This window comes from Herbiconiux flava (assembly GCF_013409865.1).
GTDB lineage: Bacteria > Actinomycetota > Actinomycetes > Actinomycetales > Microbacteriaceae > Herbiconiux > Herbiconiux flava.
In genome coordinates, this window is sequence record NZ_JACCBM010000001.1 from 3,431,452 (window position 1) to 3,486,351 (window position 54,900).

The 54,900-nt window shown below is 72.2% G+C and carries 56 protein-coding genes (2 of these 56 cut by a window edge); 30 read left to right on the forward strand and 26 right to left on the reverse strand.

Features of this window, described 5'->3' with window-relative positions; all coding sequences use genetic code 11:
- Positions 1 to 62, forward strand: partial view of a D-alanyl-D-alanine carboxypeptidase family protein gene (locus BJ984_RS16375; RefSeq protein ID WP_179548905.1) — the 3' end only. It extends 922 nt beyond the left edge of the window; the window shows 62 of its 984 coding nt (coding positions 923–984); its start codon lies off the left edge, out of view; it ends in the stop codon at positions 60 to 62.
- A gap of 10 nt (positions 63 to 72) precedes the next feature.
- On the opposite strand, the gene BJ984_RS16380 is transcribed toward BJ984_RS16375, so the two are convergent.
- Entirely contained in the window at positions 73 to 534 is a 462-nt protein-coding gene (locus BJ984_RS16380) for a hypothetical protein (protein WP_179548906.1), read from the reverse strand.
- 24 nt (positions 535 to 558) lie between these two features.
- Positions 559 to 1,227 (reverse strand): Pr6Pr family membrane protein, encoded by a 669-nt coding sequence (locus BJ984_RS16385; protein ID WP_179548907.1) that lies wholly within the window; start codon positions 1,225 to 1,227, stop codon positions 559 to 561.
- A 127-nt stretch (positions 1,228 to 1,354) separates the two neighbouring features.
- Here BJ984_RS16385 and BJ984_RS16390 point away from each other — a divergent pair, with 127 nt between their 5' ends.
- The 4 genes from BJ984_RS16390 to BJ984_RS16405 all read left to right on the forward strand — a co-directional run bounded on the left by BJ984_RS16390 (position 1,355) and on the right by BJ984_RS16405 (position 4,582).
- The gene (locus tag BJ984_RS16390) at positions 1,355 to 2,641 is read left to right on the forward strand and encodes a sensor histidine kinase (protein WP_179548908.1); all 1,287 of its coding nucleotides are present in this window, start codon (positions 1,355 to 1,357) and stop codon (positions 2,639 to 2,641) included.
- A complete protein-coding gene (locus BJ984_RS16395) occupies positions 2,638 to 3,312 on the forward strand; it encodes a response regulator (RefSeq protein WP_173181643.1) in 675 nt (224 codons plus the stop codon). The genes BJ984_RS16390 and BJ984_RS16395 overlap by 4 nt, the downstream gene beginning before the upstream one ends.
- 106 nt (positions 3,313 to 3,418) lie before the next feature.
- Positions 3,419 to 3,763: an SHOCT domain-containing protein gene (locus BJ984_RS16400; RefSeq protein ID WP_218870102.1), complete on the forward strand. Its 345-nt coding sequence runs from the start codon at positions 3,419 to 3,421 to the stop codon at positions 3,761 to 3,763.
- Between the two features lie 219 nt (positions 3,764 to 3,982).
- Complete coding sequence (locus BJ984_RS16405) at positions 3,983 to 4,582, forward strand: HD domain-containing protein (RefSeq protein WP_179548909.1); 600 nt, start codon at positions 3,983 to 3,985, stop codon at positions 4,580 to 4,582.
- A gap of 7 nt (positions 4,583 to 4,589) precedes the next feature.
- Here the strand turns inward: BJ984_RS16405 and BJ984_RS16410 are convergent, their stop codons facing one another.
- Positions 4,590 to 5,162, reverse strand: coding sequence for a type II toxin-antitoxin system PemK/MazF family toxin (locus BJ984_RS16410; protein WP_179548910.1), 573 nt, complete (start codon positions 5,160 to 5,162; stop codon positions 4,590 to 4,592).
- A gap of 182 nt (positions 5,163 to 5,344) precedes the next feature.
- Here BJ984_RS16410 and BJ984_RS16415 point away from each other — a divergent pair, with 182 nt between their 5' ends.
- The 5 genes from BJ984_RS16415 (at position 5,345) to BJ984_RS16435 (ending at position 9,976) form a co-directional block, all read left to right on the forward strand.
- Positions 5,345 to 6,688, forward strand: coding sequence for a coiled-coil domain-containing protein (locus tag BJ984_RS16415; protein WP_179548911.1), 1,344 nt, complete (start codon positions 5,345 to 5,347; stop codon positions 6,686 to 6,688).
- Positions 6,689 to 6,795: 107 nt separating this feature from the next.
- On the forward strand, positions 6,796 to 6,957 hold the full coding sequence (locus BJ984_RS16420) for a hypothetical protein (RefSeq protein ID WP_173181647.1): 162 nt from the start codon (positions 6,796 to 6,798) through the stop codon (positions 6,955 to 6,957).
- Between the two features lie 60 nt (positions 6,958 to 7,017).
- The gene (locus BJ984_RS16425) at positions 7,018 to 7,314 is read left to right on the forward strand and encodes a hypothetical protein (protein ID WP_179548912.1); all 297 of its coding nucleotides are present in this window, start codon (positions 7,018 to 7,020) and stop codon (positions 7,312 to 7,314) included.
- 210 nt (positions 7,315 to 7,524) lie between these two features.
- The gene (locus tag BJ984_RS16430) at positions 7,525 to 9,003 is read left to right on the forward strand and encodes an MFS transporter (protein WP_179548913.1); all 1,479 of its coding nucleotides are present in this window, start codon (positions 7,525 to 7,527) and stop codon (positions 9,001 to 9,003) included.
- The gene (locus tag BJ984_RS16435; protein WP_179548914.1) at positions 8,996 to 9,976 is read left to right on the forward strand and encodes an alpha/beta hydrolase; all 981 of its coding nucleotides are present in this window, start codon (positions 8,996 to 8,998) and stop codon (positions 9,974 to 9,976) included. Before BJ984_RS16430 ends, BJ984_RS16435 begins: the two co-directional genes overlap by 8 nt.
- A 37-nt stretch (positions 9,977 to 10,013) precedes the next feature.
- Here the strand turns inward: BJ984_RS16435 and BJ984_RS16440 are convergent, their stop codons facing one another.
- The 5 genes from BJ984_RS16440 to BJ984_RS16460 form a co-directional block, all read right to left on the reverse strand.
- On the reverse strand, positions 10,014 to 10,388 hold the full coding sequence (locus BJ984_RS16440) for a VOC family protein (RefSeq protein ID WP_179548915.1): 375 nt from the start codon (positions 10,386 to 10,388) through the stop codon (positions 10,014 to 10,016).
- Positions 10,389 to 10,464: 76 nt separating this feature from the next.
- The gene (locus BJ984_RS16445) at positions 10,465 to 11,172 is read right to left on the reverse strand and encodes a helix-turn-helix transcriptional regulator (RefSeq protein WP_179548916.1); all 708 of its coding nucleotides are present in this window, start codon (positions 11,170 to 11,172) and stop codon (positions 10,465 to 10,467) included.
- A gap of 17 nt (positions 11,173 to 11,189) precedes the next feature.
- Positions 11,190 to 11,720, reverse strand: a complete 531-nt coding sequence (locus BJ984_RS16450; protein WP_179549524.1) for a GNAT family N-acetyltransferase — start codon at positions 11,718 to 11,720, stop codon at positions 11,190 to 11,192.
- A gap of 21 nt (positions 11,721 to 11,741) precedes the next feature.
- Entirely contained in the window at positions 11,742 to 12,752 is a 1,011-nt protein-coding gene (locus tag BJ984_RS16455) for a LacI family DNA-binding transcriptional regulator (protein ID WP_179548917.1), read from the reverse strand.
- Positions 12,749 to 14,308 (reverse strand): glycoside hydrolase family 43 protein, encoded by a 1,560-nt coding sequence (locus BJ984_RS16460; RefSeq protein WP_179548918.1) that lies wholly within the window; start codon positions 14,306 to 14,308, stop codon positions 12,749 to 12,751. The genes BJ984_RS16455 and BJ984_RS16460 overlap by 4 nt, the downstream gene beginning before the upstream one ends.
- 173 nt (positions 14,309 to 14,481) lie before the next feature.
- Here BJ984_RS16460 and BJ984_RS16465 point away from each other — a divergent pair, with 173 nt between their 5' ends.
- From BJ984_RS16465 to BJ984_RS19135, 5 genes are all read left to right on the forward strand, one after another.
- Positions 14,482 to 15,765 (forward strand): extracellular solute-binding protein, encoded by a 1,284-nt coding sequence (locus tag BJ984_RS16465; RefSeq protein ID WP_179548919.1) that lies wholly within the window; start codon positions 14,482 to 14,484, stop codon positions 15,763 to 15,765.
- Positions 15,766 to 15,799: 34 nt separating this feature from the next.
- Positions 15,800 to 16,759: a carbohydrate ABC transporter permease gene (locus tag BJ984_RS16470; protein WP_218870610.1), complete on the forward strand. Its 960-nt coding sequence runs from the start codon at positions 15,800 to 15,802 to the stop codon at positions 16,757 to 16,759.
- Complete coding sequence (locus BJ984_RS16475; RefSeq protein WP_373877430.1) at positions 16,756 to 17,664, forward strand: carbohydrate ABC transporter permease; 909 nt, start codon at positions 16,756 to 16,758, stop codon at positions 17,662 to 17,664. Before BJ984_RS16470 ends, BJ984_RS16475 begins: the two co-directional genes overlap by 4 nt.
- Before the next feature lie 35 nt (positions 17,665 to 17,699).
- On the forward strand, positions 17,700 to 20,018 hold the full coding sequence (locus BJ984_RS16480) for a beta-xylosidase/alpha-l-arabinosidase (RefSeq protein WP_373877429.1): 2,319 nt from the start codon (positions 17,700 to 17,702) through the stop codon (positions 20,016 to 20,018).
- A gap of 110 nt (positions 20,019 to 20,128) precedes the next feature.
- Positions 20,129 to 22,168: a cell wall-binding repeat-containing protein gene (locus BJ984_RS19135; protein WP_179548922.1), complete on the forward strand. Its 2,040-nt coding sequence runs from the start codon at positions 20,129 to 20,131 to the stop codon at positions 22,166 to 22,168.
- 24 nt (positions 22,169 to 22,192) lie between these two features.
- Here BJ984_RS19135 and BJ984_RS16490 read toward each other — a convergent pair whose 3' ends face one another.
- Positions 22,193 to 24,388 (reverse strand): FAD/NAD(P)-binding protein, encoded by a 2,196-nt coding sequence (locus BJ984_RS16490; RefSeq protein ID WP_179548923.1) that lies wholly within the window; start codon positions 24,386 to 24,388, stop codon positions 22,193 to 22,195.
- A 175-nt stretch (positions 24,389 to 24,563) separates the two neighbouring features.
- On the opposite strand from BJ984_RS16490, the gene BJ984_RS16495 reads away from it, so the two are divergent.
- From BJ984_RS16495 to BJ984_RS16520, 6 genes are all read left to right on the forward strand, one after another.
- Positions 24,564 to 25,751, forward strand: a complete 1,188-nt coding sequence (locus BJ984_RS16495; protein WP_179548924.1) for an LLM class flavin-dependent oxidoreductase — start codon at positions 24,564 to 24,566, stop codon at positions 25,749 to 25,751.
- Positions 25,738 to 26,337 (forward strand): GNAT family N-acetyltransferase, encoded by a 600-nt coding sequence (locus BJ984_RS16500; RefSeq protein WP_271206516.1) that lies wholly within the window; start codon positions 25,738 to 25,740, stop codon positions 26,335 to 26,337. Before BJ984_RS16495 ends, BJ984_RS16500 begins: the two co-directional genes overlap by 14 nt.
- Positions 26,334 to 27,395: an amino acid ABC transporter permease gene (locus BJ984_RS16505; RefSeq protein WP_179548926.1), complete on the forward strand. Its 1,062-nt coding sequence runs from the start codon at positions 26,334 to 26,336 to the stop codon at positions 27,393 to 27,395. Before BJ984_RS16500 ends, BJ984_RS16505 begins: the two co-directional genes overlap by 4 nt.
- On the forward strand, positions 27,392 to 28,153 hold the full coding sequence (locus BJ984_RS16510) for an amino acid ABC transporter ATP-binding protein (RefSeq protein ID WP_179548927.1): 762 nt from the start codon (positions 27,392 to 27,394) through the stop codon (positions 28,151 to 28,153). Before BJ984_RS16505 ends, BJ984_RS16510 begins: the two co-directional genes overlap by 4 nt.
- A 68-nt stretch (positions 28,154 to 28,221) precedes the next feature.
- Positions 28,222 to 29,238 carry a transporter substrate-binding domain-containing protein gene (locus tag BJ984_RS16515; protein WP_179548928.1) on the forward strand — a complete coding sequence of 339 codons (1,017 nt, stop codon included), beginning with the start codon at positions 28,222 to 28,224 and terminating at the stop codon, positions 29,236 to 29,238.
- A gap of 145 nt (positions 29,239 to 29,383) precedes the next feature.
- Entirely contained in the window at positions 29,384 to 30,718 is a 1,335-nt protein-coding gene (locus tag BJ984_RS16520; protein WP_179548929.1) for an HNH endonuclease signature motif containing protein, read from the forward strand.
- A gap of 156 nt (positions 30,719 to 30,874) precedes the next feature.
- Here the strand turns inward: BJ984_RS16520 and BJ984_RS16525 are convergent, their stop codons facing one another.
- From BJ984_RS16525 to hpaE, 4 genes are all read right to left on the reverse strand, one after another.
- Positions 30,875 to 31,180 (reverse strand): hypothetical protein, encoded by a 306-nt coding sequence (locus BJ984_RS16525; RefSeq protein ID WP_179548930.1) that lies wholly within the window; start codon positions 31,178 to 31,180, stop codon positions 30,875 to 30,877.
- 2 nt (positions 31,181 to 31,182) lie between these two features.
- Positions 31,183 to 31,359, reverse strand: a complete 177-nt coding sequence (locus BJ984_RS16530; protein WP_179548931.1) for a hypothetical protein — start codon at positions 31,357 to 31,359, stop codon at positions 31,183 to 31,185.
- 292 nt (positions 31,360 to 31,651) lie between these two features.
- Positions 31,652 to 32,728 (reverse strand): 3,4-dihydroxyphenylacetate 2,3-dioxygenase, encoded by a 1,077-nt coding sequence (hpaD, locus tag BJ984_RS16535; RefSeq protein ID WP_179548932.1) that lies wholly within the window; start codon positions 32,726 to 32,728, stop codon positions 31,652 to 31,654.
- A 38-nt stretch (positions 32,729 to 32,766) separates the two neighbouring features.
- Positions 32,767 to 34,299, reverse strand: a complete 1,533-nt coding sequence (gene hpaE, locus BJ984_RS16540; protein WP_173184325.1) for a 5-carboxymethyl-2-hydroxymuconate semialdehyde dehydrogenase — start codon at positions 34,297 to 34,299, stop codon at positions 32,767 to 32,769.
- A gap of 125 nt (positions 34,300 to 34,424) precedes the next feature.
- Here hpaE and hpaH point away from each other — a divergent pair, with 125 nt between their 5' ends.
- Together hpaH and BJ984_RS16550 are read left to right on the forward strand one after the other, a co-directional pair.
- Positions 34,425 to 35,210 carry a 2-oxo-hept-4-ene-1,7-dioate hydratase gene (gene hpaH / locus BJ984_RS16545; RefSeq protein ID WP_179548933.1) on the forward strand — a complete coding sequence of 262 codons (786 nt, stop codon included), beginning with the start codon at positions 34,425 to 34,427 and terminating at the stop codon, positions 35,208 to 35,210.
- The gene (locus BJ984_RS16550) at positions 35,195 to 36,019 is read left to right on the forward strand and encodes an HpcH/HpaI aldolase family protein (protein WP_179548934.1); all 825 of its coding nucleotides are present in this window, start codon (positions 35,195 to 35,197) and stop codon (positions 36,017 to 36,019) included. Before hpaH ends, BJ984_RS16550 begins: the two co-directional genes overlap by 16 nt.
- 15 nt (positions 36,020 to 36,034) lie before the next feature.
- On the opposite strand, the gene BJ984_RS16555 is transcribed toward BJ984_RS16550, so the two are convergent.
- Positions 36,035 to 36,760, reverse strand: a complete 726-nt coding sequence (locus BJ984_RS16555) for a GntR family transcriptional regulator (RefSeq protein ID WP_179548935.1) — start codon at positions 36,758 to 36,760, stop codon at positions 36,035 to 36,037.
- Positions 36,757 to 38,262, reverse strand: coding sequence for a fumarylacetoacetate hydrolase family protein (locus tag BJ984_RS16560; protein ID WP_179548936.1), 1,506 nt, complete (start codon positions 38,260 to 38,262; stop codon positions 36,757 to 36,759). Before BJ984_RS16560 ends, BJ984_RS16555 begins: the two co-directional genes overlap by 4 nt.
- Before the next feature lie 163 nt (positions 38,263 to 38,425).
- Between BJ984_RS16560 and BJ984_RS16565 the strand changes: the two genes are divergently transcribed.
- Entirely contained in the window at positions 38,426 to 40,078 is a 1,653-nt protein-coding gene (locus BJ984_RS16565; RefSeq protein WP_179548937.1) for a thiamine pyrophosphate-binding protein, read from the forward strand.
- Here the strand turns inward: BJ984_RS16565 and BJ984_RS16570 are convergent.
- Positions 40,059 to 42,008, reverse strand: coding sequence for an FAD-binding monooxygenase (locus BJ984_RS16570; RefSeq protein WP_179548938.1), 1,950 nt, complete (start codon positions 42,006 to 42,008; stop codon positions 40,059 to 40,061). The two genes, BJ984_RS16565 and BJ984_RS16570, sit on opposite strands and share 20 nt — an antisense overlap.
- A 176-nt stretch (positions 42,009 to 42,184) precedes the next feature.
- On the opposite strand from BJ984_RS16570, the gene BJ984_RS16575 reads away from it, so the two are divergent.
- Complete coding sequence (locus BJ984_RS16575; RefSeq protein ID WP_179548939.1) at positions 42,185 to 42,898, forward strand: IclR family transcriptional regulator; 714 nt, start codon at positions 42,185 to 42,187, stop codon at positions 42,896 to 42,898.
- Positions 42,899 to 42,973: 75 nt separating this feature from the next.
- On the opposite strand, the gene BJ984_RS16580 is transcribed toward BJ984_RS16575, so the two are convergent.
- Together BJ984_RS16580 and BJ984_RS16585 are read right to left on the reverse strand one after the other, a co-directional pair.
- Positions 42,974 to 44,347 carry an MFS transporter gene (locus BJ984_RS16580; RefSeq protein WP_179548940.1) on the reverse strand — a complete coding sequence of 458 codons (1,374 nt, stop codon included), beginning with the start codon at positions 44,345 to 44,347 and terminating at the stop codon, positions 42,974 to 42,976.
- Between the two features lie 119 nt (positions 44,348 to 44,466).
- Complete coding sequence (locus BJ984_RS16585) at positions 44,467 to 44,937, reverse strand: hemerythrin domain-containing protein (protein WP_179548941.1); 471 nt, start codon at positions 44,935 to 44,937, stop codon at positions 44,467 to 44,469.
- A gap of 66 nt (positions 44,938 to 45,003) precedes the next feature.
- Between BJ984_RS16585 and BJ984_RS16590 the strand changes: the two genes are divergently transcribed.
- The 3 genes from BJ984_RS16590 to BJ984_RS16600 all read left to right on the forward strand — a co-directional run bounded on the left by BJ984_RS16590 (position 45,004) and on the right by BJ984_RS16600 (position 46,663).
- Positions 45,004 to 45,621: an N-acyl homoserine lactonase family protein gene (locus BJ984_RS16590; RefSeq protein WP_179548942.1), complete on the forward strand. Its 618-nt coding sequence runs from the start codon at positions 45,004 to 45,006 to the stop codon at positions 45,619 to 45,621.
- A gap of 158 nt (positions 45,622 to 45,779) precedes the next feature.
- Entirely contained in the window at positions 45,780 to 46,262 is a 483-nt protein-coding gene (locus BJ984_RS16595; protein WP_179548943.1) for a helix-turn-helix domain-containing protein, read from the forward strand.
- A 32-nt stretch (positions 46,263 to 46,294) separates the two neighbouring features.
- A complete protein-coding gene (locus BJ984_RS16600; protein WP_179548944.1) occupies positions 46,295 to 46,663 on the forward strand; it encodes a VOC family protein in 369 nt (122 codons plus the stop codon).
- Positions 46,664 to 46,742: 79 nt separating this feature from the next.
- Here the strand turns inward: BJ984_RS16600 and BJ984_RS16605 are convergent, their stop codons facing one another.
- From BJ984_RS16605 to BJ984_RS16630, 6 genes are all read right to left on the reverse strand, one after another.
- Entirely contained in the window at positions 46,743 to 47,084 is a 342-nt protein-coding gene (locus BJ984_RS16605) for a carboxymuconolactone decarboxylase family protein (RefSeq protein WP_179548945.1), read from the reverse strand.
- Positions 47,085 to 47,155: 71 nt separating this feature from the next.
- On the reverse strand, positions 47,156 to 48,334 hold the full coding sequence (locus BJ984_RS16610; protein ID WP_179548946.1) for a MalY/PatB family protein: 1,179 nt from the start codon (positions 48,332 to 48,334) through the stop codon (positions 47,156 to 47,158).
- 160 nt (positions 48,335 to 48,494) lie between these two features.
- Complete coding sequence (locus tag BJ984_RS16615) at positions 48,495 to 49,421, reverse strand: SDR family oxidoreductase (protein WP_179548947.1); 927 nt, start codon at positions 49,419 to 49,421, stop codon at positions 48,495 to 48,497.
- A gap of 108 nt (positions 49,422 to 49,529) precedes the next feature.
- Entirely contained in the window at positions 49,530 to 50,369 is an 840-nt protein-coding gene (locus BJ984_RS16620) for a helix-turn-helix transcriptional regulator (protein ID WP_179548948.1), read from the reverse strand.
- Between the two features lie 100 nt (positions 50,370 to 50,469).
- Positions 50,470 to 51,015, reverse strand: a complete 546-nt coding sequence (locus tag BJ984_RS16625; RefSeq protein ID WP_179548949.1) for a putative immunity protein — start codon at positions 51,013 to 51,015, stop codon at positions 50,470 to 50,472.
- A 136-nt stretch (positions 51,016 to 51,151) separates the two neighbouring features.
- Positions 51,152 to 51,367 carry a hypothetical protein gene (locus BJ984_RS16630; protein WP_179548950.1) on the reverse strand — a complete coding sequence of 72 codons (216 nt, stop codon included), beginning with the start codon at positions 51,365 to 51,367 and terminating at the stop codon, positions 51,152 to 51,154.
- A gap of 178 nt (positions 51,368 to 51,545) precedes the next feature.
- Here BJ984_RS16630 and BJ984_RS16635 point away from each other — a divergent pair, with 178 nt between their 5' ends.
- Complete coding sequence (locus BJ984_RS16635) at positions 51,546 to 52,388, forward strand: aldo/keto reductase (protein WP_179548951.1); 843 nt, start codon at positions 51,546 to 51,548, stop codon at positions 52,386 to 52,388.
- Between the two features lie 23 nt (positions 52,389 to 52,411).
- On the forward strand, positions 52,412 to 52,897 hold the full coding sequence (locus BJ984_RS16640; protein WP_179548952.1) for a BLUF domain-containing protein: 486 nt from the start codon (positions 52,412 to 52,414) through the stop codon (positions 52,895 to 52,897).
- 10 nt (positions 52,898 to 52,907) lie between these two features.
- On the opposite strand, the gene BJ984_RS16645 is transcribed toward BJ984_RS16640, so the two are convergent.
- Positions 52,908 to 53,930, reverse strand: coding sequence for a sugar phosphate isomerase/epimerase family protein (locus tag BJ984_RS16645; protein WP_179548953.1), 1,023 nt, complete (start codon positions 53,928 to 53,930; stop codon positions 52,908 to 52,910).
- Positions 53,927 to 54,900, reverse strand: partial view of a dihydrodipicolinate synthase family protein gene (locus BJ984_RS16650; RefSeq protein ID WP_271206515.1) — the 3' portion only. It continues 238 nt past the right edge of the window; only the last 974 of its 1,212 coding nucleotides appear in the window; its start codon lies beyond the right edge, outside the window; the stop codon is at positions 53,927 to 53,929. The genes BJ984_RS16645 and BJ984_RS16650 overlap by 4 nt, the downstream gene beginning before the upstream one ends.

The following is a 54,900-nucleotide window of genomic DNA, read 5'->3' on the forward strand; positions in this document are numbered from 1 at the left end:
ATGCGCGGTTCGCCGACACCCGGTCGCTGCTCGCGAGCGCCGAAGCGGCGCTGGCGACATAGGAGCCGGCGGCTACAGCGCCGGGCCCATCAGCACCGCGAACATCGCGAACGCGCCGCCGACGATGAAGAGCATCGTGCCGAGCTGCATGGTGCGGGTCTTGTTGCGGTCGGCCGTGGGAACGTCGACCTCGAGGATCGGGCAGCCCGACCAGCCGATCAGGCCGATGCTCAGCACGACGAGGAAGGAGCCGACCCACCAGAGCACACCCTCGCTCGGGTTGAGCATGGCGGGACGCCAGCCGGCCGAGAGCAGGAGACCGAGCACGACCGCCGTCGCACCGACCGCCACCCCGAACCAGACGGTGCCGGTGCGCATGATGCGCTGCACGTTCTGCTCGGGTGACATGAGCTCGTGCAGTGCCGGGGCGACCGCGATGGGTGCGCCGCCCGTCACGGGCGAGCCGGAGCCGACGCCCTCGGGTGCGCTTCCCTCGCCGCCGGAGCGGCTCGACATGATCTCGGTGCGGGTCATCACTTCTCCTTCATCCACTACTTACTATGCGACAACTTCCCGGGGCCCGCTATTGTTCCGAACGCGCATCCGGGACCACAGCACCGCGAGAGCGCCGAGGCCCACCAGGAACGCCGTGAGGCCGACCACGTAGGCGATCACACTGCCCCACCCGCCCGTCGACGGATCGAGGAAGGGGTAGGGGTAGATCACGCCGCCGCTCGCAGCAGCCCTGATGAAGGTGTACACCGCCCAGGCCACGGGGTAAACCGGCACGACCCAGAGGGAGCGCCACGGCAGGGCCGGGCGGCCCGGTGTGAGCAGCCAGTCGAGCACCAGGACGATCGGCACCCAGACGTGCACGATCTCGTTCGGCCAGGACAGGCCCTGGAAGCCCTCCCGCGGGACGCCGCGCAGCAGCAGGTTGTAGACGAGCCCCGTGACGATGGCGTAGCTCAGGGTCGCCATGCGCACGGTGGTGAACAGCGGGGTGTCCCGGGTGAGACGCAGGGCGAGCATCCCGCCCGCGATCAGCACGACGATGTTCATCAGGCTGGTCTCGATGGTGAAGTAGCTGAAGTACTCCCACGGGTCGAAGGCGTCGTTGGCGACGCGGTCGCCGATCTGGATGCCGATGGTCACGGCGAGGCCGAGGCCGACGACGAGGCGGATGAGGCCGGCGATGCGCCGGGCGGGGAGGAGAGGGCTGCTCACCCTGGTCATTCGGTGCGCTCCGCCCGGGGGACTGCTCATGGAGCGATCGTAGGGCCGGAGCGGCGCGACCGCCGGGATACTCCCCCGGGAGGACGCGCGCGGTGCGGGCCGCGGCTACGATCGGGCCATGACCGAGCCGGACCGCGCGAGCGAGTGGGAGCCGCGGTTCCGCTTCTCGGGCCGGGCCGCGCTGTGGCTGCCTGTGATCGTGTCGTTCGTGGTGCAGGTGCCGGCGACGGTGTGGCTCGCCCGCGCGGGCCGGGCGTTCGAGGGCTCGCTCGCCGACGACCCGTGGCGCCTGGCTGCGCGGCTCGGGCTCGCGATCGTCGGGCCGGTGGCGCTGATCTTCGCGCGGCGCTTCCCCGGGCCGGTCGTGGCGGTCGTCGCGGCCGCCGCGGGCGCCTACACGCTGCTGGTGGCCGGCGGCGCGGCCCCGCCGTACGTGGCCCTGGCCTTCGCGATCCTCGGTGCCGTCGTGCGCGGGGCGCGGAGCTGGGCGATCGCGTCGATCGCCGTCGCGTGGGTCGTGACGATCGGCGTCGGCGTCGCCCTGGGCGTGCCGTGGCAGGCGGCGCCGGTGACGGCGGCGACGCTGGCGCTGGTGCTGCTCGTGGTGGTGGGCGGGAGCATCCGGAGCCGGCGGGCGCGCTACGACGAGCAGCGGCGGCGCGCGGCGGAGCGACGGGTGAGCGCGGCCCAGGCCGAGCGGGTGCGCATCGCCCGGGAGCTGCACGACGTGCTCGCCCACTCGCTCAGCCAGATCAACGTGCAGGCGGGAGTGGGGCTGCACCTGATCGATCGCGACCCCGAGCAGGGGCGGCTGGCGCTGGCGAACATCAAGGCGGCCTCGAAGACGGCGCTCGACGAGGTGCGGTCGGTGCTCGGGATCCTGCGCGACGACGGCGCGGCGGGTGCCGCCCCGCTCGTGCCGGAACCGGGGCTCGCCCAGCTCCCGGCGCTCGTGGACGGAGTGCGGGAGCAGGGGGTCGCCGTGACGCTCGAGCTGCGCCTGCCCGGGGGCGACGGGCTCGAGGGCGACGGACCCGAGGGCGACGGGCCCGGGCGCGCTGTGCAGCTGGCGGCCTACCGGATCGTGCAGGAGTCGCTGACGAACGTGCTGCGGCACTCGGGCGGCGGAGCGGCGCGGGTCGTGGTGGGGGTCGAGAGGGTCGCCGTGGGGGTCGAGGGGCGGATGCTCGTGCTGACGGTCGAGGACGACGGGGGTGTGCGCGCGGCTCCTGCGCGGGGTGATGGCGACGGCGGTGGGCGCGGGCTCGAGGGCATGCGCGAACGGGCCGAGCTGCTCGGGGGCCGCTTCGAGGCGGGGCCGCGGGCGGGTGGCGGCTTCGGAGTGCGTGCCGAGCTGCCGCTGGGTTCGGGCGCCGGCGGAGCGGGCGCGGAGGCCACCGCATGATCCGTGTGGTGGTCGCCGACGACCAGCAGCTGATCCGGGCGGGGTTCGCCGCACTGCTCGGCGCCGAGGACGACATCGCCGTGGTCGGCGCGGCCGGCTCGGGCGAAGAGGTGCTCCGGGTCGTGCGGGCGACCCGGCCCGACGTGGTGCTGATGGACATCCGGATGCCCGGCGGAGACGGCCTCTGGGCCACCGAGCAGATCATCGCCGACCCCGCGCTCGCGTCGACGCGTGTGGTCGTCGTGACGACGTTCGAGCTCGATGAGTACGTCGAGCGGGCCATCCGCGCGGGCGCGAGCGGGTTCCTCGTCAAGGACACCGAGCCGGTCGAGCTCATCCGGGCCGTGCGGGTGGTGGCGGGCGGCGACGCCCTGCTGAGTCCCGGCGTCACCAAGCGGCTGCTCGAGCGGGTGGCCGCCGTGCGCCCGGCGACAGCCGACACGCGGATGCTCGACCCGCTCACCGCCCGCGAGCGCGAGGTGCTGGCGCTCGTCGGCGAGGGGCTGACGAACGAGGAGATCGCCGGGCGGCTCGTGCTCAGCCCGCTGACGGCGAAGACGCACGTGTCCCGCATCCTGTCCAAGCTCGGCGCGCGGGACCGGGTGCAGCTGGTGATCGTCGCCTACGAGGCGGGGATCGTGGCGCCGCGGCACGTACTCCCCGGGGAGTAGGCGTCGGCGCGGAGAGCATCCGCGGGGCCGATTCGCCGGGACCGCCTGGTCGCGATGCTGGAGTCAGGCGCCGATCGACGCCGCTCGTGTCTCGGAAGGACAGCTCATGCTCACCGCACTCGCCACAACCCCGGCCCTCAGCGCCGTCACCGCCTTCGGGCCGCACTCCGGCTTCGGGCCCCACTACGGCTGGGGAGGCGGGCCGGGCTGGCTCGTCGTGCTCATCCCCCTGTTCTGGATCGCCCTGTTCGGGGTGCTCTTCGCCACGGTCGGGCGGCGCTGGCGGCGCCGCGCCTGGGAGGCCAGGGCCGCCGGAGGCGCGCCCGGCCGCCGCGCCGAGACGGTGCTCGCCGAGCGGTTCGCGCAGGGCGACATCGACGAGGTGGAGTACCGGGCGCGGCTCGAGGTGCTGCGGGCGAACAATCCGGTGGCGGAGTACCCGGGGCGCTGACGGGCGGGGCGCCGGGCCTGACGGTGCGCGTCCGCCGGTGTGCTCGTCAGCCGGAACGCTCGTCGGCCGGGCCGCGTCGGCCGGAACGCTCGTCGGCCGGGGCTCGTCGGGCGGGGCGCTCGTCGGAGCGGCGTCGTGTTCCGGTCAGTTCTCGTGCCGAAACCGCCGTCTGCGCCGGAACGGGGGCTCGGGCATCCGTTCGACCGGCACACTGGGCGCATGCATCTCGACGACCTGCCGCTGCCCGACACCCCCGCCGCTCGTGCCGCCGTCGAGGTGGCGCGGCGGTTCCACTCGCCGGCGTTCGTGAACCACGGCCTCCGCTCGTACCTCTGGGCGGCGGCCGCGGCCCGCACCGAGGGGCTGGCCGTCGACGACGAGCTGCAGTTCGTGTCGGCCGTGCTGCACGATCTCGGGCTGGAGCCGGCCTTCGACAGCCACACCCTGCCGTTCGAGGAGGCCGGTGGGCTCGTCGCCTGGGTCTTCGCCGCCGGCGCGGGATGGAGCGACCAGCGGCGCGACCGGGCGGCGGCGATCATCGTCGCCCACATGGCCGACTCGGTCGACCCGGCCGTCGACGCCGAGGGCTACCTGCTGGAGATCGCGACGGGGCTCGACATCTCGGGGGGCAACCCGGAGGCCTGGGACGAGGAGCTGCGGGCCGAGGTCCTCGCGGCGTACCCGCGGTTGACGCTGGCGGACGAATTCCTCGTCTGCCTCGCGGATCAGGCGGCGCGCAAGCCGCACTCGGCGGCGGGGGCCGCGGTCGCGTCGGGCCTGCCCGCGCGTCTGGCCGCGAACCCGCTCGACCGCCGCTGAGCCGCGGTCAGCCGAAGAAGCGGCGGAGCGCCCGCATCACGGTGGCACGCACGCCACCGGGGCGGGACGCGGAGGCGGCGCGGCCACCGCGGGTCGGGGCCGGTGTGCGGGTCGGGGCCGGCGTGCGGGTCTGCTTCACCGAGGTGGGGGCAGGCCAGCCGTAGCGCGCGGCGAGCGCGGCCGCGACCGCGCCGTAACGGGCCTCGTCGAGGCCGACACCGGCGCGGCGGATGCCGCCCTGCTGCAGCCGGAACACCCGCTCGAGGCGCACCCAGCTCGGCCGGCCCGCCGAGTCCCAGGGGCCGCTGCCGATCGCGACGTCCCAACGGTCGTCGTGCGGCTTCGAGGTGAGGGCGACGCCGAGCAGGGCGCCGCCCGGCGCCGTCGCGACGACGAGCACCGGGCGGTCCTTGCCGCGGCCGTCGCGCTCCTCGTAGGGCACCCAGGTCCAGACGATCTCGCCCGGGTCGGCGGCCCCGTCGGTGTGCGGGCTGTAGGCGAGGCGGATGCGCCCGACGCTCCCGGGATCGACCTCGACGGTCGCCGTCTCGCCGTACCGCCCTGCGTTCTCTTCGCTCACGCCGCGACCCTACACCGAAGCTCTCGGCACCCCATCCGACCGAGGCCGGCGGCGAGTACGGGTCGTTCACGCCGGTGAACGATTCACGAACCGCCGGGCCCGGATGCCGCCGCCGCCCTGCCCCAGCGGTTGAATGGCCGAGCCGCCGCGCCTCGGCGGCCCGTTCCGACGCCCGAGGACCCATGAACCGCTCCCCCCGCTCAGCCCGCCGCCGCGCATCCGCTCGCCTGCCGCTCGCCCTCACGGTGCTGCTCACCCTCGCCCTGACCGTGGCCGCCACGATCACGGGGGCGCCGCGACCGGCGTTCGCCGACGACTACCCGAGCTGGGACGACGTGCTCGCGGCCCGCGCCTCGGAGAGCGCGAAGCAGGACGAGATCTCGCGCATCCAGGGCATCATCGCCGATCTGCAGGAGAAGGCGCGGGCCGCCCAGGCGCTCGTGAACCAGCGGAGCGACGAGAACGACGCCGCCGAGGCCGCCCTCGCCTCGGGCCAGGCCAAGGCCGACGCCCTCGCCACCAGTGCCGCGGCCGCCGCGACCAAGGCCGAGGAGTCGAAGAAGCGGGCGGCGATGATCGCGGCCCAGTTCGTGCGCACCGGCGGCAGCGACGTGACGTCGATGCTGCTGACGAGCTCGTCGCAGGACGCCGACCAGCTGCTCGCCCAGCTCAGCTCGGCCAGCCAGCTCACGCAGGCGGTCAACGCGGTCTACACGGCCGCGCAGCAGGACGCGAACACCTCGACGACGCTGAGCGCGCAGGCCGAGGTCGCGAAGCAGGAGCTGACCGGTCTCGCGCAGGCGGCCGAGGACGCACTGCGGGAGGCGGCCGCCGCCCAGCAGGCCATGGTCGCCGCGCTGCAGGAACAGAACGCGCACCAGAGCGAGCTGCAGGCGCAGCTGACGAGCCTGCAGAGCGACGTCGCCACCACGGAGCAGCAGTACCAGGACGGTGTGGCCGCCCGGGCCGCCGCGGCAGCCGCCGCGGCCGCTGCCGCAGCCGCCGCCGCGCACCAGGGCGGCGCCGTGATCGGCCCCGTCTCGGGCGACGCGCAGGCGCTCGCGCAGGAGCTGATGGGCTACGTCGCCGCCGGGCAGTTCCACGGCTCGAGCCCCGACCACATCTTCGAGATCGCCTGGATCGCCCAGGGCCAGGACGTCGAGAACTGCGGCATCGACGTCGTCATCCTGCAGGCCATGGTGGCGGCGGTGCGCGCGTTCGGCAGCGCCGGGGTGAGCGACATCAGCCGGCGCTGCACCGGTCAGATCGAGGGGGCGGGCACGGCATCCGCTCATTACAAGCAGGGCGGCGGTCACGCGGTCGACTTCACCTCGGTGGGCGGCATGCCGACCCTCGGCGCGAACGACGCCTCGCTGGCCCTGATCGCGGTGCTCGACCCGATCATGCCGAACGGCTCGCGCGTCGGGCAGTCGAACTGCCGCTACGCCGCGGGCAACGAGCCGTCGTTCATCAACTTCACCGACTTCGCCGACACCTGCAACCACCTGCACATCGACGACTTCTGATCCGCCGCATTACTCGCCCCGGATGTTCATGTCAACGGGTGCACGCACGGTTCTCTAATTGCTAGAGTGACTAACTAGTTGCACATCTAGCTTTCCGAGGAGACACCATGAACGAGACCACCGCCACCGCCGGCATCGACAACGTCCTTCCCTTCGTGCGCCCCGAGCAGCTCGTGCACCCCGACCTCGTCGGCTACGTCAAGCGCCGCTTCAGCTTCCTCGACCCCGAGCACGCCGCTCGCTTCGACGACGCGCCCGACGCAGCCTGACGCGCGGCACCCGCCCGCCGCTGCCTGCCTGCCTGCCTGCCTGATCCTCGACACCGCCTAATGCCCGACGCCCTTCGCCGCCCGATGTTCGACCCGGCACTCGCCGACGTCGCCGTCGTGGTGCGCGTCGACGGCCGCTGGCGCCTCGACGTGCTCCACCTCACGGGCGACGTGCTGGCATCCACCCCGCTGCACGTCGACGGGGCCATCCAGCCGCGGGTGCTCGCCCTAGTCACGAACCTGCTGGCCCGCTGGAACATCACGGCGTCGCCCTCCTGGGACGGCCACCACGGCACCTGGTCGACGCTCCTCACCCCGGCGCCCTCCCCCGACCGCCTCCGCACCCCCGCCCTCTGACCCGCTGACCCGCTGCCTCGTTGCGCGGGGCTCGACGCGAGAGTCCGCACGGATCCTTCCCGCCGGGGATGGTCTCGTGCAGCTGGACGGGTGCAGCTGCGAGGATGCGGTAGCGTAGTAGCAGAGGGAAAAATCCCGTCGGGCCCCGCCCGGCGGAAACGCACAAGCGTCTCGTGGGAGTCGCCACTTCTTCATCGAAGGAGTGTGCCCATGTACGACCCCACGACCTCGTCGGCCGAAGCGGTCCCACCGGCCCCACCGCAGCGTCTTCGCGACGCGTGGATTCCTCTGGCCGGCCTCTCGGCGGTTTTCCTGTTCGAGATGCTCGACAACTCCGTCTTGAACGTCGCGCTTCCGACCATCGGGCGCGAGCTGACGGCGTCCACCGCGTCGCTGCAATGGATCTCCGGCGCGTACTCGGTCGCGTTCGGTGGCCTGATGCTGCTGTTCGGCGCGGTCGCGGACCGTGTCGGCCGGCGTCGGGTGATGCTCGTCGGCCTGACGCTTCTCGCGGTCGCGAGCATCCTGACCCTGTTCGTCACCTCGGTGGAACAGCTGATCGCCGTGCGGGCTCTGATGGGGGTCGCCGCGGCGATGACGACGCCGGGATCGATGGCGTTGGCGTTCCGCCTGTTCGACGCGGACGATCTGCGCGTGCGCGCCCTGACGGTCATCTCGACCGCGGGGCTGGTCGGCCTGGCCGTCGGGCCCACCATCGGCGGGTTCGTGCTCGCAGTGGCACCGTGGCAGGTGCTCATCGTCGCCAACGCGCCCATCGCGGTGATCGCCTTCCTCGGGATCCGCGCCGGGATCGCCCCCGATCGCCGAACCGAGCTCCACCGCGACCCCGTCGACGTGATCGGCGCCGTGCTGGGTACGGCGACCGTCGTCGGGGTCCTCCTCACACCGACCCTGTTCGTCGCCGGCACCGACGTCGCTCCGGCCTGGGGCGCTGCGGCAGTCACCGGGGCCGCAGCGGTCGGCTTCGTAGCCCGAGAGCGCACCGCGCGCCACCCGCTGCTGGATCTCGATCTCGTCGCACAACCGCTGGTCGCCAGCGGTCTGGCCTACAAGGCGGCGGCCGGCCTCGCGATGGCCGGGCTGTCGTACCTGGTCACGCTGCAGCTGCAGTTCGCGTGGGGGTGGCCGCCGGCCCTCGCCGCCGTCGGCACGCTGCCGCAGGTCGTGGTGCTCCTCGCGAGTGGCCGCTTCGTCGGTCCGTTCGTGAAACGCACGGGCCTCGATCGAGCGGCCTGGATGAGCGCTGCCGCCGTGGTCACCGGTCTCGCCGTGTTCGCGCTCCTCGGCCGATTCGGCTACCCCTGGGTGCTGGTCGCCCTCGTGCTCGTCGCCGCCGGGATGCGGGTGGTCGGCGTCGTCGCCGGAAACAACGTGCTCCGCGGCCTCCCCGGGGACCGCACCTCCATCGGGGCAGCCCTGGTCGACACGGCGAGCGAGATCGCGACCGCCGTCGGGATCGCCGCGACCGGCACGATCCTCGCCGCTCTCGTCGGCGGCAGCATCGCGACGACGGCCTTCACGTCGGATCAGCTCGCGTCCTTCCAGCAGGCGATCCTCATCGCGGGCCTGGCCATCACCGCCCTCGCGGCCGCCCTCGTCTGCCTCGGCATCCACCGTTCGCGCCGCACCCTCGCCCAGCCCACCACCCAGGAGCCCTCCCATGTCTGACCCCATGCCCCGCCCTCCCTTCGATCCCGAACTCAGCACCTTCCTCACCGCCCTCGAGGCACGCGGGCAGTTCACCCTGACCACCGAGATGCTGCCCCGGATGCGCGGACTCGACATCACCGAAGAAGCCCTCGACGAGCGGCTGCTGTCCCGCGGGTACGAGCGGCGAACACTCACCGTGCCCGGCCACCTCGGGGATCCGATCACCCTCGCGGTCATCCAGCGGATCGGCCGCACTGGAGCCACGAGCGCGGTGTACACGATCCACGGCGGCGGGATGATGTTCGGCCACCACCTCGGCAACCTCGACTCCTACGACGACTGGCTGCTGAACGACCACGACGTCGTGCTCATCAGCATCGACTACCGGCTCGCCCCCGAACACCCCGACCCGTACCCGGTCGAGGACTGCTACGCCGGACTCGTCTGGGTGCACGCCCACGCCGACGAACTCGGCATCGACCCCGAGCGCATCGTGATCGCCGGGCAGAGCGCCGGCGCCGGGCTCGCCGCCGGCACCGCGCTGCTCGCTCGCGACCGGAAGGGGCCGGCGCTCCTGGCGCAGATCCTGGTCTCGCCCATGCTCGACGACCGCGACTCCACCGTGTCGACGAGGCAGATCGACGGTGTCGGGGTCGCGGATCGGCAGATGACCCGCTTCGGCTGGGACGCCTACCTCGGCTCCCGCCGCGGCGGCGAGGACGTCTCCGTCTACGCCGCTTCGGCGCGGGCGACCGACCTCTCCGGACTCCCGCGCACCTACATCGACTGCGGCAGCGCCGAGGTCTTCCGCGACGAGACGGTCGCCTACGCCAGCGGCCTGTGGGCTGCCGGTGGTGACGCGGAGCTGCACGTGTGGCCGGGCGCGTTCCACGGCTTCACGAGCATGATGCCGGCCGCTGCCCTCTCGCTGTGCGCCACCGCGGCTCTGGCCGACTGGACCCGGCGACTTCTCGATCCGGGTGCCCGCTGAGGAATCCCTCCGCGGGCGCATCGAGGGCCCCGTCCGATCAGGTCGCAGGGCGGGAGAAGAGGTTGACGAGGTTGCCGTCGGGGTCCCGGAAGAGAGTGGATCTGTTGCCCCAGGGCATGGTCGTCGGCGGCAGGGTGACATCGTCGAGGACGTCGCGGAGGCGTTCGAATTCGGCATCGACGTCGTCGACGAGGAACTCGATGATGATCGAGTCGTTGCTGGCCGGCTTCGGCGCGTGGTCGCCGAGCATGGCGACCGTCGCCGTGCTCGCGATGGCCACCGTGCCCGTGGTCGTGCGCAGTTCTGCGAACACGGGAGCCGGCCGCGTGGCCGTGATCCCGGTCACCGCCTCGTAGAAGCGGGCGAGGCGGTCGACGTCGTGGGTGATGATGCGGATCGATGCGAGTTCCATGGTGTCCTTCCAGCCGCGCCATCCGGCCCGGCGTGATCATCCTGGGCGACCCGGGCGACACCGTCGTGTCGGTGTTTCAGGAGATGGTCGAGTCCGGACCCACCGCTCGCAGCCGTCCTTCGACGATGCCGAGATCCTCCGCCCGGAGCGGCCGACGCGGCGCACGCTCGATCAGCGGCTCGGCCCGCACGATCCGGTCGCCGCGGAACGCGCGGAGACCGTCCCTGAGCCGGCACCATCCGATCAGGTACCAGCTGTCGCCCTTGCCGACGAACCCCATCGGTTCGACGTCCCGCTCGGTCGAGCCACCGTCACGGTCGGTGTACGAGATCCGCAGAACCTGTCCGGTCCGCAGGGCTGCGGCGAGACCGGGTGGCGCTCCGGTCGGCTTCTCGTCGCCGAGCAGGTGGATGCGGGCAGCCAGCTCCGCCGTCTCCGTCAGCCTGTGATCGTCCGTGACGGCGACGACCTTGCGGAGAGCCGACGCCGCCGAATCCCGGAACGGGCTCGTCGCCAGCGCACCGAGGGCGATCATCACGGCGAGAGCTTCGTCGACCGTGAACCCGAGTGGGGCGAGGGTATGGGTCGTGTCCAGGCAGTATCCGCCCGTGCGGCCGGGTTCGGCCCAGATCGGCACGCCGCCCTGTTGCAGCGCCGACAGGTCCCGTTCGATGGTTCGCGAACTGACGCCGAAACGGTCGGCGAGCCACCGAGCACTTCGAGGTCGTGGCGCCACGGCCCGCAGCTCCTCCACGAGCGCGTAGAGCCGGTCGGTGCGAGTCACCCCTCGACCTTAACCATCTAGGGGGTCAGGATGCGCTGGAAGAGCATGTGGTCCTGCCAGCGCCCCGCGATGCGGAGGTACTGCGGCGCGAGCCCGAAGCGGGTGAAGCCGCAGCGCTCCAGCACCGACTGCGACGAGCGGTTGTGCACGAGGGTGCCGGCCTGGATCCGGTGGAGCCCGAGCTCGTCACGCGCCAGGTCGGCGGTCGCTCCGACGGCGGCCGTCATCAGGCCCCGGCCGGCGAAGCGGGCGTCGATCCAGTACCCCAGGTTCGCGCTCAGGAACGGGCCGCGCACGACACCCGAGAGATTCACCCGGCCCACGATGCGCGACCCCTCCACGAGCACCAACGGCACTCCCGTCCCCGTCTCCTGCTCGTGCAGCACCCGCTCGATCTCGGACTCCTGTCCCGCGCGGGTGAAGAAGGCCTCGGTTCGTGTCGGATCCCACGGCGCCAGGTGGTCGCGGTTGTCGCGGTAGGCGTCGGCCAGGGCCGTCGCGTCGCCGATCGACAGGGGTCTGAGGATCACTCCCCCGCCCAGGTGCATGTCAGAGGTCACCCCGAGACCCTAGCGGGCGAGCGGCGGGGGCGGGGCCGTCGTCGCGCGGCGGACGAGGCGGGTGGGGAGGGTGATGTGGGTGCGGGCCGGGGTCTCGCCCGCCATCAGGCCGATCAGGAGCTCGGCCGCCGAGGCGCCGATCGACTGCATGGGCTGGCGCACCGTGGTGAGGGGCGGGTTCAGGCGCGCCGCCTCGGGCACGTCGTCGAAGCCGACCACCGAGAGGTCGCCCGGCACGTCGAGGCCGAGCTCCGCCGCCGTCTGGATGGTCGCGATCGCCGAGAGGTCGTTCGCCGCGAAGACCGCGGTGGGCCGGTCGGGCGAGGAGAGCAGCGACGTCGCCGTCTCCCGCGCGATCTCCTTCTCGTAGAGGCCGACCCGCACGAGCGCCGGGTCGAACGGGATGCCCGCCTCCTCCAGCGCGCGCCGGTACCCCGCGTCGCGGAGGTTCGACGAGCGGAGGTCGGGGCGGCCGGCCACGAACGCGATCCGCCGGTGCCCGAGCTCGATCAGGTAGCGGGTGGCCAGGAGGGCGCCGCCGAAGCTGTCCGACTCCACCGTCGGCAGGTCGGCGCGGCCCGTGTGCGGGTCGACCGCGACGATCGGCACGTCGGCGGTCACCCCCACGACCGTCGGCGTCACGAGGATCGCTCCGTCGATCAGCGTGCCGCTCAGCCGGCTCAGCGAGCGGCGCTCCCACCCCGTGCTGTTGTTCTGCCTCGACCCGCTGTAGGCGAGCAGGTCGTAGCGCGAGTCGTGCAGCGCGGCGGCGACGCCCTTGAGGATCTCGGCGCTGAACGGCTCGAAGTCGGCCACCAGCACCCCGATCACACCGGTCCGCCGCGAGCGCATGCTGCTCGCGATCAGGCTCGACTCGTAGCCGAGCTCCTCCACCACCTGCAGCACCCGCTGCGTGGTCTCGCTCGAGATGCCGTAGCGCCCGTTGACCGCCTTGGACACCGTCGACACCGACACGCCCGCCGCCGCGGCGACGTCGTGGATGGTCGGCCGCCCGCTCACGACCGCACCGCCAGCGAGAACGAGGTCGCCGTGACGACCTCCGACGACGGCCCCACCGCGACCGGCCCGACCCACGCTCCCACAAAATCGCGCCCGGGCGAGGGGGCCAGTCCGGCCAGGTCGACCGGGGCGAACAGGGCCCCGTCGACGGATGCGCGACCGCTCAGCCCGTCCACCGAGAGCTCCAGGCGCACGGCCCCGCCATCGCGCGCCGTCCCCGAGGCGAACACCACCCGCTCCCCCGGCGTCACCCGGGTGCACCGCACCACCCCGTCCCCGTCGACCGACAGCTCCAGCAGCGCCCGTTCGGACACCCGCAGCAGCAGCCCGCCCCGCACCCCCGACCCCGCCGGCACCCGGATCGTCACCGCGACGTCCACGCGCTCCGCCGGCAGCCGCCGCCCGAGGAACGAGCGCTCCCCCACCGACGTCGGCTCCCCGCCGCCGCGCAGCCGCACCTCACCGCCTGACACGAGCGTCGCGAACGACGACGGATGCCGCCCGATCCCGTTCCAGTCGAGGTCGAGCACCCCGTCCCCGAATCCCTCCACGACGAGCGGATGCGCGACCGGATGCTCTACCGGCGCAGAGACGTCAGCACCGGTCGACACCTCCGCCTGCACCCGCCCCACGCCGGGCGCGAACAGCGGCCGTCCGTCCTCCCACTCGACCGGCACGAGGCACGTCTCGCGCCCGAGCAGCCCCTCCCGCACGGCGCCGTCGTGGCCCGGGACCGGTCGCGTCGCGAGCAGCGTCGCCCACCAGGCGCCCGTCGCATCCTGAACCAGATCGGCGTGCCCCACGGCCGCGAACTCCTCGCGCCGCCCCAGATCGCGGTGCGTCAGCCGCGGGTTGCCCGGGTCGCCGAGGTACGGCCCGGTGATCTCGTCGCTGTACGCCACGACGACCGCGTGGTCCTCGGCGGTGCCGCCCTCGGCGGTCAGCAGCAGCCACCCGCCTCCCGGCCGGCTCAGGATGCGCGGCCCCTCGGCCCAGACGGCGCCCTTCATCGCCCCGCCCCAGATCACCGCCGGCGACCCCAGCGGCTGGAAGGTCGCGGGGTCGAGCTCCACGAGCCAGACGTCGGTCTGCCCGGGGTAGGACGCGGACGCCGCGGGCTGCGTGCCGGTGAGCCACAGCCGTTCCCCGTCGACCGTGAGGCACGGGTCGATGCCGCCGACCCCGTCGATCCAGACCGGATCCGACCAGGGGCCCCGCGCATCCGTCGCCGTCACGGCGAAGTGCCCGGTACGCCCGCCCCACGACCCGTCGTCGGGCCCGACCACCGTGCAGACCACCACGAGACGGTCGCCGACCACCCGCACCGAGGGCGCGAACAGACCGCGCGACGACTCCAGGCCGGCGAGGTCGAGCTGCCCGGGCCGCTCGATCGCGTGCCCCACCTGCCGCCACCCGATCAGGTCGCCGGAGACGTGCACGGGCAGCCCCGGCAGGTATTCGAAACTCGAGGTGACCAGCACGAACTCGTCGCCGAAGCGGCACACGCCCGGGTCGGGGTGGCAGCCGGGCAGAACCGGATTGCGGTAGCGGGCCATCGTCGGCTCCTCTCGATGATGGCTCACTCTAGCCCCAGGGAAAACAGTTTCGAAAACGTTTGACGATCGGGTTGGGTGCAGGTGACACTGAGTGCGCCCGGCCGAGCCGGGACCCCGACCACCCATCCGTCCACAGCGGATGCATCTCAACGAAGAGAGAGCAGGTTGCACTCATGAAACGCTCGAAGATCCTCACCGGATGCGCGGCGATCGCCCTCAGCGCGCTGGCCCTGTCGGGCTGCGCCCCGAGCTCCGGCGACTCCGCCGACGGCGGCACCACGCTGACGTTCTGGCACAACTCCACCACCGGCGACGGCAAGAAGTACTGGGAGGACACCGCGGCCGCCTTCGAGAAGGCGAACCCCGGCGTCACCATCGAGGTGCAGTCGCTGCAGAACGAGGAGATGGACGGCAAGCTGCAGACCGCCCTGAACTCGGGCGACGCCCCCGACGTCTTCATGGCGCGAGGCGGCGGCAAGCTCGCCGACGTCGTCAAGGCCGGCCAGGCGATGGACCTCAGCGACGGCATCTCCGCCGACGCGAAGGCGGCCGTCGGCAGCTCGCTCTCGGCCTTCGAGGTCGACGGCAAGAACTACGGGATGCCCGTCTCGGTGCTCCCGTCGGGCATCTTCTACTCCTCCGACCTGTTCACGCAGGCCGGCGTGACCACTCCCCCGGCGACCATCGCCGACCTCGAGGCGGCCGACGAGAAGCTGAAGGCGGCGGGCATCGATCCCATCGCCGTCGGCGCCAAGGACGCCTGGCCCGCCGCGCACTGGTACTACAACTTCGCGCTGCGCGCCTGCTCGAAGGACGTGCTCGACACGGCCGCCGAGAGCCGCAAGTTCGACGACCCGTGCTGGCTGAAGGCCGGTGAGGACCTGCAGGCCTTCATCGACACCGCTCCCTTCAACGACGGCTTCCTGACCACCGCCGCCCAGCAGGGCGCCGGATCGTCCGCCGGCCTGCTCGCCAACAAGCAGGCGAGCATGGAGCTGATGGGCGCCTGGGACCCCGGAGTGATCACCTCGCTCACCCCCGACGAGAAGCCGCTGGCCGACCTGAAGTGGTTCCCGTTCCCCGAGGTCGAGGGCGGCGACGGTGAGCCCGGCGCGATGATGGGCGGCGTCGACGGATTCTCCTGCTGGGTGAACGCCCCGAAGGAGTGCGTCGACTTCCTGAACTTCATGGTCGAGCAGTCGAACCAGGAGGCCTACGCCGACGCGTTCCAGACGCTGCCCGCCTCGCAGGACGCCCAGAGCGTCGTCACCGACCCGGCTCTGAAGGACGTTCTCGCCTCATACAACGATGCTCCCTACGTGGTCGTCTGGCTCGACACCCTCTACGGGCAGAACGTCGGCAACGCGCTGAACGTCGCCGTCGTGGACATGTTCGCCGGCAAGGGCGATGCGGAGAGCATCGTCAGCGCCGTGAACGACGCCGCGGCGAAGTCCTGAGGCGGGCGCCGTGGCTACCGTGACCGCACCCCCGCTGACGCCGACACCGACGCCGACGCAGGCGCCGTCGACGGGAGCCACGGCGCGCCGTCGCCGCTGGGCGACCCGGGGTGAACTGGCCCTGCTCCTCGGGCCCGCCCTGATCGTCTTCTGCGGCTTCGTCATCCTGCCGGTGGCGATGGCGGCGTACTACGGATTCTTCAGCTGGTCGGGCTACGGCCCGGCGGTCGACTTCGTCGGGATCCGCAACTACGTCACCATCCTGACCGATCCCGACTTCCACGAGGCGCTCGGGCACAACGTCTTCATCGTCGTGATGTCGCTCGTGCTGCAGGGCCCGATCGCCCTGGGGCTCGCGCTCCTCCTGAACCGGAAGCTCCGCTTCCAGTCGGTCATCCGGGTGCTGATCTTCGTGCCCTACGTCATCTCCGAGGTCGTGGTCGGGCTCGGCTGGGGTCTCATGCTCCAGTCGAGCGGGGCGGTGAACGGCCTGCTCGACAAGGTCGGGCTCGGTGCCTTCGCCTCGGACTGGATCTCGGAGCCCGGCCGGGCCATCTGGACCCTGCTCGTCATCATCACCTGGAAGTACATCGGCTTCGCCGTCATCCTCTTCCTCGCGGGGCTCCAGGGCATCCCCGAGGAGCTCTCCGAGGCGGCGGCGATCGACGGGGCCTCGTTCTGGCAGATCCAGCGGCACATCGTGCTGCCGCTGCTCGGCCCGACCGTGCGCATCTGGGCGTTCCTGTCGATCATCGGCTCGCTCCAGCTGTTCGACCTGGTCTGGATCATCTGGGGCCAGTACGTCGCCTCCACCGCCGGCACCTCGACGATGGCCACCTACATGGTCGCCAACGGCCGCAACGCCGGCAGCTACGGCTACGGCAGCGCCGTCGCCGTCGTGATGTTCCTCATCTCCCTCGCCGTGGCGCTCGTCTACCAGCGCTTCGTGCTGCGCCGCGACACCGCGGGCGCCCTCACCGGAAGCAGCAAATGATGGCAACCCCCACCCTGCAGAAGCCGGTGACGGAGTCGGCGACGACCCGGCGCGCGCCGGCCGCATCCGCCGCCCCCGTCGGCAGCGGCCGCCGTTCGAGCAGCCTCGCGATCTACTTCGTCGCCCTCGTGCTGATCGGCCTGATGCTGGCGCCGGTCGCCTACATCATCCTCGGCGGCTTCCGCTCGAACTCCGAGATCACGCTCGACCCCTCTGGCCTGCCGGGCGAGTGGAACTGGGCCAACTACGGCGACGTGCTCGCCAGCGGCGTGTTCTGGGGACAGGTGGCGAACTCGACCATCGCGGCCGTCGCCACCACCCTGTTCGTCGTCGTGCTCGGGCTGATGGCGGCGTTCGCCCTCTCGCGCTACGCCTTCCGGGGCCGCGGGGCGGTCTACGCCCTGTTCACCGCTGGGCTGATGTTCCCGATGACCGTCGCGATCACGCCGCTCTACATCCTGGTGCGCGACCTCGGCCTGATGAACTCGCTCGCGGGCGTGATCGTGCCGCAGATCGCGTTCGGCCTGCCGGTGACGATCATCGTGCTCGTGCCCTTCCTCTCGGCCATCCCGAAGGAGCTGCAGGAGGCGGCGTCGATCGACGGCTGCAGCCGGCTCGGCTTCTTCTGGCGGATGGTGCTGCCGCTCTCGGTGCCCGGCGTGATCACCGTCGGGATCCTCGCCTTCGTGGCCAGCTGGAACTCGTACATGCTGCCGCTGTTCATCCTGAACAACGACGCCGCGTTCACGCTGCCGCTCGGCACGCAGGCCTTCGCCTCGCAGTACTCGGTCGACACGGCGAAGGTGCTCGCCTTCACCTCGCTGTCGATGATCCCCGCCCTGATCTTCTTCAGCCTCTTCGAGCGGCGCATCGTGGGCGGTCTCACGGGCGCCGTCAAGGGCTGACCCCCCACTCTCTCGACCTGAAAGCGAACCCCGTCGTGACCACTCCCCTCCCCGCCTCCGACCGTGTGCACGGGCTGCTCGCCCAGATGACGCTCGAGGAGAAACTCGCCCAGCTCGTGGGCTTCTGGGTCGACCAGAGCGACGACGCCGTCGCCCCGATGGCCGGAGACATGAACGCCGGCGGCCTCTACCGCGACGCCGTCGAGCACGGCATCGGCCACCTCACGCGGGTGTACGGCACCCGCCCGATCGACCCCGTCGAACGCGCGGAATGGCTCTGGGCCGAGCAGCGGCGGCTGATCTCGGAGACCCGGCTGGGCATCCCGGCCCTCGTGCACGAGGAGTGCCTGACCGGTCTCGCCGCGTGGAAGGCGGCCACCTTCCCGACGCCGCTGGCCTGGGGCGCCGCGTTCGACCCCGAGCTGGTCGAGCAGGTCGGGGCGGCGATCGGGCGCTCGATGCGCGAGGTCGGCGTGCACCAGGGGCTCGCCCCGGTGCTCGACGTCATCCGCGACCCGCGCTGGGGCCGGGTCGACGAGTGCATCGCCGAGGACCCGTACGTCGTCGGAACCATCGGCACCGCCTACGTGCGGGGCCTCCAGGACGCCGGCGTGCACGCGACGCTTAAGCACTTCGCCGCGTACTCGGCCTCGCAGGCCGGCCGCAACCACGCACCGGTGCACGTCGGGGCCCGCGAGCTCGCCGACGTCTTCCTGCCGCCGTTCGAGATGGCGATCCGCGAGGGCGGCGCCCGCTCGGTGATGAACTCCTACAGCGAGATCGACGGCGTGCCGGTCGGCGCGAACGCCGCCCTGCTCACCGGGCTGCTCCGCGACGGGTGGGGCTTCGACGGCACCGTCGTGTCCGACTACTTCTCGGTCGCCTTCCTCGAGACCATGCACGCCGTCGCCGCCGACCGCGGCGAGGCGGCCCGGCTCGCCCTCGAGGCCGGCATCGACGTCGAGCTGCCGAGCGGCGACGCCTACCTCGCGCCGCTGGCCGAGGAGGTGCGCGCGGGCCGCGTGCCCGAGAGCCTGATCGACCGCTCGGTGCTGCGCGTGCTGGGCGAGAAGGAGGAGCTCGGGCTCCTCGACGAGACCTTCGAGTCGGCTCCCACCGCCATCGACCTCGACGATGCCGAGCACCGGATGCTCGCCCGGCAGCTCGCCGCCGAATCCGTCGTGCTGCTGACGAACGACGGCGTGCTCCCGCTCGCGGATCCCTCCCACGGCGCTCAGTCCTCCCGGATCGCGGTGATCGGGCCGAACGCCGACTCCGCCGAGGCGCTGATGGGCTGCTACTCCTTCGTCAACCACGTGCTGGCGCACCACCCCGGGACGCCGATGGGCATCGAGATCCCGACCGTGCGCGCGGCCCTCGCGGCGGCGCTCTCGGGCACCGTGACCTTCGAGCCCGGCTGTGACGTCGAGGGAGACGACCGCTCGGGCATCGCCGCGGCGGTCGAGAGCGCCCTGGCGGCGGAGGTGGCGGTCGTCGTCGTCGGCGACCGGGCCGGCCTGTTCGGCCGCGGCACCGTGGGCGAGGGCAACGACGTCGAGAGCCTCGAGCTCCCCGGGGTGCAGCGGGAGCTCGTGCAGGCGGTCGTCGCGTCGGGCACGCCGGTGGTGATGGTGGTCGTCACCGGCCGGCCCTACGCGATCGACTGGGCGATCTCGGGCGCCGAGCGCCCTGCGGCGGTGCTGCAGGCGTTCTTCCCGGGCGAGGAGGGCGGCACGGCTCTCGCGGACGTGATCTCGGGAGCCGTGTCGCCGAGCGGGCACCTGCCCGTCTCGTTGCCGCGCTCGGCCGGGGCGCAGCCGTTCGGCTACCTGCACCCGATCCTCGGCGGGCCGTCCGAGGTGACCAGCGCCGACAGCACCCCCGTGCTGCCGTTCGGGCACGGCCTGAGCTACACCACCTTCGAGCGCTCGGAGCTCACGGCCGACGCCGAGGTGACGGCCGGCGACGCCTTCGGGGCCTCGGTGCGCATCCGGAACACGGGCGAGCGCGCGGCGACCGACCTCGTGCAGCTCTACGCCCGTGACCTCGTGGGCAGCATCACCCGGCCCGTCGCGCAGCTGCTCGGCTACCAGCGGGTTGCGCTGGAGCCGGGCGAGGAGGCCGTCGTGCGCTTTCGGGTTCCGACCACGCGGCTCGCCTTCAGCGGGCTCGACCTCACGCGCATCGTCGAGCCGGGCGCCGTCGAGCTCTGGGTCGGCCCCTCCTGCGCCGAGCGCGAGACCGAGGCGGCGATCGAGATCGTGGGGGCCGTGCATCCGGTGACAGTCGACGACGAGCTGCTCGTGGCCGTCGAGGTCGAGCGGATGCCCGCCCGCGCGGTCGCGCAGGCCTGACCCGCGGGGCGCCAACCTGACGCCGCGGGGTGCCCCCGGGCGACATAATGAGTCGACATCTGTCGTCGTGGACGACGGGACCCGTCTTTTGTGAGCCTGAGAGGCACCCTGTGCGCCGTCGCATCCCGGCCATCATCGCCGCCGCCCTACTCGTCGTGGCAGGCGTGTCGGCCGCCCCACTGAGCGCCGCGGCCGACACCGTGCCGTTCCCGCCGCTCTCGCCCTTTCACAACGTGGTCGGCTCGATCGACACGATCGAGTTCGTGGCAGGCAAGGGCCTGGTGGCCACCGGCTGGGTGATCGACACGAGCGATCCCCGGGCGGTGCAAGGCTTGGAGTACCAGGTCGGCTATCCCGACGGACGCACCGGCTGGGGCGGGGGCTTGGGCGGGAACGGCCTCCCCCGTCCCGACGTCGCCGCGGTCTACCCCGACGCCGGCCCGAACCACGGCTTCCGTACCGAGCTGGGCTACTACGAGGCGATCGGCACCTACAAGTTCTGCGCCGAGGCGTCGTTCGAAGCCTTCGCCTGCAAGACGGTCTCCTTCGAGGGGGAACGGATATCGGGCACGTTCGAGTCCCTCTCCCTGGACCTCGCGCCGACGCCCGCGCAGATCCGAATGCAGGGCTGGACCAGCGACACCTGGCTCGGCCATGGCTCTCCGACAGGTGGTGCGTTCGTGCCCCTGAACTATTCCATCGACTTCGTCCCGCTCTCCGGGCCGGGGTCGACGACGGACTCCGGCGCCTGGCACCACGACCTCTCGAGCGGCGCGTCGTCCGACCGGCCGGACGTGCGTGCCGCGCATCCGTCCACCCCGGGAGTGATGGGGTTCGACGATCATGTCGATATCGACGACGCCGGTCGGTACACCGTCTGCGTGACCCCGCAGCCCTACTTCGCCGATTACCGCAACGCGAGCGTCTCCCCGCTCGGCTGTCGGAGCATCGACGTGCGCACGGTCGAGGGAACAGCCCGCGTTCTGACCGGAACGGCCGAGCCGGGAGGGACGATCACGGCGTCGGCGACGACGTGGACCCCGGCACAAGCGACCGATGCCATCTCGTGGGTCCGTTCCGGCAACGGGACGGCCGGCGTGGAGCTGCCCGAGCTGCGCGGGTCCACGAGCTATCCGGTCTCGACGGCCGACGTCGGGCACTGGGTCAGCCTCTACGAGACGGCGAGCGCTCCGGGTCTGCTCCCGCTCCGGACATGGGCCGGGATCGGGCCGGTCACGCTGCCAGGTGTCGAGACCTCCCGGATCGCCGGAGACGACCGCTACGCGGTCTCGGTGGCGACGAGTCTCGCGCGGTTCCCCGATGCGACGGCCGGCGCTCCCGTCGTGTACGTGGCCTCCGGCCAGTCGTTCCCCGACGCCCTCGCGGCCGGTCCGGCGGCCGCCGAGCAGGGTGGATCGCTGCTCCTGACCACGGGGGCCGACCTGCCTCCTGTCGTCGCCGCCGAGATCACCCGGCTGCACCCCGCCTCGATCGTCGTCGTGGGCGGAGAGGCGTCCGTGTCGGCGTCGGTGCAGAAGGCACTCGCCCGGCTCGCCCCGACCACCCGGATCGGGGGCGCCGACCGCTACGAGACGTCCCGGCTGCTGCTGGCGTCGGCGTTCCCCGACGGTGCCGACCGCGTCTTCGTGGTCACGGGCCGAGGCTACGCGGATGCGCTGCCGGCCGGTGCCGCGGCAGCATCGCTGGGCGCGCCCGTGCTGCTCGTCGACGGGGGCGCGTCATCTGCCGACACAGCGACTCGCGCCGCCCTGGCCTCGGGTGGAACCAGCACGGCGACCGTCGTCGGGGGCGTGAACGCGGTCAGCGCGGGAGTCGCGGCGACGCTCGGTGCGAAGATCTCGGTCGAGCGGATCTCGGGCGCCGATCGTTTCGCGAGCGCCGTAGCGCTGAACCGCTCCGTACACAGCTCGGCCGACACCGTGTACATCGCCACCGGGATGAACTTCCCCGACGGCCTCACGGGCGGGGCGCTCGCCGGCAGCCTCGGGGCGCCGCTCTACCTCAGCCAGTCCGGCTGCCTGTCGAGCGAGGTCATCGACGACATCCTGTCGCTGCACGCGACGTCGGCGGTGCTGCTCGGCGGCCCGGCTGCGATCAGTTACCCGGTCGAGGGGCTGTACGCCTGCTGATCGGGGGTCAGCGGTGGTGGGAGATCAGCGGGGCTGGGCGGCGAACTCACCCCAGAGGCGGTCGGTGAAGGCGCCGGGCGGGAGGGGCGGTGAGCCCGATGCGTCCGGCGGGGGCGGGGTCTGTGTGGTGGCCGGCGTGTCGGCGAGCTCGGCGAGGTGCTGCAGGAGCGCGCGGGCGACGCGGTCGTTCTCGCGGAAGGCGACCGCGTTCGTGCGGGGGCGGGAGAAGGCGCCGACGAACGGGGAGTTCGTGTAGGGGCCGATGGCGTAGCTGCGGCCCGAGGGTTCGTCGGCCTGCAGCACGCGACGGTCGTCGGGGCGCACGGCGAGGCGACCGGTCGGGGCGCGGTAGGCCGGGTCGTGGGCGACCTCCTCCACCGCGGCTCCGGCGTCGAGGAGAGCGCGCAGCAGCGCGTTGTCGCTGCGGGCCACGCTCGTGTCGGGCAGGCGGGCGTCGACCAGGGCACTGGCGGTCACGACCTCGGCGTGGTTCTCGGAGCTCGCGCGGAACACCCCGCCCTCCTCGTCGGCCTCGACCCGGAGGCCGGCGCCGAGGAACCGCACGACTCCCGCCTCCGAGAGCGCGAGCAGCTCCTCGAGGCGGTGCGCGGGCGGCCCGCTGGCGATGAAGCTGAACCAGCCGAGCCACCAGCCGTTGATGTCCTCCACGCGGGAGCGCGCCGTCCAGGTGGGCGACGAGACGATCTCGGCGAGCGCGAACAGGGAGGTCAGCAGCGCGATGAACAGGCCGAGAGTGGCGCTGTGCTCGGGCAGGGTGCGCAGCCGCAGGTCGCGCTCGATGTACTCGCGTACCCGGTGCTGCAGTGCCTCGGCGCCGTCGGGCCCGTCGTCGCGCACGCCGTCGAGCGGGCGGTCGAGCTGCGGCAGGAAGAGGCGGTCGAGCTCGTCGATCACCGTCCGCTCGATCAGCGCCGTCAACTCGGCGGCGTCGCGCCGCACCCGCTCCTCGTCGGCGGCGTCGGCGAACACCGGGTCGGCGAAGCCGCGACCGCGCGTCCCCCCGACCGGTGCCGTCGCGTCGGTGGCGGTGGCGGTGGCGACGATTGAGGCCCGCGGGTCGAGCGCCTCGAAGCGCGCCGCGAACTCCGGCCAGCCGATCCGCACGCGCTCCGGGTGCCCCGTGACCAGCTCACGGTAGTAGCCCCAGAGCATCTCCTGCGCGATCAGCGGCCAGACGTCGGCCGCGAAGTCGAGCGTGGCGCGCGAGGCCGCGAGCCCGGCCGCGATCGCGGGCGTGAAGAAGCGCCCGGCCGGCGCCTCCCCGGCGAGGGTCGAGCCGATCTTCGAGTGGTACGGCACGCCCCGTCGTGAGCCGATCAGGATGCGCGGCTCCCGCCCCGAGGGCTCGTAGCGGAGCCGTCCGGCGTCCGTCGTGAATCGCCCGCCGCGGCCCTCGGTCAGCAGCACGATCAGGTCGACCGCCGCGAGCCCGAAGCCGCGCACGATCACGCGCTGGCCGGGCACGATCGCGCGCGTGTCGGCGTCGGCCGTGAAAGCCGGCGGGAGGTAGTAGAGCTCCCGGCGCCGCGCGAAGTCGATCAGCCGGGCGTGCTCGGGCTGCGGATCGGCGCCCGTGTGACCCAGGGAGTACAGCACGAGGTCGACCGTGAGCGCCCGGCCCCGCTCGAGGCCCACCCGGCGGCGGCCATCCGGGAGCTCGGTCACCGCGGAGGCCCTCGACCGGTGCTCGCGCACCTGGACGCCCGGCCCGAGGGCGTCGAGCGCCTCCTCGTAGAACCAGCGGAGGTAGAGGCTCTGCAGGCGCCTGGTCGGGAAGCTCGCCGGACCGAGGTGCCGCAGCTCGGCGCGGAGGGCGTCGTCGAGGCGGTCCTCCGGCACGCGGATGCTCCCCCCACGCACCCGCTCCGCCCACTCGATCAGCGAGGGCCCGGGGCGGACGGGCCCGTCGATGGTGGAGGTCTCGTCGGTGAACATGGTGACGTCGGCCGCCATCGAGTTGAGCTTCAGCAGCGGCGACTGGTCGTGGCGCCAGATGCGGCCCGGGCCGGCGGGGTGCGGATCGATCAGGTGCACCACCAGCGACGGGCCGCCGTCGCGGGTGCGCCGATCGGGCCCCCAGAGCTCGTCGAGGTTCGCGGCCAGGCGTTCGAGCACGCCGACGCCCCGCGGCCCGGCGCCGACGACGGCGAGGGAGACGGGTGCGGCGGGGCGGGAGGGGGCCGGGATGCGTGCGGACATGCCCCGAGGATCGCCCGCGCATCCGCCCGATGCGAGCACTGTGACCAACCATGACGCAGGTGACGCTTTGTGAACCGGATTCGTTGGCGACCGGCCCCGGACGCACCTAACGTCGGGCCATCGGCAGCGCTCGGCAACGAACGGGACGGCGCTCGGCAACGAAAGAAGGAACCCCATGCCCATCGAATTCCTCGGCATCGCCGCGACCAACGACGGCAGCGAGACCCGTGCCCGCAGCGGCGCGAGCTTCGACAAGGAGTACACGCTGCGCCTCGCCCGGGCCCACGAGGACACCGGCTGGGACCGCGTGCTCTTCGCCTACCACTCCGGTTCGCCCGACCCCGCGACCGCGGCGGCGTACGTCGCCTCGAAGCTGGACAAGCTGCAGATCCTGCTCGCGCACCGGCCGAACGTGTCGTACCCCACCTACGCGGCGAAGGTCATCGCGACCCTCGACCAGATCAGCGACGGCCGCCTCACGGTGCACATCATCACGGGCGGGTCGAGCGCCGACCAGGCCGCCGAGGGCGACTTCCTCACGAAAGACGAGCGCTACGAGCGCACGGGCGAGTACATCCGCATCCTGAAGCAGGCGTGGACGAGCAAGGAGGCGTTCAGCTTCCACGCCACGCACTACCGCTTCGACGACTTCGTCAGCGACGTCTGGCCCGTGCAGCAGCCGCGGCCCGACATCTCGTTCGGCGGCTCCTCCCCCGCGGCCTACGCGATCGGCGCGGCCGAGAGCGACATCTACGCGCTCTGGGGCGAGCCGCTCGCGAGCACGGCCGAGCAGATCCGCACGATCACGGATGCGGCGCTCGCCGCGGGTCGCCCCTCGCGTCCGCGCCTGCAGGTGGCCTTCCGGCCGATCCTCGGGGCGACCGAAGCGCTCGCGTGGGAGAAGGCCGAGCGCATCCTCGGCCGGATCGAGGAGCGGAGCGGCGTGCTCGGCGCCGCTGCCGGCGACCTCAAGAACCCCGAGAACGCCGGATCGCAGCGGCTGCTCTCGATCGCCGAGCAGGGCGACCGCTACGACCGGGCGCTCTGGACGAAGGTCGCCGCCGCCTCGGGCGGACGCGGCAACTCGAACGCGCTCGTGGGCACGCCCGAGACGGTCGCGGCGGCGCTGCTCGACTACGTCGACCTCGGTGTGGACATCATCTCGGCGCGCGGCTACGACTACGTCGACGACACGATCGACTTCGGGCGGTACGTCATCCCGATCGTGCGCGAGGAGGTGGCGCGGCGGGATGCGGCGGCGGCCTCGGCGTCAGGCTCCGCCTCAGACGACGCCGACTCCGCTCGCGCCGACGCCGGCTCCGACTCCGACTCCCGCGAGGAGGACTCCCGTGCCGCAGCCTGACGAGTTCCGCTACGTCGCCGCCGACGACCCGCTGGCCCTCCCCCTCCTCACCGAGCTGGCCGAGGAGTACGACGCCCGCTACGGCGACGCCTGGGGCGAGCCCGCCTCGACGGAGATCAACCGCTACCCGGTGGCCGAGTTCGCTCCCCCGCACGGCGCCTTCGTGCTCCTCCTGCGCGACGGCGTGCCGATCGCCGGCGGCGCCTTCAAGACCTTCGACCCCGACACCACCGAGCTCAAGCGCATCTGGACCTCGAAGCACCACCGCCGCCAGGGCCTCGCCCGCCGGGTCGTGGCCGAGCTCGAGGACGAGTCGCGCCGCCGCGGCTTCGCCCGCGTCTACCTCACGACCGGCCCCCGTCAGCCCGAGGCGCAGCGCCTCTACGCCGAGACCGGCTACACGCCCCTGTTCGACACGACGCTCACGGCCGAGGAGGTCGTCATCCACGGCTTCGCCAAGTCGCTGAGCGGGCAGCCGCTCGACATCGAGGACATCCGGCGCCGGCACGACGAGTCGCTCGAGCACTTCTACGCGGCGCTGCCGAACCGTCGGCTGGGCGCCGGACGGTCGGAGGTGACCGCATGAGCGGGCTGTCGACCCGTGAGCGGTCCGCGGAACCGGGCGGCCGAGCATCCGTCGCCCTGCCCGTGAGCACCGGTGACGCCACGGCGGCCGGCACCCCCGGCACCCCGCTGCCCCCGGGTATCGACCTCAAGCGCCTGGCCGAGCGCCCCGTCGTGCCGCTGCGCCACCCCGTGCGCTGGGTGATCACCGCCGTCGTGCTCGTGCTGCTGCTGAATTTCGTGCAGACGCTGTTCACGAACCCGGCCTGGGAATGGTCGAAGGTGGGCACCTGGCTGTTCGCCCCCGCCATCCTGAAGGGGCTGCAGCTCACCCTGCTCGCCACCGCGATCAGTGCGGTCGTCAGCTTCCTCGGCGGCATCGTCGTGGCGCTCGGACGCATCTCGGGCAACCCGGTGCTGAGCACGCTGAGCTGGCTGTACATCTGGCTGTTCCGCTCGGTGCCGCTGATCCTGGTGCTGATCTTCCTGTTCAACCTCGGCAACCTGTACCCCACGATCGGCATCGGCGTGCCGTTCGGGCCGCAGCTCGAGGTGCCGACGTTCACGCTGCTCTCCTCGCTCGCGCTCGGCGTGATCGGGCTCAGCCTCAGCGAGATCGCGTACAGCGCCGAGGTGGTGCGGTCGGGCATCCTGGCCGTCGACCAGGGTCAGCACGAGGCCGCGAAGGCACTCGGCATCCCCTCGCGGCGCCAGTTCACGCGCATCGTGCTGCCCCAGGCGCTGCGCTCGATCGTGCCGGCCTACGTGAACCAGATCATCGGGCTGCTGAAGGCGAGCTCGCTGCTGTTCTACGTGTCGCTGCTGGATCTCTTCGGCGTGGTGCAGAACCTCGGCAGCACCTACCCGACAGACATCATCCCGCTGCTCGTGGTGGCGACGATCTGGTACCTCGTGCTGACGAGCGTCATCTCGGTGGTGCAGTACTACATCGAGCGGTTCTACGCCCGGGGGTCGGTGCGGGTGCTGCCGGCGACGCCGTGGCAGCGATTCCGCGGTGGCGTGCGGCAGCTGAGCCGTCGGCCCGCAGCCCGCCCGCACGAACCGAGGGAGGTCGTATGAGCGCCGCGATCGAGATCCACAACGCCACGAAGTCCTACGGCGACCGCACCGTGCTGAAGGGCGTCGACCTCACCCTCGCCGCCGGCACCGTGACGGTCATCCTCGGCCCGAGCGGTTCGGGCAAGTCGACCCTGCTGCGCGCGATCAACCACCTCGAGAAGCTCGACGAGGGCTACGTCGCGCTCGGCGGCGAGCTGATCGGCGTCACCGTGCGCGGCGACCGCCTCAAGGAGCGCCGCGAACGCGACATCCTCCGCCAGCGCTCCCGCATCGGCTTCGTCTTCCAGAACTTCAACCTCTTCCCGCACATGACCGTGCTCGAGAACGTGGTCGAGGCCCCGATCGCGCAGGGGGCCAAGGCTCCGGATGCGCGTGCCCGCGCCCTGGCCCTGCTCACCCGTGTCGGGCTCGCCGACAAGGCCGGCGCCTACCCGCGGCAGCTCTCGGGCGGCCAGCAGCAGCGCGTGGCGATCGCTCGCGCCCTCGCCCTGGACCCGGAGGTGCTGCTGTTCGACGAGCCCACCTCCGCGCTCGACCCGGAGCTCGTCGGGGAGGTGCTGCAGGTCATCCGCACCCTGGCCGGCAGCGGCAAGACGCTCGTCGTCGTGACGCACGAGATCGGCTTCGCCCGCGAGGTGGCCGACCACGTGGTGTTCATCGACGAGGGCGAGATCCTCGAGCAGGGTCCGCCCGGCACCGTGCTCTCAGCGCCGCAGCACCCGCGCACCCGGGACTTCCTCGACAAGGTGCTCGCCTAGCGACAGCGCCCCTCTCCCCCCTTTCCCTATCTCACCATCACCATCACCATCACAGCGAAGGACACCCCATGCAGCACTCCACCCCCACCCGCCTCCGAACGCTCGGAGCCCTCGCCACGGCGGCGCTCCTCGTCACGAGCCTCGCCGCCTGCGCCTCGGACGCCTCCGCCTCCGGCTCCTCGGCCGCCCCCGACGGCACCGTCACCGTCGGCGCGTTCTCGAACGGTGCGGCGACCGAGACGTCGATCGAGGTGTCGACGGTCGAGAGCATCCGCGAGACCCTGCCTGCGGAGGTTCTCGACAGCGGCGAACTCGTGATCGGCGTCGGCGCCCTGCCCGCCGGTTTCCCGCCGCTCGCCTTCACCGGCGACGACAACGAGACCCTGACCGGCGCCGAGCCCGACCTCGGCCGCCTGGTCGCCGCGGTCTTCGGACTGAAGCCCGTGGTGCAGAACTCCACCTGGGACAACCTCTTCGTCGGCATTGACACCGGCGCCACCGACGTCGGCTTCTCGAACATCACCGACACCGAGAAGCGCAAGGAGAAGTACGACTTCGCCTCGTACCGCGGCGACAACCTGGCCTTCCAGGTGCTCGCCTCGAACGACTGGGACTTCGACGGCGACTACGAGAACCTCGACGGCCTGACCGTCGCGGTGAGTGCCGGCACGAACCAGGAGAAGATCCTCTCGGAGTGGAAGTCGAAGCTCGAGGCCGAGGGCAAGACGCTCGAGATCCTCTACTTCCCCGATGCGAACAGCACGACGCTCGCCCTGAACTCAGGCAAGATCGACGCCTCCTTCGGCCCGAACCCGGGCATCTCGTACCAGAACACCATCTCGGAGGGCGGAGCGAACCCCACCCGAACCGCCGGCACCTTCTCGGGCGCGGGTGAGACCCTCGACGGCCTGATCGCCGCGACGGTGAAGAAGGACTCGGGCCTCGCCCAGCCGGTGGCGGATGCGATCAACCACCTCATCGAGAACGGCCAGTACGACGAGTGGCTGGCCGCGTACGACCTCGAGAACGAGGCCGTCGAGACCTCGCTCGTCAACCCGCCCGGTCTGCCGCTCGACAACAGCTGAGCGGCTCCCGGCGCCGAGCCCTCGACCGCTCTCAGCGGTCGGGGGTTCGGTGTTTCTCGGGCTCATTCCCGTCGGATGTAAACGAGCATTCATCAGCTGTTTCTGATAGAATCTCAGTATGACTTCAGCCGCCCGCATCCTTGAGATGGCCGCCGCCGTCTGCGGCCGTTCCGGCGCGGGTCTGGCCGGTCTCGGCGACGACGAGCTGCTCCGATTGATGGCCGCCTACGAGGCCCTCGGGCGCGCGGTGTCGGCGCAGCAGGTTCGGTTTGCGGGTGAGGTCGGGGTGCGGTCGCGCACCGAGCTGGGCGACGAGGGGCTGAGCCGGTCGCAGAACTTCACGACCCCGGTCGCGCTCGTCGCCAAGGTGACAGGCGCGTCGGCGCGGGCGTGCAAGGCCCGGCTCGAGCTGGGGCGCAAGCTGCGAGGCGCGGTGCTGCTGGGTGGTGGCGAGGGGCCGGCGCCGTTCCCGGTGGTCGCCCGCGCGCTCGACGACGGTGTGCTCGGCGTGGAGGCCGCGACGTCGATCGTGGGGCGGTGCAACGAACTGGCCGATCGGGGATGTTCGGCCGACGTGGTGGCGACCGCCGAGGAGACTCTCGTCGACCAGACCATCGCGTGCCGGTTGTCGGCCGATGAGACGGCCAAGCTCGCCATCCGCCTCCGCGAGGTGCTCGACCCGGATGGCGCCGAACCGCGTGACGAGGTGCTGCAGCTGCAGCGGTCGTTGACGATCGCGCTGGCGCCGGATGGGATGTACCGGGGGACGTTCGCGCTGGCGCCGGAGCAGGGCGGGGTGTGGCTGTCCAGTATCCGGGCGTTGCAGAGCCCGCGCGTGGCCGGGCCACGGTTCGTCGATGGCGACGAGTACGTGATCGCCGATGGTCGCACTCAGGCGCAGAAGAACGCCGACACGATCACTGAACTGATCGCCCGCGCTGCCGGGGCCGACGACATGCCCCGCATCAACGGGGCAATCGCCACCGTCAACGTGCACATGACCCTCGACGATCTCGAGAAGGGTCACGGGGTCGGGTGGATCGACGGCATCGACCAGCCCGTTCCCGCTTCCACCGTCGAACAGCTGCGGTGCAACTCCCCCATCACCGCCACTCTGTTCGGCGACAAGGGCGAGGTGCTCTACCACGGCAAGACGAAGCGGCTCTTCACGGCGGCGCAGAACCGGGCACTAGCGGCGCGGGATGGCGGCTGCGTGTGGCCCTCCTGCGACAGGCCACCGTCGTTCTGCGAGACGCATCATGCGAACGAGTGGGTTTCGGACGATCATCCACCTGGCAGAACCGACATCGACAACGGCGTCCTTCTCTGCCACTTCCACCACTCCCATCTGCACAAATCACCGTGGAAACTGACGATGCAGGAAGGCACACCGCATCTCATTCCACCGAGGTGGGTCGACACGGAACAGAAGCCGATTCCGACTACCCGTCGACGCACCATCCAGCGACCCGCCGCCTAGCCAGCCACGGTCTCCGAGGGCAAGCGCGAAGCGCGCGGCAGCACCCCACGGCTACCGCGCGCTGACGCGCTTGCCCACGATGGTCATGGCTGAGTCGAAAGGCGCGGCATCGCACCCGGCTTCGCGAGATTTCGCACCTCGATCGGGTATTTGCCGTCAGGCGCCCGCCTCGGGCGACTCGTCATCGGACGGGCGGCCGTTGCTTCGGCGCGGGCCGACGATGGCGCGCCAGACGCCGACGCCGACGCCGAGTGTCCAGAGCGGCAGGCCGAAGAACGCCACGACCCAGAGCGGCGCGCTGCGGCGCCCGCTCCCGATGGGTTCGCCCAACCGCCAGCCGTGCATCACGCAGAGCCAGAGGGTCAGCGCGAGGAACGCCGCCGACAGGGCGGCAAGCAGCAGCGGATGCGCAGCCAGCACATCCGCCGCCCGCCTCCGCGTCCCGCCCGCGCGCCGTGCCACGATCAGTCCTCGAGGTCGCCTGCCTGCTCCGGCTCGGCGGCGCTCTGCTCCGTGCGGTCGCGGAGCCGGTCGGACATCTCCGAGGCACCCGCCCCTTCGTCCTCGTCGGCCGCCTTGATCAGCTCGGCGAGCTCGTCGTCGCGGGGCGCATCCGCGGTGCTCGCATCGTTCGTGCCCATGTCGTCTCCTGCTCCTGCTTCCCGCTGGGGATGATCGGCCCGCACCCTGCGCGCCACTCCCCACCCTGGCCCTCTCCGCTCAGATCCACCCGAGTACCGCGACCCGTTGCGGATCGACGCACTCGTCTTCGGCGGCGGTCATCCCCGACGCGCTCGGCGAGCGGGGCGCCGTTGCTCTCCCAGCACCTGCCGGGCGAGGCGGTCGTCGGGGCGGCCGCCGTCGTCATCGCGGTCGGTCTCTTCCTCACCGCCACCACCGCCCGGCGCCTGGGCGCGAAGCCCTAACCGGCCGTCACAGCGTGTTCCCCAGTTTGAAGCCCTGCTCGGTGTCGCCGGCCCGGGTGTACGAGAAGCCGTCGGCCCCGATGGTCACGGCCATCTCGCTCGGAGCCTCCCGGGCGATCACCGGCTGCGGCTCGCCGTCGAGGTCGAGCACGAGGGAGGCCTCGGTGTACCAGCTCGGCACGACGGGGTTTCCCCACCAGTCGCGGCGCTGGTTGTCGTGCACGTCCCAGGTCACGACCGGGTTGTCGGGGTCGCCCGTGTAGTAGTCCTGCGTGTAGATCTCGACGCGGTGCCCGTCGGGGTCGGTGATGTAGAGATAGAAGGCGTTCGAGACGCCGTGGCGTCCGGGGCCCCGCTCGATCAGGTCGCTCTTGCGCAGGGCGCCGAGCTTGTCGCAGATGTAGAGGATGTTGTGCTTCTCGTGCGTCGAGAAGGCGATGTGGTGCATCCGCGGGCCGTTGCCCCCGGTGAGGGCTGTGTCGTGCACGGTGTCCTTGCGGCGGAGCCACGCGGCGTAGGTGACGCCGTTCTCGTCCTGGATGTCTTCTGTGACCCGGAACCCGAGGTCTTCGAGGTACTTCCTCCCGCGCGGCACGTCGGGAGTGACCTGGTTGAAGTGGTCGAGACGCACGAGGGCGCCCGGGCCGTAGAGGTCGTAGCGCCAGGCGAGGCGCTCGACGTGATCGACCTGGTAGAAGAACTCGTACGGGAAGCCGAGCGGATCAGTCACCCGCACCGAGTCGCCGACACCGTTCACGAAGCCGTCGGCCCGGCGCTCGACGCGGCAGCCGAGAGCGCGGTACCAGGCCTCCGCCCGGTCCACGTCCTCCGGGCTGCGCACCCGGTAGGAGAAGGCGGCGACGGCCGCGACCGGGCCCTTCCGCAGCACGAGGTTGTGGTGGATGAACTCCTCGAGGCTGCGCAGGTAGATCGCCTCGTCGTCCTCCTCGGTCACCACGAGGCCGAGGATGTCGACGTAGAACTCGCGCGAGCGGGCCAGGTCGGTGACCACGAGCTCCATGTACGCGCAGCGCAGGATGTCGGGCGGGGTCAGCTCGGGGGTGGGGATGGTGTCGATCGTCATCGATCAGACCTTTCTGTAGCGGGGAGTGTGGGGAGGGTTCAGCCGGCGGTGACCGCGGCGTCGGACGCCCCGAACCGGGCGGTGTGCACCTCGCCTAGCGTGATGTGCACCGCCTGCTGGTCGGAGTAGAAGTCGAGTGAGCGGTAGCCGCCCTCGTGGCCGAGGCCCGAGGCCTTCACCCCGCCGAACGGGGTGCGCAGGTCGCGCACGTTGTGCGAGTTGAGCCAGACCATGCCCGACTCGACCGCCTGGGCGAAGGTGTGGGCGCGCTCCAGGTTCGAGGTCCAGATGTAGGCGGCTAGGCCGTACTTCACGCCGTTGGCGAGCGCCAGCGCCTCCTCGTCGGTATCGAAGGGCGTGATCGCGACGACCGGGCCGAAGATCTCCTCCTGGAAGATGCGCGCGTCGGGCTTCACGTCGGCGAACACTGTCGGCGCCACATAGTTGCCGGTCTCGAAGCCCTCGGGCCGGCCCCCGCCAGCCACCAGACGACCCTCGCCCTTGCCGATCTCGACGTAGCTCATCACCTTCTCGTAGTGCTCCGGATGCACGAGCGCCCCGACCTCGGTCTTCGGATCGTGCGGGTCGCCCACGACGATCCTCTTCGCCCGCGCGGCGTAGCGCTCCACGAACTCGTCGTACACGGGGCGCTCCACCAGGATCCGGGAGCCCGCCGTGCACCGCTCGCCGTTCAGCGAGAACACCCCGAACAGGGTCGAGTCGATGGCCCGGTCGAGGTCGGCGTCGGCGAAGACCACCGCTGGCGACTTGCCGCCGAGCTCCATCGACATGCCCTTCAGCGTGGGAGCGCAGTTGGCGAAGATGATCTGCCCGGTGCGGCTCTCGCCGGTGAACGAGATCAGCTGCACGTCCTCGTGCTTCACCAGCGCGTCGCCGGCCTCCTCCCCCAGGCCGTTCACGAGGTTGAAGACGCCGTCGGGCACCCCCGCCTCGCGGAAGATGTCGGCCCAGAGACTCGCCGAGAGTGGCGTGAACTCGGCGGGCTTCAGCACCACCGTGCAGCCCGAGGCGAGCGCCGGCGCCAGCTTCCAGCTCTCGAGCATGAACGGGGTGTTCCACGGGGTGATCAGCCCGGCCACGCCCTTGGGCTTGCGATTGACGTAGTTCAGCTGCCGGCCCGGCACCTTGTAGGCGTCGTCGGCCTGCGCCACGATCAGGTCGGCGAAGAAGCGGAAGTTCTCGGCCGCCCGCTGCGCCTGGCCGAGCGCCTGGGTGATCGGCAGCCCCGAGTCGAACGACTCCAGCTCGGCGAGCCGCGCATCCCTCGACTCGACCAGGTCGGCGATGCGGTTCAGGATGCGCGACCGCGCCCGAGGCAGCATGCGGGGCCAGGGCCCCTCGTCGAAGGCGCGGCGCGCCGCGGCGACCGCCCGGTCGATGTCGTCGCGCTGCCCGGCGGCGGCCTGCACGTACGTCTCGTTCGAGACCGGATCGAGCACGTCGAACGTGGCCCCGGAGAGACTGTCGACGAACTCGCCGTCGATGTAGTGCTGGATCTTCTCGGGCAGCCCCTCGGGGACGTGCAGGGTGCGGGGGGACTGATCGGTCATGGTGACTCCTTGCGAGCGGACTCCATCGTGCGGCTGAGTCAGATGATATACGATAAGAGACACAATCAGAAGAGGGTGTCCTCGATAGACTGCGAGGGCGCACCGCGAGGAAGGACGACGACGTCATGCTCGACACCGCCACCATCGAGGCCATCGCCGACGAACTCGTCGAAGCGGCGACCAGCCGCGCGCCGGTCCCCCTGCTCACCGCCCGCCATCCCGGCATGACCGTCGAGGACTCCTACGCGGTGCAGGGCCTCTGGCGCTCCCGAAACGAGGCCCTCGGCCGCACGGTGGCCGGCCACAAGATCGGCCTGACCTCCAAGGCCATGCAGGCCGCGACCGGCATCACCGAGCCCGACTACGGCGTCATCTTCGACGACATGGTGCTCGAGACCGGCAGCGTGCTGCAGTGGGGCGCCTACGCGAACCCCCGGGTCGAGGTCGAACTCGCCTTCCGCCTGAAGAGCCCGCTGCGGGGGCCCGGATGCACGATCTTCGACGTGCTCGCGGCGACCGACTACGTGGTGCCGGCCCTCGAGGTGCTCGACTCGCGCATCGAGATGGAGGGGCGCACGATCGTCGACACCATCAGCGACAACGCCGCCATGGGGGTCATGGTGGTCGGCGGCCGCCCGGTGCGTCCCGACGAGATCGACCTGCGCTGGGCGGGCGCGATGCTCTACCGCAACGAGGGCATCGAGGAGACGGGGCTTGCCGGCGGCGTGCTGAACAACCCGGCCTCGGGCGTGGCGTGGCTGGCGAACAAGCTCGCGGCCCACGACGACGGGCTCGCTGCCGGAGAGCTGATCCTCGCCGGCTCGTTCACGCGGCCGATGTGGGTCTACCAGGGCGACTCGGTGTTCGCCGACTACGGCCCCCTGGGGGTGGTGACGTGCCGGTTCGTGTGAGCCCCGAGGAGGGCTTCCGGGCGGCGCTCGCCGCGCATCCTGGGCCCCTCGCCGGCATGTGGGTGTGCAGCGGCAGCCCCCTGGTGGCCGAGCTCGCGGCCGGTTCGGGCCTGGACTGGCTGCTGATCGACGCCGAGCACAGCCCCAACGGGCTCGAGTCGCTGCTCGCCCAGTTGCAGGCGGTGCACGGCTACCCGGTGCTGCCCGTGCTGCGGCCGCCCGTGCTCGACCCGGTGCTGATCAAGCAGTACCTCGATCTGGGCACGCAGACCCTGCTCGTGCCGATGGTCGACACGGCCGAACAGGCCGAGCTCGCGGTGCAGAGCACGCTCTACCCGCCCGAGGGAATCCGCGGCGTCGGCTCGGCGCTCGCCCGCGCCTCGCGCTGGAACCGCAGCGAGGGCTACCTGCAGCACGCCGGCGAGACGATCGCGGTGATCGTGCAGATCGAGTCGCGCGAGGCCGCCCGGAACATCGAGTCGATCGTGCAGGTGCCCGGGCTCGCGGGGATCTTCCTCGGCCCGGCCGATCTCGCCGCCTCGCTCGGCGTACTGGGGCAGCAGGACCACCCCGAGGTGATCGCCGCCGTCGAGCACTGCCTCGCGGTGGCCGCCGCGCACGGGGTTCCTGCGGGCGTCAACGCCTTCGCCGAGCCGCTGGCCCGGCGCTACCTCGCGGCGGGAGCGTCGTTCGTACTGGTGGGGGCCGACGTGGCCCTGCTCGCGCGGGGGTCGGAGGCGCTGGCCGAGCGGTACGCGGTCGGCGAGGCCGACCCGGCTTCGCCGGCCGCCGACCGCCCCGGCTACTGAGAGGCGCGCCGCGTCTCAGCGTCGCGGTGCGGCGTGATGGTCGGCTTGGTACGACAGCAGGGCGTCGAGCGTGCCGGTGCGGTGGGCCCGCGCAGCGAGCTCGATCTCGAGTGCTGGGGCGCCCGACTCGATCAGCCGGAGCAGGCTCTCGTGCTCGGCGACCGACTCCCGCGCGCGACCGGGAACGAAGCTGAAGGTGGAGTCGCGCAGCACGGCCAGCCGGTCCCAGCCGCGGTGCACGAGGTCGAGCACGTGCGGGTTCGGGCAGTGCTCGAAGATCACCGCGTGGAAGGCGCGGTTCAACTCGGTGAAGCGGTGCGGGTCGAAGTGGTCGAGGCAGTCGGCCATCTGCGCGTTCACGGCACGCGCCTCGGCGAAGTCTCCGGCGGTGACGAACGGCGCGGAGAGCGCGGTGGCCGCTCCCTCCACGAGGCTGAGCGTCTCCATCGTGTAGAAGTACTCGCGCTCGTCGACCATCGCGACCTGCGCTCCGACATTGCGCTCGAAGGTGACGGCGCCCTCGGCCTCGAGCCGGCGGATGGCCTCGCGGACGGGCACGACGCTGACACCCAGCTGCTTGGCGATGGGGCCGAGCACGAGGCGGAAGCCCGGCGTGTAGCTGCCGTTCCGGATGCGCTCCTTGATGAACGCGTAGGCCTGCTCCGACTTGCTCGACGCGGTCTCCGTGCTCGACGCGGTCCGGGCGGGCGGTCCATCGTCGCGGGTGGCACTCGTCGTCATCGGGTCTCCTTCTCGTAGCGCGCCTTCCATGCCGCATTCATAGGGTAGAGGCCGTCGACGCCCTCGCCGCGGGCGACCTGCTGGGCGATCCACGCCTCCTCGCGCTCCTGCTCGATGGCGGCGTCGGCGATCTCGGCCACGAGGGCGGGCGGGATGACCAGCACGCCGTCGTCGTCGCCGACGATCACGTCGCCCGGCTGCACGGCCGTGCCACCGCACGCGATGGTCAGGTCGACGTCCCACGGCACGTGCCGCCGGCCGAGCACGGCGGGATGCCCGCCCTGCGAGTACGCCGGGATGTCCAGCGCCGTGACCGCCGCGATGTCCCGGATGCCCCCGTCGGTCACGATCCCGGCCGCGCCGAGCTGCTGCGCCCGCAGCGCCAGGATGTCTCCCACCGTGCCCGTACCGGCCTCGCCGCGCGCCTCGATGACGAGCACGTCGCCGGGCCTCAGGGAGTCGAACGCGCGCTTCTGCGCGTTGTATCCGCCGCCGTGCGCGGCGAACAGGTCCTCCCGGTTCGGGATGAACCGCAGGGTGCGCGCCCGGCCGATCATCTTCGTGCCGGGGCGCGTCGGCCGCACACCGTCGATCGTCACCTCGTCGAGACCGCGCTTGCGGAGCTGCGAGCTGAGCGTGGCCGTGCCGACCGAGGCGAGCTTCGCGCGCAGCTCGTCGGTGAGCTCGAAGGGGGCCTCGACGGGCGGGAGTCCGGCCGCCTCGCGGCTGCCCCAGGCCTCCGCGCGCTGCAGCTCGTCGATCTGCGGGCCGGCACCGTGGGCTCCGGTGGGCGCCGCGCCCTCGACGACACGCGTGACGAGCCGACCGCTGGTGGGAGCGCCCGGAGCATCCGGAGCATCGACCTCGACCTCGACCACCTGGCCGGGCCCGACGACGCTCGACCCCGCAGGCGTGCCGGTGAGGATGACGTCGCCGGGCTCGAGGGTGATCAGCTCGGAGAGGTCGGCGACCAGCTGGGCGAAGGGGAAGACGAGGTCGGTGGTGCGGTCGTCCTGCACCAGGGCGCCGTCGACCCAGGTGCGGATGCGCAGGGCTGCCGGGTCGAGCCCCGCCGCGTCGACGAGGGCGGGGCCGAGCGGGGTGAAGCCGTCGCCGCCCTTCGAGCGGAGGTTCGAGCCCTTGTCGGCCCAGCGCAGGTCGTAGACGCCGAAGTCGTTCGCCGCGGTGACGGCGGCGACGTGGGCCCAGGCCTCCTCGCGGGAGACCCGTCGGGTCTCCCTGGCGATGACCAGGGCGATCTCGCCCTCGAAGGCCAGCAGCTCGGTGCCGAGCGGGCGCTCGATGACGCCGCCGCTCGCCGCCACGGAGGTCGACGGCTTCAGGAAGTAGGACGGCTGCGAGGGGGTACGGCCGCGCTGGGCGATGCGGCTCGGGTAGTTCAGGTGCAGGGCGATCACCTTGCCGGGCCGGTCGCGCCCAGCGGGGTCGAACGACCGGGCGGGCTCGAACGTCGGGGCAGGGGCGACGGCTTCGTCAGTCATGGGCCGATCGTATATTATTTAGTACACTTTTCCCAGTCCCGACGCTATACTCGCACCGTCTGGTCGAAGCCGACCGGTGCTCGAAAAAGGGGCACGAAGTCCGTCCGTCGCGGCGAACGAGACACATACGGAAACCTCCCGTCCCTGTCTCGAAAGGCTCGTCATGCCGTCGGTCTCCGCCCACGTCGCCCTCACCCTCGCCCACCACGTCGACCACGTGTTCGGCATCATGGGGAACGGCAACGCCTACTTCCTCGACGCCCTGCTCGAGCACACCTCCGCCCGCTTCACCGCGGTGCGTCACGAGGCCGGCGGGGTGGTCGCGGCCGACGCCTTCCATCGCGCCGGTGGCGGGCTCGCGGCGGCCACGGCCACCTACGGCGCCGGCTTCACCAACACACTCACCGCCCTCGCCGAGGCCGTGCAGGCGAAGGTGCCGCTCGTGCTCGTGGTGGGCGACGAGCCGACCTCCGGCCCGCGCTCCTGGGACGTCGACCAGATCGCCCTCGCCGCCGCCGTCGGCGCCCGCACCTACACGGTCGGCCGGATGGACGCGGCGGCCACGACGGTGATCGCCGTCGAGCACGCCCTCACCTACCGGGTGCCCACCGTGCTGGCCATCCCCTACGACGTCGCCGCCCTCGAGGCCGGTGAGGTGCCCGCGGTGGCCGAGCCGTCGCTGCCCGGCCCGCTCGTGGTGCCCGGCCCGTTCGCCGAGGCGGCCGTAGCCGGCCTGGCGGAGCTGCTCGCGGGTGCCCGCCGGCCGTTCCTGCTCGCCGGCCGGGGCGCCTGGCTGGCCGGTGCCGGCGAGGCGCTCGGCGAGCTCGCCGACGCCACCGGAGCGCTGACGGCCAGCACCGCGCTCGGGCGCGGCGTCTTCCCCGATCAATGGCACGACCTCGGCGTCACCGGGGGCTTCGGAGCCGAGGGCGCGATGGAGCTCGTGCGCGAGGCCGACGTCGCCGTGGTGCTCGGGGCCTCGCTGAACCAGTTCACGATGCGCTTCGGCGAGCTCTTCGCGCCCGGCACCCGGGTGGTGCAGGTCGACGTGGCGCCCACCGCGAGCCACGCCCACGTGAGCGGTTTCGTGCGGGGTGACGCCGCCGAGGTGGCCCGGGCGCTCGTGCGTGCCCTCCGCGAGCGCGGCGCGACCCCGAGCGGCTGGCGGGAGTCGGTCGACGTCGCGGCCGCCCGACAGCAGGAGCCCGGCGACGAGCTCGCCCCCGACGGGCGGCTCGACCCCCGCTCGGCGGCACAGCGGATCGGCGAGCTCCTGCCAGAGGACCGGGTGGTCGTCTCCGACGGCGGACACTTCATCGGCTGGGCCAACATGTACTGGCCGGTCGCCTCCCCCGACCGCCTGATGATGGTCGGCACCGCGTTCCAGTCGATCGGGCTCGGCTTCCCGAGCGTGCCCGGCGCAGCCATGGCGAAGCCCGACGCCACCGTGGTGCTGACCACCGGCGACGGCGGAGGCCTGATGGCGCTCGCCGATCTCGAGAGCGCCGTGCGCGTGGCGGCCGGCCGCGGCGTCGCCGTGGTGTGGAACGATGCCGCCTACGGGGCCGAGGTGCACGTCTACGGACGGAAGGGTCTCGCTCAGGAGTCGATGCGCATCCCGGAGGTCGACTTCGCCGCCCTGGCGGGAGCGGTCGGCGCCCAGGGTGTCGTGGTGCAGACGCTCGCCGACCTCGACGTACTGGGCGAGTGGGCCGCCCGACCGGCGAACGAGCGGCCCTTCCTGCTGCTCGACCTGCGCATCTCAGGCGCGGTGGTCGCGCCCTACCAGCACGAGATCATCCGCGTGAGCCGCTGAGGCTCGCGGCCGCAGCCTCGGCCTCGGCCCCGGGTTGGCTCCCGGCACCGCCCTCGAGCATCGCCCCGGCGAAGAACGCCGAGAGCTCCGCCATGGCGGTCAACGGGAGCACGTGCGCGACGTACTGATCAGGGCGCACGACCACGACGCATCCGGTGGCCGGGTCGAGCCCCCGGAGCGTCGTGATGCTCTCTGCAGAGTCGGCCGCGTAGACCTTCTCGTAGTCGATCAGGCCGAACGGGCCCGTGCGGGGCAGGAAGACCGGGGGCACCGTGGAGATGTCGACCTCGACGTGCGGCTCGGGGTAGACGACCTTCACGTCGAACACGCTGTCGGCCTCGGCGCCGACCGGCGTGTGGCGGATGAGCGGCGAGTCGGGGGCGTGCTCGAGCCACTCGGCCCACTCCCCCAGGGCCTCGCGCCCACCCGCCGACGCCGCTGCCGGGAAGGCGTACAGCCGCCAGCGCCCGTCGGCGCGGGCATGGTGCCCGAGATGGATCGGGTTCCCGTCGGCCACCCGCACCACCGGCGCCGACTTGAAGCGCTTGCCGACCGGGAAGCCCTCGGCGAGCGCCTGGTGCTCCGTCCCGCCGATCAGCATCGACGGCGGGTACTGCGTCATGAACCCCGCCGGGAACTCGGCGGTGCGCACGTAGAAGTCGGCCAGCTCCTCGGGGTTCTCGAATTCCTCGGGCTTCTTCGCCATCAGCGTCGACCACTCCTTGTCGAAGTCGATCAGGTTCTTGGCGATCACCTGGCGCTCGGCGGAGTAGGTCTTCAGCAGCTCCTCGGGCGCCCGCCCGGTCAGCACGTGGCCGAGCTTCCAGCCGAGGTTGAAGCCGTCCTGCATCGAGACGTTCATGCCCTGCCCGGCCTTGGCGCTGTGGGTGTGGCAGGCATCCCCCGTGATGAACACGTGGGGGCAGCGGTCGTCGCCCTCGGGCACCTCGTCGAACTTGTCGGTGAGGCGATGGCCGACCTCGTAGACGCTGTACCAGGCCACGTCCTTCACGTCGAGCGTGTAGGGGTGCAGGATGGCGTTCGCCTTCGCGATCGCCGTCTCGACCGTGGTGCGGCGCACGGCCCCGTTGTCGCCGGCCGCCACCTCGCCGAGGTCGACGTACATGCGGAACAGGTGCCCGCCCTCGCGCGGGATGTGCAGGATGCTGCCCGCCTGCGACTGGATCGCGCACTTGGTGCGGATGTCGGGGAAGTCGGTCACGGCGAGCGTGTCCATCACGGCCCAGGCGTGCGCCGCCGAGGCGCCGACGAGGGTGCGGCCGATGGCCTCGCGCACGCCGCTCCGGGCACCGTCGCAGCCCACCACGTACTTGGCCCGTACGTGCCGTTCGAGACCTTCCCGCTCGCCGGCCGTCTCGCGCAGGGTGACGGCGACCGGATGCCCGTGCCCCTCCTCCACGGAGAGGGTGACGAACTCGTAGCCGTAGTCGACCTCCATTCGCGCCGGTGCGTCGTGCATCGCCTCGGCGAAGTAGTCGAGCACCCGCGCCTGGTTGACGATCAGATGCGGGAACTCGCTCACCCCGGTGGCGTCGTCGACGGCCCGGGCGGAGCGGTGGATGCGGCTCGGGTCGGCCGGGTCGGGCGACCAGAAGGCCATCTCGCTGATCTGATAGGCCTCGGCCGTGATGCGCTCGGCGAAGCCGAAGGCCTGGAAGGTCTCGACACTGCGGGCCTGGATGCCGTCGGCCTGCCCGATCGCCAGCCGGCCGGGACGCCGCTCGATCACCCGGGCGTGGATCTCGGGGAACTGGGCCAGCTGGGCGGCCAGGATCATCCCCGCCGGGCCCGAGCCGACGATCAGCACGTCGACCTCGTCGGGCAGCAGGGCGGGGCGGTCGATGCCGGTGCCCGCCGCCGGGGCGATGCGCGGATCGCCGGATACGTAGCCGTGGTGGTGGAACTGCATGCGATGGGTGCTCCGTCTTCGTCGACCTTCCCCCTCGACTTCGGTGTGCAAGGAGGGTATGTTCGATAATCGAACGCACGGTTCGACTATCGCTCACGCGATGGTAGCTCGCTGCCGCCCTCGGGGCAATGGCACTCGAGGCAACGGCCGACTAGAGATCTGGAGCCACGAGCAGCATGAGCGCATCCGACGGCACGAACGGCGCCACGTCGCAGACCCTCGACCGCGGCATCCGCATCCTGGAACTGCTCGCCGACCGCCTCGAGCCGCAGTCGATCGACGACGTCGCGGCGGCACTCGGCGTGCATCGCTCGGTGGCCTACCGGCTCATCCGCACGCTCGAGCAGCACGGCCTCGTGGGGCGCGACGCGGCCGGGCGACTGCAGCTCGGCGCCGCGCTCGCCGCACTGGCCGCGGGCGTCGCGCACGATCTGCAGGCCGAGGTGCTGCCCGAGCTCACGGCGGCCGCGAACGAGCTCGCCATGACCTGCTTCCTCGTCGTGCTCGACCACGACGAGTGCGTGACACTGGTCAGCGTGGAGCCGCGGCACGCCGTCGCGACCGTCGCCCAGCGGCCGGGCACGCGGCATCCGGTCGGTGTCGGGGCGCCGGGCAAGGCGATCCTCACGCAGCTGCGGCCCGCCGCCTGGCCGGCCGGCCTCGGCGCAGCTCTGGCCGGCGAGGTGCACGAGGCCGCGGTGCGGGGCTGGGCCGAGAGCCAGAACGAGGTCATCCCGAGCCTGCACGCGGTGGCAGTGCCGCTGGCGCTGCGTGGACGGGCTCCGGCGGCGATCGCGGCCGTGCATCTGCCCGGCGGGCACGACGCGGCCGCGGTGGCCGACCGGCTGATGCGATCGGCCACCGCGGTGCGAGCGGCGCTCGGCGGGTGACGCGGCGGGTGGATGCCCGCCCGCACCGTCCCCGTCAGGCGGGCTGGGCCCGCCGAGCCGGTTCAGCCCTCCCGGTCAGGCGCGCTTCGCTCCGTAGAGCGGGCTGACCTCCTGCTCCGCCTCGTGGTCGGGGCCGAGCGGGATGCCGCTGCGGTCGCGCAGCAGGAGCGTCGCGATCAGGCCGACCACGGTCATCCCGGCCAGGTACCAGGTGACCGACCAGGTGGTGCCCGTCGCCTGCACCAGCGCCGTAGCGATGGTCGGGGCGAAGGCGCCGCCGAGGATCGCGCCGATCGCGTACGAGATCGAGACGCCCGAGAACCGGATGGACGCCGGGAAGAGCTCGGAGTAGAGCGCCGCCTGCGGGCCGTAGGTGAGCCCCAGACCGATGGTCAGGATCGCGACACCGGCGAAGAGACCGCCGACCGTGCCCGTGTTCACCAGCGGGAACAGGGCGAACACGCCGGCGAGCTGCAGCACCCAGCCCACGATGTAGGTCGTGCGGCGGCCGATGCGGTCGGAGATCCAGCCCGCGAAGAACGTCGACAGCAGCCAGGTGACCGCGCTGCCCGCCACCGCCCAGAGCACCGGTCCGCGCTCGAGGCCGATCGGGCCGTCGGGGTTGGTGGAGTAGTTCTGGATGTAGCCTCCGGTGGTCATGTAGCCCACGGCGTTGTTGCCGGCGAACACCAGTGCGGCGATGATCACGAGCAGCGTGTGCTTGCGGAACAGCTGCACGATGGGCATCCGGGACTTGACCTTGCGTTCGGCGATCTCGGCGAACACGGGGCTCTCCTCGACGCGGCGACGCACCCAGTAGCCGATGGCGATCAGCACGATGCTGAGCAGGAACGGCACGCGCCAGCCCCACTCGAGGAAGGCGTCGCCCGGGGCGATCACGGCCATCAGCGCCATCACGCCCGAGGCGAGCAGCAGGCCGAGGGGCACGCCGAGCTGCGGCGAGGCGCCGAAGAGGCCGCGCTTGGCGCGGGGGGCGTGCTCGACGGCCATCAGCACCGCGCCGCCCCACTCGCCGCCGGCGGAGATGCCCTGGATGATGCGGAGCAGGATGAGCAGCACGGGGGCCGCGACGCCGATCTGGGCGAAGGTCGGCAGCAGGCCGATCAACGCCGTGGCGGCACCCATCAGGATGAGCGTCAGCACGAGCACCACCCGGCGGCCGTACTTGTCGCCGAAGTGGCCGGCCAGGAAGGCGCCGAGCGGACGGAACAGGAAGCTCACGCCGACGGTCGCGAACGACAGCAGGATGGCCGCCTGCTGGCCGGCGGGCTCGAAGAACAGCTGGCTGAACACCAGGCCGGCGGCCGAGGCGTAGATGAAGAAGTCGTACCACTCCACGGTGGTTCCGATGACGGTGGCGAAGACGACGCGACGGCGGTCGCCGACGCTCGCCAGGGACCCGGTGGGGGTGAGCCCGGTGGTACTCATGCGTGATCTCCTTCGACCCGGGACATCGTCGTCGTGCGGACTGGCGCCCCGATGCGCCACCCGTTCGGGTCATGCGCCGATGATATACGATTTCGAGTACGAGGAGAAGGGGGTTTGCGCTAGAGCGGCCCCAGCACGTCGGGCACCGCTTCGCGCAGGTCGAGATCCTCCAGCACGGCGAGCAGTCGCCGCTCCTCGTAGCGGAAGTGGTTCTCCATGATCGCCGCAACGCCTTCGAGATGACGACCCAGTTCCGCCGGAGGGGCGGCAGCGTCGACCGCCTCCCGGAGCCCGCCGAGCAGGTGGGCGATCATCCCGTGATCCCGCTCGAGCGAGCGCAGCACGGGCGCCAGGTGGGGGTGCTCCTTCTCGATCGCGGGGAAGAGCGCGCGATCCTCGCCCCGGTGGTGGGCGTCGAGCGCCGCGCAGAACCCGTGGCAGTAGACGAGCAGATCCCGGCCGGCCTGCTGCACCTCGCCCCCGTCGCGCACGGCCTCGCGGGTCACCCGCAGGGCGTCCCGGATGCGCGCATGAACGGCGCGGAGTTCGGCGCTCCAGGCGACGAGCCTGGTCGTGTCGTGCTCGGTCACGTCGTTCAGTGTACAGTGTCCACATGCCTGCGGTGGGCGCTCGGGCCCGGTGAGGAAGAGTTCAGGATGACCGACAGCACCATCACCGTCACCCCCGTCCGCGTCGCCACGCTCCTGGCCGGGGAGGAGCGGCTGCCCGTGTACGTGCACCTCGTCGCGCATCCCGACGGCCTGATCCTCGTCGACACCGGACTGACCGAGCTGCACCCCGCAGCGGCCGACATGGACCCGCAGCTGGAGCCGCTGACCGAGCAGGGACTCGACCTCTCGCGCGTCACCGCCGTCGTCAACACCCACCTGCATTTCGACCACTGCGGCGGCAACCACCTGTTCGCGGGCCGGCCCGTCTACGTGCAGCGCCGCGAGCTCACTGACGCCCGCACCCTCGAGGACTACACGATCCGCGAGTGGGTCGACGCCCCGGGCGTCGAGTACGTGGAGGTCGACGGCGAGCTCGAGCTGCTCCCCGGCGTGCGCCTGCTCCCTGCCCCCGGCCACACCCCGGGCTCCCAGATCGTGGTCGTCGACACCCCGCAGGGCCTGGTCGCGATCGTCGGCGACACCGCGGTCTGGTCGGGCGAGCTCGACTCCCCCACCACCGAGGGCCAGCGCCTCGTGCGCTCGCTCGCCCCGCGCCGCGCCTGGCTCGCGCACCAGACCGAACCCTGGACCCCCACCCCCTAGACCCCCTCGATCCCGCTGCCGCCGCGGGATCGCGCGACAGCCCAGCCACTCCGGCCCCCGGGATCATGCGGGTGTCGTGCTGCTGTCACATCACTGGCGGGCGACTGGCGGGTCGGTGTCGTGGCGTCGCCAGGATGCTCACCCCTAGCGTTGCAGCCATGAACGAGACACGCATCATCACCCTCCGCCGGGAGCGCGGCTGGACCCAGGAGAAGCTAGCCGCCGAGAGCGGCGTCGCCGTCCGCACCGTGCAGCGGCTGGAGGGTGGCCAGGACGCCAGCCTCGAGACGCTCTCGATGGTCGCCAAAGCCCTCGGCGTCACCGTCGGCGAGCTCTTCACCGCGGTGTCCGACGTCGACTTCGGGGCGGCCGTCGGCGCCCTCGACGACCGTTCGGCCGTGCAGCAGGCGCAGCGTGACTCCGCGGTCAGCGGCTACCGCTCGCTCTACACGGGTGTGGGCATCCTGCTCACCTTCGTGGTGATCGTCCTGGTCGCCACACAGATCGTGCCGGGTATCGCGTTCCTGGCGATCGGCGCGTACTGGGCGGCCGGGAGCCTGTTCGCCCGCTTCCTGCTGAACTCCGTCATCAATCCGCGCCTCGACGCGAAGTACCCGCTCTCGAGCGCCCGGCGGCGCTGACAAGACGCGTCGGGAGGATTAGGGTGTGGCGCATGATCGGAACCCTCGACGTCGTCGTCCTCGACTGCCCCGACACCCAGGCCCTCGCCCGGTTCTACGCCGAGCTGATCGGGGGCGAGATCGTCCAGGACGATCCCGACTGGGCCGAGGTGCTGCCGCCCGGCGCGACCGGCCGCCCGCTCCTCGCGTTCCAGCTGGTCGACGACTACCGGGCGCCCGAGTGGCCGGGTCAGCTGGTCCCGCAGCAGATCCACCTCGACGTCAAGGTCGACGATCTCGACGCCGGCGAACAGGCCGTGCTCGCGATCGGGGCGGCGGCGACGGGGTCGGTCACCGAGACGTTCCGGGTGTATCTCGATCCGGCCGGGCATCCGTTCTGCCTCGTCGCGCCGAACGACTGACGGCTCGAACGGCCCGTGCCCGCGTGCCGTTGCGGGTTCCGGATGCGCGGCGGCACCACCCCAGGGGCTGCCGTGCCCCTCAGTGCTCGTGCGCGCCCGAGAGCTTGAAGGCGAGGCGGCCGTGCGCGTAGCCGCCCCCGGCGCGGATGGCGGTGGCGACCCAGGCGGCCTCCGCGAGTTCACCCTCGGAGGCGCCGGCCTTGACGGCGTTCTGGCTGTGGGCGTCGATGCAGTAGACGCACTGCGTGGTGATGCCGACGGCGAGCGCGATCAGCTCGCGGTACTTCAGCGGGATCTCGCGGCCCTCCGGCTGGAAGACGGCGCTGTCGAAGGCGGCGAACGCCGCGAGGATGTCGGGCGTCTCCTTCTTGTAGACGGCGGTGAAGGTCTTGTCGGCGGTGCGGTCGAAGTAGTCGGCCATGGGGGTTCCTCCAGGTGTCGGGTGATGAGCGATTCGGCCCGGCGCGTGGCGGCGGGGCGGGTGGGCGGCGGTCAGGGGGCGGCCAGGGCATCCGCTATTCGCAGGGTGGCCTCGCGCAGCAGCGGGCGGGGCATCGCGAAAACGAGGCGCACGAAGCCCTCGTAGCCGGCGCCGCAGAGGGCGCCGTCGGTGACCGTGACGCCGGCGCGCTCGCGCAGCAGGGCGGCGGGCGAGGCGCCCGGGCCGAGGTCGAGCGAGCGGCAGTCGAGCCAGGCCAGGTAGGTCGCCTCGGGCAGGGCGTAGCCGACGCCTGGGGCGTGCTCGGCGAGCAGCGAGCCGAGCAGGCGGCGGTTGCCGTCGAGGTAGTCGACCACCTCGCCGAGCCACTCCCGCCCCGAGCGGTAGGCGGCGGTCGCGGCGATCACGCCCGGCGTGGCGGCCCCGTGCTGCACGGCGAAGCCGAAGCGCGCGTACCGGCACTCGTCGGCGTCGTTGGTGGTGATCAGCTGGGCGGCCTTGAGGCCGGGCAGGTTCCAGGCCTTCGACGCGCTGGTGCCGGTGATCGAGTGGGCGGCCGCGGCCTCCGAGACGGTCGCGTAGGGGATGTGCGCCCGCCCGTCGAACCGCAGCGGCGCATGGATCTCGTCGGCGAACACCCGCCCGCCGTGCCGCTCCACCACCTCGGCGATCGCTTCGAGCTCGGCGCGGTCGAGCGCGGTGCCGGTGGGGTTCTGCGGGTTGCACAGGATGAGCGTGCCGGCCCCCGCGCGGAAGGCGGCGTCGATCGCGTCGAGGTCGTGCCGCCAGCGCGGGCCGCCCACCTCGTCCTCGACGACGATCCCCGGGACCTCGATCACCGGATGCCCGAGCGTCGGCGGATATGTCAGGAACGGCATATACGCCGGCGTCGGCACGATCACGGCCGAGCCCGGCGGCGAGAACGCCGTCACGGCCACGCCGAGGGCCGCCATCACGTCGGAGACGTGGTGCACCCGGGCGGGGTCGACGCGCCAGTCGTAGGCGTCGAGCATCCATTCGGCCGTCGCCTCGGCCATCTCGTGCGCCGTCGCCGGGGCGAGGTAGCCGAGCACGCCCTCGTCGAGTGCGCGGTGCAGGGCGGCGGTGACGGCGGGGGCGGTGCCGAAGTCCATCTCGGCGACCCAGGCGCCGATCGTGCCGGGGTTCAGGCTCCACTTGCGGCTCGACGGCACGTTGAGGTGGTCGGCGGTGATCTGGTCGAACCGGTGCATGTCTCGTCTCGGTGCGGGTGCAGGTGCAGGCAGGTACGGGTGCGGGTGCAGGTGCGGATGCGGTCGGCGGATGCCCGCCCCCAGCATCCTCGCCGCTCCCCCCACTGCCCGGCCCGAGTGTTGCGCAATGCGACGGCGAGGCCCTCTCGGGATGTCGGTGTCAGGGCGTGGTGATGCCGACCAGCCCCTCCGACACCTGCCAGAGCCGGCGTGCGTCGGCGAGGTCGCGGAGCGGCTTCCACAGCTCCCGCTCGGACGGTGGTCCCCCGATCGTGCGCTTCGGGCCGTAGAGGCGGTCGGCACGGGCGTCGGGGGCGGTGGCGGCTAGGAGGGCGGGCAGGGCGGCGCTCTCGGGCGTGCCGGCGATGCCGAGTCGGGCGAGCACGCCGATCAGGCGTCGCTCGGGCGGGGTGCGGTCCCGGCCGAGACCCGGCTGGGCCGCGAGCAGGTTGGTCGGCGAGATCCCGGGATGGGCGAGAGTGCTGCGGATGCCCCAGTCGTTCGTGCGGCTGCGGGCGTCGAGCTCCCGGGCGAACAGTCCGACGGCGATCTTCGAGGCCGAGTACGCCCGCATGACGTCGTAGTCGCGCTCGGAGTCGACGTCGTCCCAGTCGATCGATCCGCTGCGGGCCGCCACGCTGGTCTGGTGCGTGACCCGCGCCCCGCCCTCGCGCAGGAGGGGCAGCAGGCCCAGCGTGAGCGCGAAGTGGCCGAGATGGTTCGTGCCCATCTGCAGCTCGAAGCCGTCCGTCGTCACCTGGCGCTGCGGCGGGCGCATCACGCCGGCGTTGTTCACCAGCACGTCGATCGGGCGCCCCTCGGCCGTCAGCTCGGCGACGAAGGCGGCGACCGATCCGAGGGAGGAGAGGCCGAGCATCCGCGTGCTCACCCGGGCGCCCTCGACGGCCTCACGGATGCGCCGGGCCGCCGCCTCGCCCTTCTGCGCCGAGCGAACAGGCATGACGACGTCGGCGCCCGCCCGGGCGAGCCGGGTCGCGATGACGAGGCCGATGCCGTCGCTCGCGCCGGTGACGACGGCGAGCCGTCCGGTCTGGTCGGGGATGGCGAGATCGTGGGTACGTGACACGGGGTCCTCCGGGGGTCTGGTCGCCAGGTCGGCGTTCCCCCATCGTCGAACGGTTCGGGATGCGCATCCAGTGCCTGGGGATCCACGGTTGCGCAGGGCGTGCCTGAGCTACGGCGCGAGCCGCTGCGACCCGACCACCGCGAGCAGCTGCAGCTTCTCGTGGCTCTCGCTGCCGGGCGTGGCCGTGTAGACCAGCAGACGATGCCCCTGATCGGGGTCGACGAGGGTCTGGCAGTTCAGCTCGAGCAGGCCCACCTCGGGGTGCCGGAAGCGCTTCAGCTCGGGCGGTCGCACACCGATCTCCTGCGCCTCCCACACCTCGCGGAACCCGGCGTCGCCCTGCAGCAGAATGGCGAGCTCGGCCGCCCGCGAGCCGGGGCCGCGCAGAGCGACGAGCTCCCTCAGGCCCGAGGCGTAGAGCCGGGAGAGCTGCCGCTGCTCCTCCGGAGGATAGGGCTCCCGGGCGGCCGGATCGGTGAACCAGCGGAAGCCGAGCACCCGATCGTCGCCGCGCCGCTCCGTGGCGTCACCGGTGAGCGCGGCGCCGAGCGGGGTCTGCCGGAGCGTCTCCCCCAGCTCGGTGATGATCTCGGCCGGGGTGTCCGTCAGCCGGTCGAGGATGCGCAGCAGACCCGGGCTGACGTGGTCGCTCGCCGTTCCGCGCGTGGGCGGCCGGTGCCCGGCGAGCCGGAGCAGGTGATCCCGCTCGTCGAGGCTGAGGTGCAGGCCCTGCGCCATCGCCGCGATCATCTGCTCGGAGGGGTGCGGGCCGGTGCCGCGCTCCAGGCGCGCGTAGTAGTCGGTCGACATGTGGCTGAGCGCCGCCACCTCCTCGCGGCGGAGGCCCCCGGTGCGCCGGCGGGCGCCGCGGGGCAGCCCGACGTCCTCGGGCTGCAGAGACTCCCGCCGGTGCCGCAGGAACGCGGCCAGCCCTGCTCGATCGATCACGACTCCGCACCCCCTCTCGGCCCAGTTCTACAACACCTCGACCGGCGCAACCACGGCCTCCCGATCCACCCCTTCGCGCCGGCGGTCCCGCCGGTCGACGTCACCGCTCCCCAGCGAGCGACTCCTGCAACCAGCGGATGCTCTCGCCGAGCAGTCCCGTCGCGAGCAGCCCCGCGCCGAGCGGGCCCGACGTGTCGGCGCCGAGGAGGGGCAGCTGCCGGAGGGCGTGGCGCACCGGCCCGCTCGTCTGCTCGAGCTGCCAGGCCAGCTCGGCCGCTGCCGCGCCCGGCAGACCGTGATCACCCGCCGCGGGCGCCGCGGCCTTGGCGGCGTAGGCCGCCGCACCGAGCGCATGAGCCCCCATGTGCGCCACCCCCGATGCCTGCCCCGCCGACCAGGCGGCCGCTCGCGCCGCCGGCGAGGACACGGCCTGCGCGGCCCGGTTCGCGACGAAGCGGCGCCGGATCTCACCCGCCGCGTCCAGCTCGCCCCGGCCGAAGGCCCGAGCCCGTGCGATGGCGTCGCGCGGGCGATCGTCGCCGGGCGCCTCGGCCTCGAACAGGGGCAGCACGCGCTCGGCGCAGTCGGCCGCCCAGGCCGCCACGAGTCTCCGGTCGCTCTCGCTCAGGGTCTGCGGTGAGGGCATGCCCGAAGCCTGTCAGACCCTCCGTGGCCGCGCCACCACCGGCGCCGCGCCACCGTTGCAAGAGCCCACCGCACGTCGCCGCACCACCACCGCCGCACCACCACCGCCGCGCCACCACCGCCGCAGCCCACTGCCGTCAGACGCCTCCGCCGGCCCCGAACCCGGTGCGGTCGGACATCCGCCGAGCCATCGCCGCCCGCGCATCCTGCGAGTGGTCGGGCCGATCCGCGGGGTGCACGACCGGCTCCCGGTATTCGTGCCGGCCACGGATGCGCCGCCGCACGACCAGAGCCACCACGACCACCACGACGAACGCCACCAGGGCGATGATGTCGATCCAGACCGGTTCCATGTCTCTTCCTCCTCTGCCTCTCGACGTGCCGTCCCTCCATCCTCGACGACTGTCGAGCGAGAAACGCGGATGCACACCCCACGTCCAGCGACGCTGACGACGGCGCAGACGGTGCCCCCTCGAGACAGCAGGGGCGGGCGGCGGCCCACTTCCACCGGCGCGGGGATAGCGTGGGGGGATGACCGAGCTCGCTCCCACGCTGACCCTGAACGACGGCCGACCGATCCCCGCGCTGGGGTTCGGCACCTACCCGCTGCGCGGCGAGAAGGGGGCGGATGCGGTGGCCTCCGCCATCGGCACCGGCTACCGTCTGATCGACACCGCGTTCAACTACGAGAACGAGGGAGCGGTCGGCGAGGGCATCCGCCGGGGCGGGGTGCCGCGCGAGGAGCTGTTCGTCACGTCGAAGCTGCCGGGCCGGTACCACGCCCGCGAGCAGGCGGGCGAGGCGGTGCGCGAGTCGCTCTGGCGGCTGGGGCTCGACTACCTCGACCTCTACATCATCCACTGGCCGAACCCGAGCGTTGGGAAGTTCGTCGAGGCCTACGAGGCGCTCGTGCAGGCCCGCGAGGAGGGCGTCATCCGCTCGGTCGGTGTCAGCAACTTCACCGCGGGCAACCTGCGCACGATCATCGAAGCCACCGGGGTGACGCCGGCGGTCAACCAGATCGAGCTGCACCCGTCGTTCCCGCAGGAGGAGCTTCGCGCGGTGCACGCCGAGCTCGGCGTCGTCACCGAGGCGTGGAGCCCGCTCGGCAAGGGTGCGGCCCGCTACGACGATCCGGCGATCGTCACCGCGGCCGAGCGGCACGGGGTCTCGCCAGCGCAGGTGATCCTGCGCTGGCACGTGCAGCTCGGCAGCGTGCCGATCCCGAAGAGCGCCACGCCGGCGCGCCAGGCCGAGAACCTCGACGTGTTCGGCTTCGAGCTCTCCGCCGATGAGGTCGCCGCGATCACCGCGCTGGGCAGGCCCGACGGACGGCTCTTCGGCGGCGACCCGGAGACGCACGAGGAGCAGTGACCCGCGCTCGCTAGACTGCTGGCATGGCCAGTGACCGAGACGCCGTGCTGTCGATCATCTACTCCAGCAGAGCGACCGTGCCGTTCAGCGACGCCGACCTGGTCGAGCTGCTGAAAGTGAGCCGCCGCAACAACGCCGGCAGCGAGGTGACCGGCATGCTGCTCTACCGAGACGGCCGCTTCCTGCAGGTGCTCGAAGGGCCCGCCGAGGGCGTGCGCGAGCGGATGGCCGTCATCGCGCGCGACGCGCGGCACGCCGAGGTGCTGGTGCTGCTCGAGGAGGGGCTCAGCGAGCGCCGCTTCCCCGACTGGACCATGGGCTTCGTGCCGCACGAGTCGACCCCGCCCGACGAGATCCCCGGCTACCTCAGTGCCTTCGGCCTGAGCGACGACGACGAGGACTCCCAGGACGCCGTGCGCGCCCTCAGCGAGCTGATGGCCTGGTTCGAGAGCACGGCGAAGGGCGCGCAGAAGGACGTCGCGACGAACACCGCGACGCCCCTCGCCTGACCGGCGAGCCTCAGAGCCAGGGCTCCACGAGCTCGGCGTAGCGCCGCGCCATCGTGGCCACGACCTCCGCGCCGGGCGCCGCCCAGACGTCGGCGTGGAAGATCTCCACCTCCACGTCGCCCGCATAGCCCGAGGCCGCGACCGCCCGCGTGAACGCGGGGAAGTCGATGTGGCCGTCGCCCATCATGCCCCGCGAGAGCAGGGTGTCGGCGGGCAGCGGCGTGATCCAGTCGCAGACCTGGTAGCTGACGATCCGCTCCCCCGCGCCGGCGACGAGCTCGAGCACGCCCGGCTCCCACCAGAGGTGGAAGGTGTCGACGACCACGCCGACCTCCTCGGGCGCGAACGGCTCCGCCAAGGCGAGCGCCTGGCCGAGGGTCGATACGACCCCGCGGTCGGCGGCGAAGATCGGGTTCATCGGCTCGATGCCGAGCACGACGCCGCGGGCGCGTGCTTCGGGGGCGAGCTCCGCGATGGCCTCCGCCGCGCGGGTGCGAGCACCGACGAGGTCCTTCGACCCCTCGGGCAGGCCGCCCGGCACGAGCACGAGGGTGGGGGCGTTCAGCGCCGCCGCCTCGTCGAGCGCCCGCAGGTTCTCGTCGTGCGCGGCGCGGCGGGCGGCCGGGTCGATCACGGTGAAGAAGCCGCCGCGGCAGATGCTCGAGACGCGCAGGCCGGAGTCGGCGATCCAGCCGGCGGCGGTGTCGAGCCCGACGTCGGCGAGCGGCTCCCGCCAGACCCCGATCGCACCGAGACCGGCGGCGACGGAGCCGTCGATGGCCTCCCGCAGCGTCCAGTTCGCGGTGGTGCGCTGGTTCAGCGACAGGCGCGCGAGCCGCGGGTCGCCGGGCAGGGGCGTCGGCACGCGGGCCGCCAGCCCGCTGGGCACGTCCAGGGAGGGCGTGTCGGCGACGGCGTCCGCCGCGAAAGCGACCCCCGCCCTGTCGACGCCGACAGAGCCCTCGGAAAGGGTGGCTCCGGATGCGCCACCACGCGCATCCGGAGACAGCTCGACATTCTGCTGCACACTCATCGCGACGCCCCCAGCGTCTCGGCGAGCAGCCCGAACCGGTGCGCCGCCAGCGACGGATCGGGCAGCAGCCGCGCCTCGTTCAGCAGCTCCACGATGCGCGCGAGGTGCGGCAGGCTGCGGGCCGACTGCAGCCCGCCCACCATCTGGAACCCGCTCTGCGCACCCGTCAGCCACGCCGTGAACGCGATGCCGACCTTGTAGTAGAAGGTGGGCGCCTCGAAGATGTGGCGCGACAGCTCCAGCGTCGGCGCCATCTCGGCGTCGTAGCGCGCGAGGTCGCCGTCGTCGAGCGCGGCGAGTGCGGCCGAGGCGGCGGGGGCGATGGCAGCGAACGCGCCGAGCAGAGCATCCGAGTGACCCTGCTCGTCGCCCCGGATGAGCGACGGGTAGTTGAAGTCGTCACCCGTGTAGAGCCGCACCCCGGCGGGCAGCGCCCGGCGCAGCCCGATCTCGTGCGAGGCGTCGAGCAGCGACACCTTCACGCCGTCGACCTTGGCCGCGTGGGTCTCGATCAGCGACAGGAACGTCGCCGTCGCGGCCGCCACGTCGCGCGTGCCCCAGTAGCCCGCCAGCTGCGGGTCGAAGGCCTCGCCGAGCCAGTGCAGCACGACGGGCTCCGACACCTGCGAGAGGATGCGGTCGTAGACGGCCAGGTAGTCCTCGGGCCCGGTGGCCGCCGCGGCGAGGTGCCGGGAGGCCATCACGATGACCTGGGATCCCGTCGACTCGACGAAGGCGACCTGCTCGAGGTAGGCGTCCTGCACCTGGGCGAGCGTTGCCACACCGGGGGCGACCGTGAGGTGGTCGGTGCCGGCACCCGATGCGATGCGGGCCCCGAACTCCTGAGCCTGGGCTGCGCTGCGGGTGACGAGCTCCTGGATCGCGGGCCAGTCGAGCCCCATGTTGCGCTGCGCGGTGTCCATCGCCTCGGCGACGCCGAGGCCGTAGCCGAAGAGGTGGCGGCGGAAGG

Bases quoted from the DNA above. Each gene is read 5' to 3' on its own strand.
- BJ984_RS16595 (WP_179548943.1), top strand. From the start codon at position 45,780: ATGAACGAGACACGCATCATCACCCTCCGCCGGGAGCGCGGCTGGACC.
- BJ984_RS16515 (WP_179548928.1), top strand. From the start codon at position 28,222: ATGCAGCACTCCACCCCCACCCGCCTCCGAACGCTCGGAGCCCTCGCC.
- BJ984_RS16600 (WP_179548944.1), top strand. From the start codon at position 46,295: ATGATCGGAACCCTCGACGTCGTCGTCCTCGACTGCCCCGACACCCAG.
- BJ984_RS16520 (WP_179548929.1), top strand. From the start codon at position 29,384: ATGGCCGCCGCCGTCTGCGGCCGTTCCGGCGCGGGTCTGGCCGGTCTC.
- BJ984_RS16580 (WP_179548940.1), bottom strand. From the start codon at position 44,347: ATGAGTACCACCGGGCTCACCCCCACCGGGTCCCTGGCGAGCGTCGGC.
- BJ984_RS16575 (WP_179548939.1), top strand. From the start codon at position 42,185: ATGAGCGCATCCGACGGCACGAACGGCGCCACGTCGCAGACCCTCGAC.
- BJ984_RS16630 (WP_179548950.1), bottom strand. From the start codon at position 51,367: ATGGAACCGGTCTGGATCGACATCATCGCCCTGGTGGCGTTCGTCGTG.
- BJ984_RS16430 (WP_179548913.1), top strand. From the start codon at position 7,525: ATGTACGACCCCACGACCTCGTCGGCCGAAGCGGTCCCACCGGCCCCA.
- BJ984_RS16395 (WP_173181643.1), top strand. From the start codon at position 2,638: ATGATCCGTGTGGTGGTCGCCGACGACCAGCAGCTGATCCGGGCGGGG.
- BJ984_RS16460 (WP_179548918.1), bottom strand. From the start codon at position 14,308: ATGGCCCGCTACCGCAATCCGGTTCTGCCCGGCTGCCACCCCGACCCG.
- BJ984_RS16490 (WP_179548923.1), bottom strand. From the start codon at position 24,388: ATGTCCGCACGCATCCCGGCCCCCTCCCGCCCCGCCGCACCCGTCTCC.
- BJ984_RS16510 (WP_179548927.1), top strand. From the start codon at position 27,392: ATGAGCGCCGCGATCGAGATCCACAACGCCACGAAGTCCTACGGCGAC.
- BJ984_RS16635 (WP_179548951.1), top strand. From the start codon at position 51,546: ATGACCGAGCTCGCTCCCACGCTGACCCTGAACGACGGCCGACCGATC.
- BJ984_RS16610 (WP_179548946.1), bottom strand. From the start codon at position 48,334: ATGCACCGGTTCGACCAGATCACCGCCGACCACCTCAACGTGCCGTCG.
- BJ984_RS16400 (WP_218870102.1), top strand. From the start codon at position 3,419: ATGCTCACCGCACTCGCCACAACCCCGGCCCTCAGCGCCGTCACCGCC.
- BJ984_RS16605 (WP_179548945.1), bottom strand. From the start codon at position 47,084: ATGGCCGACTACTTCGACCGCACCGCCGACAAGACCTTCACCGCCGTC.
- hpaE (WP_173184325.1), bottom strand. From the start codon at position 34,299: ATGACCGATCAGTCCCCCCGCACCCTGCACGTCCCCGAGGGGCTGCCC.
- BJ984_RS16435 (WP_179548914.1), top strand. From the start codon at position 8,996: ATGTCTGACCCCATGCCCCGCCCTCCCTTCGATCCCGAACTCAGCACC.
- BJ984_RS16475 (WP_373877430.1), top strand. From the start codon at position 16,756: ATGATGGCAACCCCCACCCTGCAGAAGCCGGTGACGGAGTCGGCGACG.
- BJ984_RS16405 (WP_179548909.1), top strand. From the start codon at position 3,983: ATGCATCTCGACGACCTGCCGCTGCCCGACACCCCCGCCGCTCGTGCC.
- hpaH (WP_179548933.1), top strand. From the start codon at position 34,425: ATGCTCGACACCGCCACCATCGAGGCCATCGCCGACGAACTCGTCGAA.
- BJ984_RS16390 (WP_179548908.1), top strand. From the start codon at position 1,355: ATGACCGAGCCGGACCGCGCGAGCGAGTGGGAGCCGCGGTTCCGCTTC.
- BJ984_RS16640 (WP_179548952.1), top strand. From the start codon at position 52,412: ATGGCCAGTGACCGAGACGCCGTGCTGTCGATCATCTACTCCAGCAGA.
- BJ984_RS16645 (WP_179548953.1), bottom strand. From the start codon at position 53,930: ATGAGTGTGCAGCAGAATGTCGAGCTGTCTCCGGATGCGCGTGGTGGC.
- BJ984_RS16380 (WP_179548906.1), bottom strand. From the start codon at position 534: ATGACCCGCACCGAGATCATGTCGAGCCGCTCCGGCGGCGAGGGAAGC.
- BJ984_RS16590 (WP_179548942.1), top strand. From the start codon at position 45,004: ATGACCGACAGCACCATCACCGTCACCCCCGTCCGCGTCGCCACGCTC.
- BJ984_RS16505 (WP_179548926.1), top strand. From the start codon at position 26,334: ATGAGCGGGCTGTCGACCCGTGAGCGGTCCGCGGAACCGGGCGGCCGA.
- BJ984_RS16495 (WP_179548924.1), top strand. From the start codon at position 24,564: ATGCCCATCGAATTCCTCGGCATCGCCGCGACCAACGACGGCAGCGAG.
- BJ984_RS16465 (WP_179548919.1), top strand. From the start codon at position 14,482: ATGAAACGCTCGAAGATCCTCACCGGATGCGCGGCGATCGCCCTCAGC.
- BJ984_RS16415 (WP_179548911.1), top strand. From the start codon at position 5,345: ATGAACCGCTCCCCCCGCTCAGCCCGCCGCCGCGCATCCGCTCGCCTG.
- BJ984_RS16450 (WP_179549524.1), bottom strand. From the start codon at position 11,720: ATGCACCTGGGCGGGGGAGTGATCCTCAGACCCCTGTCGATCGGCGAC.
- BJ984_RS16565 (WP_179548937.1), top strand. From the start codon at position 38,426: ATGCCGTCGGTCTCCGCCCACGTCGCCCTCACCCTCGCCCACCACGTC.
- BJ984_RS16425 (WP_179548912.1), top strand. From the start codon at position 7,018: ATGCCCGACGCCCTTCGCCGCCCGATGTTCGACCCGGCACTCGCCGAC.
- BJ984_RS16530 (WP_179548931.1), bottom strand. From the start codon at position 31,359: ATGGGCACGAACGATGCGAGCACCGCGGATGCGCCCCGCGACGACGAG.
- hpaD (WP_179548932.1), bottom strand. From the start codon at position 32,728: ATGACGATCGACACCATCCCCACCCCCGAGCTGACCCCGCCCGACATC.
- BJ984_RS16420 (WP_173181647.1), top strand. From the start codon at position 6,796: ATGAACGAGACCACCGCCACCGCCGGCATCGACAACGTCCTTCCCTTC.
- BJ984_RS16440 (WP_179548915.1), bottom strand. From the start codon at position 10,388: ATGGAACTCGCATCGATCCGCATCATCACCCACGACGTCGACCGCCTC.
- BJ984_RS16560 (WP_179548936.1), bottom strand. From the start codon at position 38,262: ATGACTGACGAAGCCGTCGCCCCTGCCCCGACGTTCGAGCCCGCCCGG.
- BJ984_RS16570 (WP_179548938.1), bottom strand. From the start codon at position 42,008: ATGCAGTTCCACCACCACGGCTACGTATCCGGCGATCCGCGCATCGCC.
- BJ984_RS16625 (WP_179548949.1), bottom strand. From the start codon at position 51,015: ATGCCCTCACCGCAGACCCTGAGCGAGAGCGACCGGAGACTCGTGGCG.
- BJ984_RS16555 (WP_179548935.1), bottom strand. From the start codon at position 36,760: ATGACGACGAGTGCCACCCGCGACGATGGACCGCCCGCCCGGACCGCG.